The sequence below is a fragment of the Flavobacterium cupriresistens genome (genome assembly GCF_020911925.1).
In the GTDB taxonomy this organism is placed as follows: domain Bacteria; phylum Bacteroidota; class Bacteroidia; order Flavobacteriales; family Flavobacteriaceae; genus Flavobacterium; species Flavobacterium cupriresistens.
Genome location: NZ_CP087134.1, coordinates 346,029 through 402,547, shown reverse-complemented (window position 1 = coordinate 402,547; position 56,519 = coordinate 346,029). Strand labels below are relative to the sequence as shown.

Sequence of the window (56,519 nt, the reverse complement as noted above, 5' to 3'; positions counted from 1 at the left end):
AAGTAGTGGCTGAAAAGAATCTACTTGTTATTAAAGGATGTGTTCCTGGACATAAAAACTCTTATGTAATCATTCAGAAGTAATGGAAGTAAAAGTATTAGATTTCAACGGAAAAGATACTGGAAGAAAAGTTCAACTTTCTGATTCAGTATTCGCAATTGAACCAAACAATCACGCTGTATATCTTGATGTTAAGCAATATCTTGCTAATCAAAGACAAGGTACTCATAAGGCTAAAGAAAGAGCTGAAGTTACTGGTAGTACACGTAAGATTAAAAAACAAAAAGGAACTGGTACAGCTCGTGCGGGTAGTATCAAAAATCCATTGTTTAAAGGTGGTGGAACAATTTTTGGACCAAGACCAAGAAGTTATTCATTCAAATTGAATAAAAGCTTGAAGAGATTGGCTAGAAAATCAGCTTTCTCAATCAAAGCAAAAGAGTCGAATATCATCGTTCTTGAAGACTTTAATTTTGAAACACCAAACACTAAAAATTTCATTAACGTTTTGAAAGCTTTAGGGTTAGAAGATAAAAAATCTTTATTTGTGTTGGGAGAGACGAATAAAAATGTATATTTGTCGTCACGCAATTTGAAGGCTTCAAATGTTGTAAAGAGCTCAGAATTAAGCACTTACGCTATTTTAAACACTAATAATTTAGTGCTTTTAGAAGGTTCTTTGGAGTTAATTGAAGAAAATTTAAGTAAATAATAGGAATATGAGCATCATAATTAGACCTATAGTAACGGAAAAAGTAACCAAAGAAAGTGAAGTTTTAAACCGCTTCGGATTCGTTGTTGACAAAAAAGCAAACAAAGTTCAAATTAAGAAAGCTATCGAAGCTGCTTATGGAGTAACTATTGTTAGTGTTAACACGATGAACGTTAGACCGGATAGAACTACAAAATACACTAAAAGTGGTTTGATCAGTGGAAAGACAAATGCAATTAAGAAAGCGATTGTTCAAGTACAAGAAGGAGAAACAATTGATTTTTACAACAATATCTAAGATAGAAAAATGTCAGTAAGAAAATTAAAACCTATTACCCCAGGTCAGCGATTTAGAGTTGTGAATGGTTATGACGCCATTACAACTGATAAGCCGGAACGCTCTTTGATAGCGCCGATAAAAAACTCTGGAGGTAGAAATAGTCAAGGAAAGATGACCATGCGTTATACGGGTGGTGGTCACAAGCAGAGATATCGTATTATTGATTTCAAAAGAACTAAAGACGGAATTCCGGCTACTGTGAAATCAATCGAATACGATCCAAATCGTACTGCATTTATCGCTTTATTAGCTTATGCTGATGGTGAGAAAACTTATGTTATTGCTCAAAACGGATTGAAAGTTGGTCAGAAATTAGTTTCTGGTCCAGAGTCTCAACCTGAAATTGGTAATACATTACCTTTAAGCAGAATTCCTTTAGGAACTGTAATCTCTTGTATTGAGTTACGTCCAGGTCAAGGAGCAGTAATTGCTCGTTCAGCTGGTACATTTGCTCAATTAATGGCAAGAGATGGAAAATATGCTACAATTAAAATGCCATCTGGTGAAACAAGATTGATCTTGTTAACTTGTTCGGCTACTATTGGAGCTGTTTCTAATTCAGATCACCAATTAGTTGTATCAGGAAAAGCTGGTAGAACAAGATGGTTAGGAAGAAGACCTAGAACAAGACCTGTTGCAATGAACCCTGTTGATCACCCAATGGGTGGTGGAGAAGGACGTTCTTCTGGTGGACATCCACGTTCAAGAAATGGAATACCAGCAAAAGGTTATAGAACTCGTTCTAAGAAAAACCCGAGTAACAAGTATATCGTAGAACGTAGAAAGAAATAATAAGATATGGCACGTTCATTAAAAAAAGGACCTTTCGTTCATTATAAGTTAGACAAGAAAGTTCAAGAAAACATTGAAAGCGGAAAAAATGGAGTAGTAAAGACTTGGTCTAGAGCTTCCATGATTACTCCAGACTTTGTTGGACAAACTATCGCAGTTCATAACGGTCGTCAATTTGTACCAGTTTACGTAACAGAAAACATGGTAGGTCACAAATTAGGAGAGTTTTCACCAACTAGATCTTTTAGAGGTCATGCTGGAGCAAAAAATAAAGGTAAAAAATAAGAAGCAATGGGAGTTCGTAAAAGAGAAACAGCAGATGCGAGAAAAGAGGCTAATAAGTCTATTGCTTTCGCAAAATTGAATAACTGCCCTACTTCACCTAGAAAAATGCGCTTAGTAGCGGACTTGGTAAGAGGTCAGAAGGTAGAAAGAGCACTTAACATCTTAAGATTCAGTTCTAAAGAAGCTTCGAGAAAACTAGAGAAACTATTATTATCTGCAATCAACAACTGGGAGCAAAAAAATAGTGAAGGTAATTTAGAAGAGGCTGGATTATTTGTTAAAGAGATCAGAGTAGATGGTGGAATGATGTTGAAAAGACTTCGTCCAGCTCCACAAGGTCGCGCACACAGAATAAGAAAACGTTCTAACCACGTAACAATCGTGCTTGGAGCTATCAATAACACACAAAGCAATTCTTAAGCAGCATGGGACAAAAGACAAATCCAATTGGAAATAGACTTGGTATCATCAGAGGATGGGACTCAAACTGGTATGGTGGAAATGATTACGGTGATAAACTTGCCGAAGATCACAAAATCAGAAAGTATATCCATGCTCGTTTATCAAAAGCTAGTGTATCAAAAGTAATCATCGAGAGAACTTTAAAACTTGTAACCGTTACTATCACTACTGCTAGACCTGGTATCATTATCGGAAAAGGTGGTCAAGAGGTAGACAAGTTAAAAGAAGAACTTAAGAAAGTTACTGACAAAGAGGTTCAAATCAACATCTTTGAAATCAAAAGACCTGAGTTAGATGCGTATCTTGTGGCTACAAGCATCGCTCGTCAAATCGAAAGCCGTATTTCTTACAGACGTGCAATCAAAATGGCTATTGCTGCTTCTATGCGTATGAACGCTGAAGGTATCAAAGTTTTGATTTCTGGTCGTTTGAATGGTGCTGAGATGGCACGTTCAGAAGGTTTCAAAGAAGGTAGAATTCCTCTATCAACTTTCAGAGCTGACATCGATTATGCACTTGCTGAAGCTCATACTACTTATGGTAGAATGGGAATCAAAGTGTGGATCATGAAAGGTGAAGTTTATGGAAAGAGAGATCTTTCTCCACTTGCAGGAATGGATAAAAAACAATCCGGAACTGGTGGTGGTAAAGGTGGCGATTCTCCAAGAGGAGACAGAAAGCCCTTTAATAAAGGTGGTAAACCAGACGCTCGTAAAAGAAAGTAAATTTTTAAACTAAAGAAAAATGTTACAGCCTAAAAGAACAAAATACCGTAAGGTACAAAAAGGTAAGATGAAAGGAAACTCTCAAAGAGGGCATGAACTTTCTAATGGAATGTTTGGTATTAAATCTGTACATGAAGATGGAATGTTCTTAACTTCTCGTCAAATCGAAGCTGCACGTATCGCTGCAACTCGTTTCATGAAGAGAGAGGGACAATTATGGATCAAAATATTTCCAGACAAACCTATAACTAAGAAGCCTCTTGAAGTACGTATGGGTAAAGGTAAAGGAGCAGTTGAGTATTGGGCTGCTGTTGTTAAACCAGGAAGAATTATGTTTGAAGTTGGAGGAGTTCCTTTGTCAGTTGCAAAAGAGGCGTTACGTCTTGCAGCTCAAAAGCTTCCAGTAAAAACTAAGTTCGTCGTTGCTAGAGATTTCGAAGCATAATTTATATTATATTATGAAACAATCAGAAATAAAAGATCTTTCTGCAGCGGAGTTGCAAGAAAAACTTAGTCAAACTAAGAAAACATATGCTGACCTAAAAATGGCTCACGCTATTTCTCCAATTGAGAACCCACTTCAAATTAGAAGTGTAAGAAGAACAGTTGCAAGATTGGCTACAGAGTTAACTAAAAGAGAGTTACAATAATTGTATTCTGCTGAAAGATGGAAGAAAAAAGAAATTTAAGAAAAGAAAGAATTGGTGTTGTCACTTCAAATAAGATGGATAAATCTATCGTTATTGCTGAAGTAAGAAGAGTAAAACACCCATTATACGGTAAGTTCGTGTTGAAAACTAAGAAATACGTTGCACACGACGAAACAAACGACTGTAACATTGGAGATACTGTAAGAATTAGCGAAACGCGTCCTTTAAGTAAATCAAAATGTTGGAGATTAGTTGAAATCTTAGAAAGAGCTAAATAATTATGGTACAACAAGAATCAAGACTAAAAGTAGCAGATAACACGGGAGCAAAAGAAGTTTTAACTATCCGTGTTTTAGGAGGTACCAAAAGAAGGTATGCCTCTGTTGGTGACAAGATTGTAGTTTCTATCAAAGATGCAACTCCAAACGGAAACGTGAAAAAAGGAGCTGTTTCAACTGCAGTTGTTGTACGTACCAAAAAAGAAGTGAGAAGAGCCGATGGTTCTTATATCCGTTTCGATGACAATGCATGTGTTCTTTTGAACGCTGCAGGGGAAATGAGAGGAACTCGTGTTTTTGGTCCGGTAGCAAGAGAACTTCGTGAAAAACAATTCATGAAAATTGTATCATTAGCACCAGAAGTGCTTTAATTCGTTTTAAGATGATAAAGCTAAAAATAAAAACAGGAGACATCGTAAGAGTAATTGCCGGAGACCATAAAGGTGCTGAAGGTAAAGTTGTACGTGTTTACCGTGAGAAAAATAAAGCGATAGTTGAAGGTGTAAACATGGTTTCGAAACATACAAAACCAAGTGCTAAAAACCCTCAAGGTGGTATCGTTAAGAAAGAAGCTTCTATACAAATATCTAACATTTCACTAATTGATCCTAAAACTAAGGAAACAACTAGAGTTGGTATTAGAGTAGAAGGAGATAAGAAAGTAAGATTTTCAAAAAAATCTAATCAAGTACTATAGTAATGGCATATACACCTAGACTAAAAGAAGAATATAAGAGTAGAGTAATCGCTGCTCTTAAAGAGGAATTCGGATATACAAACGTAATGCAAGTTCCTAAATTGGAAAAAATCGTTTTGAGCCGTGGAGTTGGTGCAGCTGTATCTGATAAAAAACTTATTGACTATGCAGTTGATGAGTTAACAAAGATCACTGGACAAAAAGCAGTATCTACTATTTCAAAGAAAGACGTTGCGTCATTCAAATTGAGAAAAGGGATGCCGATTGGAGCAAAAGTTACTTTGCGTGGAGAAAGAATGTATGAGTTTTTAGATAGACTTATCACTTCTGCTTTACCACGTGTAAGAGACTTTAGTGGTATTAAAGCTACTGGATTTGATGGTAGAGGTAATTATAACCTTGGAGTTTTAGAGCAAATCATTTTCCCAGAAATTGATATTGATAAAGTAAACAAAATTTCAGGAATGGATATTACTTTTGTTACTACTGCTCAAACTGACAAAGAAGCAAAGTCATTATTGGCTGAATTAGGTTTACCTTTTAAAAAGAATTAAGACATGGCTAAAGAATCAATGAAAGCCCGCGAGGTTAAAAGAGAAAAAACGGTAGCAAAGTATGCTGAGAAAAGAAAAGCTTTGAAAGAAGCTGGAGATTTTGAAGGATTACAAAAATTACCTAAAAATGCTTCGCCAGTTCGTTTACACAATCGTTGTAAATTAACAGGTAGACCAAGAGGGTATATCCGTCAATTCGGTATTTCACGTGTAACTTTCCGTGAAATGGCTAACAATGGATTAATTCCAGGTGTTAAAAAAGCCAGCTGGTAATTTAAAAAGTTTATAAATTGATTAAAGGTTCAGGAGGCATAGTGCTTCCTGAAAACCATAATCGCAATCAAATACATATGTATACAGATCCTATTGCAGATTATTTGACTAGAGTTCGTAACGCTGTGGCTGCAAACCACAAAGTTGTTGAAATTCCAGCTTCTAATCTAAAAAAAGAAATAACTAAGATCTTATTTGATCAAGGTTATATCTTGAGTTACAAATTTGAGGACAACTCTGTTCAGGGTTCAATCAAAATTGCTTTGAAGTATGATAAAGATACTAAAGAGCCTGTAATTAAAGATATCCAAAGAATTAGTAAACCTGGTTTACGTAAGTACGCAGGTGCTGCCAAATTACCTAGAATCCTTAACGGATTAGGAATTGCTATTGTTTCTACATCAAAAGGTTTGATGACTGGAAAACAAGCTAAGCAATTAAATGTAGGTGGTGAAGTAATTTGTTACGTATACTAATTTTAAACACTAGATAAAGATGTCAAGAATAGGTAAAAGCCCAATTGTAATCACTGCTGGTGTAACTGTAGAAGTTAAAGACGGTATTATTACAGTAAAAGGAAAAAAAGGTCAACTTACTCAGGAGTTTTCGGACGTAACTGTAAAAGTTGAAGGCGATCAGGTTTTAGTAGAAAGATCGTCTGATCATAAAGATCAAAGAGCAAAACACGGATTATACAGATCATTAATCAATAACATGATTGTTGGTGTATCTGAAGGTTTTACAAAAGAACTTGAATTAGTTGGAGTTGGTTATAGAGCTTCAAACCAAGGTCAAAAGTTAGATTTAGCTCTTGGATATTCTCACAATATTGTTTTAGAAATTGCTCCAGAAGTAGCTTTAGAAACAATATCTGAAAAAGGTAAAAACCCTATCGTAAAATTAACATCATTCGATAAACAACTTTTAGGTCAAGTAGCTGCGAAAATCAGAGGTTTCCGTAAGCCTGAGCCATATAAAGGAAAAGGTGTTAAATTTGTGGGTGAAGTATTAAGAAGAAAAGCAGGTAAATCAGCTTAAAAAATAAGATTATGTCATTAACAAAATCTGATAGAAGACAGAGAATTAGATTCAGAATTAGAAAATCGATCAGTGGTACAACCTCTAATCCTAGACTATCTGTATTTAGAAGTAACAAAGAAATTTACGCTCAACTTATTGATGATGTAAATGGAGTTACTATATTAGCTGCATCTTCAAGAGAAAAAGAAATAGGAAAAGGTACTAACGTTGAAATCGCTGCTGCTGTTGGAAAACTAGTTGCTGAGAAAGCGTTAAAAGCCGGGATTGATACCATCACTTTCGATAGAGGTGGATATTTATATCACGGTCGTATTAAATCATTAGCAGAAGGCGCAAGAGCGGCTGGACTTAAATTCTAATATATTATGTCTAAATACAAAAATGTAGAATTGGTAAAACCAAGTGGTCTTGAACTTAAAGATCGTCTGGTAAGTGTTAATCGTGTTACTAAAGTTACAAAAGGGGGTAGAGCTTTCGGTTTTTCTGCTATTGTAGTTGTAGGTGATGAAAATGGAGTAGTTGGTCACGGATTAGGAAAATCTAAAGACGTTTCTGAAGCAATTGCGAAAGCAGTAGAAGATGCTAAGAAAAATTTAGTAAAAATTCCTTTGAACGGACAATCTGTTCCTCACGAACAAAAAGGTAAATTTGGTGGTGCACGTGTATTCTTAATTCCTGCGTCTCATGGTACAGGAGTTATTGCTGGTGGAGCTGTTCGTTCAGTTCTTGAATCAGTAGGTATTCACGATGTATTATCTAAATCTCAAGGATCATCAAATCCTCATAACGTAGTGAAAGCAACTTTTGATGCTTTATTACAAATGAGAAGCGCTTACACTGTTGCAAAACAAAGAGGTGTTTCTTTAGAAAAAGTTTTTAAAGGTTAATTCAAGGAAATTATGGCTAAATTATTAGTAAAACAAGTAAGAAGCAAAATCAACTGTCCTCTTTCTCAAAAGAGAGGTTTGGAAGCTTTAGGTCTACGTAAAATGGGACAAGTTGTAGAGCATGATTCAAACCCTGCTATCCTTGGTATGATAAACAAAGTTAAACACTTAGTTTCTGTCGAAGAAGCTAAATAACAAATACTGTTATGAATTTAAGTAACTTACAACCAGCTGAAGGGTCAACACACAATCAAAATAAAAGATTAGGTAGAGGAGAAGGTTCTGGAAAAGGTGGTACTTCTGCAAGAGGTCACAAAGGAGCAAAATCTCGTTCTGGTTATTCTAAAAAGATTGGTTTTGAGGGAGGGCAAATGCCACTTCAAAGACGTGTGCCTAAGTTTGGTTTCACAAACATCAATCGTAAAGAATACGAAGGTGTTAATTTAGATACGCTTCAATTATTAGTAGACAATGGTGTGATTACTGATTCTGTTAACATGACAGATTACGTAGCAAACCGTCTAGCTACCAAAAATGAAATCGTTAAGATTTTAGGTAGAGGAGAATTGAAAGCAAAATTAAAAGTAACTGCCCACAAATTTACTGCTACTGCAAAAGCTGCTATTGAAGCTGCTGGTGGAGAAGCTGTAACTATATAACTTATCTACTAAGATGAAGAAATTTATTGAATCAATAAGTAATGTTTGGAAAATCGAAGAACTGAAAAATAGAATCTTAATTACATTAGGATTACTTTTAGTATATCGTTTTGGTGCACACGTAACGCTTCCTGGTATTGACGCAACTCAATTAACAGGTTTAGCGGGACAGACTAAAAATGGTTTAGGATCTATCCTAGACATGTTTACAGGAGGTGCTTTCTCTAAAGCTTCAGTTTTTGCTTTAGGTATTATGCCTTATATTTCTGCATCTATTGTTGTTCAGTTAATGGGAATTGCTATTCCTTATTTGCAAAAACTTCAAAACGATGGAGAAAGTGGTAGAAAAAAGATTAATCAAATCACTCGTTGGTTGACTATAGCTATTACACTGGTTCAAGGTCCAACTTATATCTATAATCTGTACAGAACATTGCCTGGTAGTGCATTCTTACTAGGCTTTAATTCTCCTGAATTTTTGTTCTCATCAGTTATCATTTTAGTTACAGGTACAATTTTTGCTATGTGGCTTGGTGAGAAAATTACAGATAAAGGTATTGGAAATGGAATTTCATTATTGATTATGGTTGGTATCTTAGCTCGTTTACCGCAAGCTTTTATTCAAGAGTTTACAACGAGAGTTACCAACAACAATGGAGGTCCAATGTTGTTAGTTATTGAAATTATTGTGTGGTTATTAGTTATTATTTCTTGTGTATTGCTTACAATGGCAGTACGTAGAATCCCGGTTCAATACGCTCGTCGTACGACAACTGGTGACTATGAGCAAGATTTAGCAGGTGGTAATAGACAATGGATTCCTCTTAAGCTTAATGCTTCTGGGGTTATGCCAATCATTTTTGCTCAGGCAATTATGTTTATACCTGCGGCTGTAGCTGGATTGTCTAAATCAGATACATCACAATCAATCGTTGGAGCATTTAGCGATATGTTTGGTTTCTGGTATAACTTGGTATTTGCAACTTTAATTATTGTATTTACATTCTTTTATACTGCGATCACCGTACCGACTAACAAGATGGCCGATGATTTGAAAAGAAGTGGTGGTTTTATTCCTGGCGTTCGTCCGGGAGCTGAAACTTCAGACTTCCTTGATAAAGTGATGTCTTTGATAACTTTCCCAGGATCTTTATTCCTTGCTTTGATTGCTGTGTTCCCAGCTATTGTTGTAAGTATTATGGATGTACAACCATCTTGGGCAATGTTTTTTGGAGGTACCTCATTAATAATTATGGTTGGTGTTGCAATAGATACTATTCAACAAATCAACTCGTACTTGTTAAACAAACATTATGATGGTTTAATGAAGACTGGTAAAAATAGAAAAGCGGTAGCTTAATATATTTATGGCAAAACAATCAGCAATAGAACAAGACGGATCAATCATTGAAGCATTATCAAATGCGATGTTCCGTGTGGAGTTAGAAAATGGACATATCGTGATTGCTCATATTTCCGGAAAGATGCGTATGCATTACATCAAATTATTACCTGGTGATAAAGTGAAACTGGAAATGAGCCCTTATGATTTGTCAAAAGCAAGAATTACTTATCGATATTAAAGGATATTCACTATGAAAGTTAGAGCATCAGTAAAAAAGAGAAGTCCCGAGTGCATCATTGTGCGTAGAAAAGGGAGATTGTACGTAATAAACAAAAAGAATCCTAGATTTAAACAAAGACAAGGATAATTATGGCAAGAATAGCAGGGGTAGATATCCCAAAAAATAAGAGAGGTGTTATAGCACTTACCTACATCTTTGGATTAGGAAAAAGTAGAGCTATTGAGATTTTAGAGAAAGCTCAAGTAAGCCAAGATAAAAAAGTTCAAGATTGGAATGATGATGAAATCGGAGCGATTCGTGACGCAGTTTCATTTTACAAAATTGAAGGAGAATTACGTTCTGAAGTTTCTTTAAACATCAAGCGTTTAATGGATATTGGTTGTTATAGAGGTATCCGTCATAGATCTGGTCTTCCATTAAGAGGACAAAGAACTAAAAACAACTCTAGAACTAGAAAAGGTAAAAGAAAAACTGTTGCGAACAAGAAAAAAGCAACTAAATAATAAGTAATATGGCTAAAGCAACTGCAAAAAAACGTAAAGTTATCGTTGAATCAACGGGTGAAGCTCATATTTCTGCCACTTTCAACAACATTATCATTTCTTTGACTAATAAGAAAGGTGAAGTTATTTCTTGGTCTTCAGCTGGTAAAATGGGTTTCAGAGGTTCTAAAAAGAACACTCCGTACGCAGCTCAAATGGCAGCAGAAGATTGTAGTAAAGTAGCTCTTGAGGCAGGACTTAAAAAAGTAAAAGTTTATGTAAAAGGACCAGGAAACGGACGTGAGTCTGCTATCCGTTCTATTCATAACGGTGGAATTGAAGTTACTGAGATTATCGATGTTACTCCAATGCCTCACAACGGATGTCGTCCTCCAAAAAGACGTAGAGTTTAATACTCAAATTTAATTATAGTATAACCTAGATAGAATATACGATTATCGAAGGATAAGACCTGAATTCATAATCTCTATCTTAAACAATTTAAAATGGCAAGATATACTGGTCCTAGCACAAGAATCGCTCGTAAATTTGGCGAAGCAATTTTCGGAGATGATAAATCTTTCGAGAAAAGAAATTACCCACCTGGACAACACGGGATGGCTAAAAAAAGAGGAAAAAAATCTGAGTACGCTGTTCAGTTAATGGAAAAGCAAAAAGCTAAATATTCTTACGGAATTTTAGAAAAACAATTCAGAAATTTATTCGAAAAAGCATCAGCTACTAAAGGAGTTACTGGTGAAGTTTTATTACAATTATGTGAAGCAAGATTAGATAACGTTGTTTTCAGAATGGGTATTGCTCCTTCTAGAAGAGGTGCTCGTCAAATCGTATCTCACAGACACGTTACTGTTAATGGTGAAGTTGTAAATATTCCTTCTTACCACCTTAAGCCTGGTGATAAAGTTGCAGTTCGTGAAAAATCTAAATCTTTAGAAGCTATCGAACGTTCTTTATCAAATTCAAGTCATGTTTACGAATGGATTACTTGGAACAATGATCTTAAAGAAGGAACTTTCGTTTCTGTACCTGCGAGACTTCAAATTCCAGAAAACATTAAAGAACAATTAATCGTAGAGTTGTACAACAAATAATAATTGACTTAGTCGAAATTTATGGCAATATTTAATTTTCAAAAGCCCGATAAAGTTATCATGATCGATTCAACCGATTTTGAAGGTAAATTCGAATTTAGACCTTTAGAACCTGGTTATGGATTGACTGTTGGTAATGCACTTAGAAGAGTTTTGCTTTCAGCATTAGAAGGTTATGCAATTACATCTGTTCGTATCGAAGGTGTAGATCATGAGTTTTCTACTATTTCAGGTGTTGTTGAGGACGTTACTGAAATTATCCTTAATCTGAAGCAAGTACGTTTCAAACGTCAGATTGAAGATATCGATAATGAAGCAGTTACAATTTCTGTTTCTGGTAAAGATCAATTAACAGCAGGTGATTTTCAAAAATTTATTTCAGGTTTTCAAGTTCTGAACCCAGACCTTGTAATCTGTAATTTAGATTCAAAGATCAAATTGAACTTCGATTTAACAATCGAAAAAGGTAGAGGATATGTTCCTGCTGAGGAGAACAAAAAACAGAATGCAGCAATTGGTACTATTTTTACAGATTCTATTTTTACTCCGGTAAAAAACGTAAAATATGCTATTGAAAACTTCCGTGTGGAACAAAAAACAGATTACGAAAAATTAGTTTTTGAAATTAAAACTGATGGTTCTATTAATCCAAAAGATGCCCTTACTGAAGCTGCTAAAGTTTTAATTCACCACTTCATGTTATTTTCTGACGAAAGAATTACACTCGAGGCTGACGAAATTGCACAAACAGAATCGTATGATGAAGAGTCATTGCATATGAGACAATTGCTTAAAACTAAGCTTGTTGATATGGATTTATCTGTGAGAGCATTAAATTGCTTGAAAGCGGCTGAAGTTGATACACTTGGTGATTTAGTATCGTTCAATAAAAATGACCTAATGAAATTCCGTAATTTTGGTAAAAAATCTTTAACTGAACTTGATGAACTTGTTGCAGTTAAAAATCTAACCTTCGGAATGGATTTAGCTAAATACAAATTAGATAAAGAATAATTCAATCCGCTGCGGCGGATTAAATTTAAAATAGCAATGAGACACGGAAAAAAATTCAATCACTTAAGCAGACAGACTGGACATAGAAAAGCTATGTTGGCTAATATGGCTTGTTCTCTTATCGAGCACAAACGTATTAACACTACTGTTGCTAAAGCTAAAGCGCTTAAACAATTCGTTGAGCCTTTAATCACTAAATCAAAAGAAGATACGACTCACAACCGTCGTATTGTTTTTGCTTACCTACGTAGTAAATATGCGGTAACTGACTTGTTCAGAGACGTAGCTGCTAAAGTTGGTGACCGTCCAGGTGGATACACTCGTATCATTAAAGTTGGAAATCGTTTGGGAGATAATGCTGATATGGCAATGATCGAACTTGTAGATTTCAATGAACTTTACAATGGTGGTAAAAAAGAAGTTAAAAAAGCAAAAAGCCGTCGTGGTGGTAAAGCAAAAAAAGCTGAGGATACTCCGGAAGCTCCAGCTGCTGAATCAGAATCGACTACTGAAGCTTCTGAATAATTATGAAAGTAATGATTCTATAGAAATCAAGGATAAACTAATTTTTAGTTTATCCTTTTTTTTTGATTTTTTTTAAAAGGAAATCTAACTTATTTGAATTTTTAGGTTTCATTTTTATGAATGAAATTTTTAAAAAATCTTGGAGACACTCTTTTAAAGAAGTAAATTTGCAAAATATCTAATTACAATTGAAACAGGCTTCGCCGGTTTTATAGGACGATTAAAAACAATACAATTAAAGAATGAAATACACTACACGTCAAAGCGCCATTTTATTACTAAGTGATGGAACTATTTTTCATGGAAAATCTATCGGAATTAGCGGTAAAACTTTTGGAGAAGTTTGTTTTAATACTGGAATGACCGGATACCAGGAGATCTTTACTGATCCTTCTTATTTTGGACAAATTATGGTGGCTACTAACACGCACATCGGAAATTATGGAGTTAATGATTCAGAAGTTGAATCTGATTCGATTAAAATTGCCGGTTTAGTTTGTAAAAACTTTAGTTTTAATTATTCCAGAGAAGATGCTTCCGGTAGTTTGGAAGATTATTTTACAAAACAAAATCTAATTTGTATTTCTGATGTTGATACACGTGCATTAGTAAGTTACATTCGTGATAATGGAGCTATGAATGCTGTTATTTGTACAGATGGTACTGCTGTGGAAGATTTAAAGAAAGAGTTGGCAAATGTGCCAAACATGGAAGGTTTAGAATTGGCATCGAAAGTTTCCACTACTGAGCCTTATTTTTTTGGTGACGAAAACGCTACTTATAAAATCTCTGCCTTAGATCTTGGTATTAAAACAAATATTCTTAGAAATCTGGCTAAGAGAGATTGTTACATAAAAGTATTCCCATACAATTCAACTTATAAAGATTTGGCTGCGTTTAATCCAGATGGATACTTCTTGTCAAACGGGCCTGGTGATCCGGATCCGCTTTTCGGGGCGATTGAAGTAGCAAAAGAAATTCTGGCGAATGATAAACCCCTATTTGGGATTTGTTTAGGACACCAGGTAATTGCTTTGGCTAATGGAGTTCAGACTTATAAAATGTTTAACGGGCACCGAGGAATAAATCACCCTGTAAAAAATATCATTACGGGAAAAGGTGAAATTACATCTCAAAATCATGGTTTTGCTGTTAATAAAGAACAATTAGATAACCACCCGGATTTAGAAATTACACACCTGCATTTGAATGACGGAACTGTAGCTGGGATGCGTATGAAAAACAAAAATTGTTTTTCAGTACAATACCACCCGGAAGCAAGTCCTGGTCCTCATGATTCTTCTTATTTGTTCGATCAGTTTGTAGAGAACATCAAAGAGGCTTCTGCTAAAACGATATAGTTAATAAATAAAGGTTTTTAATAGTTAAAATGCGTATTTTCTATTGGATATTTTTATAATTTCGAAAAAAATATATAATTTATTAATAAAAAAGTAAAAATAATGAGTATTATAATTAAAATTCACGCAAGACAAATTCTTGATTCCAGAGGTAATCCTACTATTGAAGTTGATGTAATAACTGAAAACGGAGTTTTAGGTAGAGCAGCTGTTCCTTCTGGAGCTTCAACTGGAGAGCACGAAGCGGTTGAATTACGTGATGGTGGTAAAGCTTACCTTGGAAAAGGTGTTTTGAATGCAGTGAATAATGTAAATACTGTTATTGCTGAAGAGTTAGTTGGAATTTCTGTTTTTGAACAAAATGTGATCGATCAGACTATGATTGATTTAGACGGAACTCCAAACAAATCTAAATTAGGAGCGAATGCAATTTTAGGAGTTTCTTTGGCTGCTGCAAAAGCGGCTGCTAATGAGCTTGGATTGCCTTTATACAGATATGTAGGTGGCGTTTCTGCTAATACATTACCTGTACCGATGATGAACATCATCAACGGTGGTTCTCACTCTGATGCGCCAATCGCATTTCAAGAATTTATGATTTTCCCTGTAAAAGCAACTTCTTTTACACATGCGATGCAAATGGGAACTGAGATTTTTCACAGTTTGAAAAAAGTATTACATGACAGAGGTTTAAGTACTGCTGTTGGTGATGAAGGAGGTTTTGCTCCAAACTTAGCCGGTGGAACTGAAGATGCTTTAGATACCATCAAAAAAGCGGTTGAAAATGCAGGATATTCTTTCGGAGACGAAATTATGATTGCACTTGACTGTGCTGCTTCTGAGTTTTATGTAAACGGTAAATACGATTATACTAAATTTGAAGGAGAGACTGGAAAAATCAGAACTTCTGAAGAGCAAGCAGATTATTTAGCTGAACTTGCGGCTAAATATCCAATTATCTCTATCGAGGATGGTATGTACGAAGATGACTGGAATGGATGGAAATACTTAACAGAAAAAATCGGTGATAAAGTGCAATTAGTTGGTGATGATTTATTCGTTACTAATGTAGAGCGTTTGTCTACAGGAATTCAAAAAGGTATTGCCAATTCAATCTTAGTAAAAGTGAACCAAATTGGAACTTTAACGGAGACTATTGCAGCTGTAAATATGGCTAAAAATGCAGGGTATACTTCAGTAATGTCTCACCGTTCAGGAGAAACAGAAGATACTACAATTGCAGATTTAGCAGTAGCTTTAAACTGTGGTCAGATTAAAACAGGTTCAGCTTCTCGTTCTGATCGTATGGCAAAATACAATCAATTATTGAGAATTGAAGAAGAATTGGGAAGTACTGCTTATTTCCCTGGCTTAAATGCTTTCAAAATCAAATAATTGTAAACAATTATAGACTATATTTAAACCATCCGTTTTTACGGATGGTTTTTTTTTGGAGTTTTAACAAATTCATAGCAGGATTCTTTTTTTAATTAGTCTTAAATTCCTTAGATTTGGTAAATTATTATTTTAAAGATTTATTTCCGATATATTATGTCAAAAACAGCTACATTAGAAGTAGATGGTAAGAAAATTGAACTTCCGGTAATCACTGGGAGTGAAAATGAGTCTGCTGTCGATATTAACAAATTACGTGATTTAACTGGCTTCATTACGCTTGACCCAGGATATAAAAATTCAGGATCTTGTACAAGTGAGATTACTTTCTTGGATGGAGAACTTGGGATTTTGCGTTACAGAGGATATTCAATCGAAGATTTAGCTGAAAAAGCAAGTTTCCCTGAAGTATCTTATCTTTTAATTTTTGGTGAATTACCAACAGCCCAACAATTAGCTCAATTTGATGCTGATATTAAAAAGCATACTTTGGTTAACGAAGAAATGAAGAACATCATTGACGGTTTTCCAAAAACGGCTCATCCAATGGGAGTTTTGTCTGCTTTGACAAGTGCTTTAACCGCCTTTAATCCAAAAGCTGTAAATGTAGAGAACGAAAAAGAAATGTACGAAGCTATCTGTAAAACTATAGCTAAGTTTCTTGTAATCGCTACATGGACGTATAGAAAAACAATGGGGTATCCATTGAACTATTATGACAATACACAAGGGTATGTAGAGAACTTTATGCAATTAATGTTTAAATTGCCTACAGGACCTTACGCTGCAAACCCTATTATTGTTAATGCATTAGACAAATTATTTATCTTACACGGAGATCACGAGCAAAACTGCTCAACCTCTACGGTAAGAATGGTTGGTTCTTCTCATGCAGGATTGTTTGCTTCAATCTCTGCAGGTGTTTCTGCGCTTTGGGGGCCACTTCACGGTGGTGCTAACCAGGCAGTTCTTGAAATGCTGGAAGAAATTAACAAAGACGGTGGAGACACTGATAAATTCATGGCGAAAGCCAAAGATAAAAATGATCCTTTCCGTTTAATGGGATTTGGTCATAGAGTTTATAAAAACTTTGATCCAAGAGCAAGAATCATCAAAAAAGCAGCTAAAGAAGTATTAGAAACTTTAGGTGTTGAAGATCCGATTTTAGAGATCGCGAAAAAGTTAGAGGCAGCAGCTTTAGAAGATGAATACTTCAAATCAAGAAATTTATATCCAAACGTTGATTTCTACTCTGGAATTATATACAGAGCCTTAGGGATTCCAACAGATATGTTTACCGTGATGTTTGCTATTGGTAGATTACCAGGTTGGATTGCGCAATGGAAAGAAATGCGTGAGAATAAAGAACCAATCGGAAGACCAAGACAAATATACACTGGGCACCCGTTGAGAGACTTTAAGTCAAATAAATAAAAACATTTTAAAGCTTCACTTAACTGTGAAGCTTTTTTTATCTTTGTTCAAAATACAATAAAGTTATGTTGCAATTAAATGTAAAGAACGAAACGTCAAGATTACGTGCTGTAGTTTTGGGTTCAGCGGTTCATAATGGGCCAACTCCATCCTTAGATGAGGCTTATGATCCTAAATCATTGGAACATATTAAAGCAGGAACCTACCCTCTTGAAAAAGATATGGTTGTTGAAATGGATGCTTTTAATGCTGTTTTTCAAAAATATGATGTAACGGTTTATCGTCCTGAGATGATAGAAAATTACAATCAAATTTTTGCGAGAGATATAGGGTTTGTTATTGATGATACTTTCGTGAAATCTAATATTTTACCGGATAGAGAGCGAGAATTAGATGCGATTCAATATGTAATCGACCAAATGAATACTTTAAAGGTGGTTCGTCCACCGGAAGAAGTTCATATCGAAGGTGGTGATGTTATGCTTTGGAACGATCATATTTTTATAGGAACCTATAAAGGCAGTGATTATAAAGATTATATTACAGCTCGAACCAATATGGAGGGTGTAAATTATATTAAAGAATTATTCCCAAACAAAATTGTTAAAGAGTTTGATCTGGTTAAATCTAAATTAGAAGCCAGAGATAATGCTTTGCATTTGGACTGTTGCTTTCAACCTGTTGGAAAAGACAAAGGGATTATTTACAAACGAGGTTTTCGTGAAGAAGCAGATTATTTGTATTTGGTAAACCTTTTTGGAAAAGAGAATTTATTTCATATCGAAAGAGACGAAATGTATCATATGTTTTCTAACGTATTTTCTATTGATGCCGATGTAGTGGTTTCAGAAAAAAACTTTACCCGCTTAAACAATTGGTTGCGTGCAAATGGTTTTACAGTTGAAGAAATTCCATACGCTGAAATTGCAAAACAAGAGGGATTGTTAAGATGTTCAACTTTACCATTAATTAGAGATTAAAAAGTAGTTTCAAGTTTTAGGTTTGAAGTTCACGACAACTTGAAACCTGAAACTTGAAACAAAAAAAATATTAAAACATGAAACAAACAACGAATGCAATTGTAATGATTCGCCCTGTTGCTTTTAGAATGAATGAGCAAACGGCTGTCAATAATTATTATCAAAAAGTTTTGGACGGACTTTTACCGAGTACAGTAAATGCAAAAGCACAACAGGAATTTGATGTTTTTGTTGAGAAATTGAGAGCTGTAGGGGTTGATGTTACCGTTATAGAAGATACTTTAGAAACAGATACTCCGGATAGTATTTTTCCAAATAACTGGGTTTCGTTTCACGAAAACGGAGACGTGGCTTTATATCCAATGTTTGCAGAAAATCGTCGTCAGGAGCGTCGTGAAGATATTTTAGATACACTTGAAGACAAAGGTTTTGAAATTGCCAATATAATGGATTATACCTCGGCAGAAGAAGACGGTATTTTTCTTGAAGGTACGGGAAGTTTGCTTTTAGATCGTGCCAACGGAAAAGCCTATTGTGCTTTGTCTCCGAGAGCTGATGAAGAATTGTTTATCGAATTCTGTGAAGACTTTGATTATGCTCCGGTAATTTTTGAAGCTTTTCAGACCGTTGATGGGGAACGTAAATTAATTTATCACACCAACGTAATGATGTGTTTGGGTGAAACTTTCGCTGTTATTTGTGCGGATTGCATCGATGATAAAAAAGAACGCAAAATGGTTCTGGAGAATCTAAAAGCAGATAACAAAGAAGTTATTTTGATTACAGAAGCTCAGGTAAATAATTTTGCTGGTAATATGCTGGAAGTTAGAGGAACTGATGATAAGAAATATATTGTTATGAGTGCTTCAGCTCATCAGAGTTTAACGCCAAAACAAATTGCACAGTTAGAAGCTCATGCTGAAATTTTAAGTTCAAGCTTAGATACAATCGAAGCGTGCGGTGGTGGAAGTGCAAGATGTATGATGGCAGAGGTGTTCTTGCCAAGAAGTTAAATTTTATAATTTTTAATAAAAAAATTCCAAATTCCAAAAGCTGAATAGTACAGTTTGGAATTTGGAATTTTGTGTTTGTGGATTAATCGTTAAGCTTAATTTGACTTGTAAACTTCAGGATTATATAATTCCATGTAGAATTCAGGATTGGGTAATTTTGTAAAATTGTATTTTTCGTAAAGCCATTCAGCTGTAGATGTCAATAAAATCCAACGGCGTAAACCTTGTAAATTAGGATGGTTCATTACTTGTTCCATCAAAGCTTTAGAAAGTCCTCTTCCTCGATATTCTTCCAATACATAAATGTCGCCCAAATACCCAATAGTAGCAAAATCTGAAATTACCCTTGCAAAACCAATTTGTATATTTTTATAGAATAATCCAAAATTTAGAGAATTTTCAATAGAAGTTTTCATGGTCTCAAAAGGAATACCATCACTCCACCCGGATTTTTTTGATAAGAAATCATGAATGGCATCAAGATCCAATTTGTTTTTATCGGTTGTAATAGTGAAATCTCCAAAAGAGAAATTAATTTCTTTCATTTTTTTTCGGCTAGAATTAAAGTAAACAACAGATTTACATCAAATTTCCTTTTACAATATTGATAATCGAACTCACGATATATTGAATTCCGATAGAGATTACAATAAAACCAACAATTCTAGAAATCGCAACAATTCCCGAAGCACCTAAAATTCTGGCAAGATAATGAGCACTTTTTAATATCGCAAAAATCGCTATTGCAATGGCTGCAATAGCCAAAGTCGAAATAATAATTTCATTCATTTCATGATGCTCCTGATAAAAAGCAATTAATAATGACATAGAACCCGGACCGGCGAGCATCGGAATCGCCAAAGGAGTTAAAGCAATGTCGTTTCGTTGTTGTGCCTCGTTTTCAATTTTTTTGTTGATACCTCTTTTCTTGTTGAATTTTCCGGAGAGCAAAGAGAAACCTGAATTTACGATTACAATTCCACCGGCAATTCGTAGCGCATCAATACTAATTCCGAAGAAAGTCAATACGTATTGACCAATGAAATAGGAAACTAATAAAATGATAAAAACGTTGATCGCCGTCCAAAGTGAAATCCTGGAACGTTCTTTTTGAGAGTCGTGCTGTGTCAGTCCAACAAAAATCGGTACGGTACCGATTGGGTTTAGAACCGAGAAAAGAGCAGCAAATAAATAAATGAATAAATCCATATTGTTTAGGTTAGTAGGGTAAAAATAGTCTTTTTTTAATATTTGAGTGTAAATTTATGGTGAGATATTGCTTTTTTATTGTTGTTAAGTCTATGCTAAATTACCTGAATTTAGCTCGTACTTTTTGATTACTTTTGTACGATATTTAAAAATGATGAAAAATAAAAAAACTTTAGTTCTGGGAGCAACTACAAAACCGGAGCGTTATGCTTTTAGAGCTATAAATGCATTAGTTGAAAAAGGACACACCGTTTTGGCAATAGGTCAAAATACAGGCGAAGTTGCCGGGGTGAAAATTTATACAAAAGCGATTCCTGTTAAAAATATTGATACTATTACATTGTATTTGAATCCGGCACGTCAGCGTGATTATTATAATTATATCGTTGAAGCACAACCAAAGAGGGTGATTTTCAACCCTGGTTCTGAGAATCCGGAGTTGTATCAATTATTGGAACTGAATAATATTAAAGCAGAAGTTGCTTGTACATTGGTTTTATTAGCTACAAATCAATATTAATTCACTTTTTCGATACCGATTGATTTTTGGTGTCTCAAGGCCGCTAAATTATTAAAAACAGTATTTTTGTCGTCATGGAATTTTCATCAAAACTAATAGAAAAAGCAGTCAACGAAATGTCACAATTACCGGGAATTGGTAAACGTACGGCATTGCGCTTGGTCTTGCATTTATTAAAACAGCCTAAAGAACAAACAGGATTTTTATCTCAGGCATTGTTAAACATGCGAGAGGATATTAAATTTTGCAAAAGCTGTCATAATATTTCAGATACTAAAGTTTGTGAAATTTGTGCTAATGTGGCAAGAAACCATGAGTTGATTTGTGTCGTTGAAGATATTCGCGATGTAATGGCTATTGAGAATACGGGACAGTACAAAGGGATTTATCATGTTTTAGGAGGGAAAATTTCCCCGATTGAAGGTGTTGGACCCAGTCAGCTGAATATTACAACTTTGGTAGAAAAAGTAAAATCAGGGAAAGTAACAGAACTTATTTTTGCACTAAGTTCAACCATGGAGGGTGATACAACGAATTTTTATATCTACAAGCAAATATCAGGGTACGATATCATAGTTTCTACAATTGCACGAGGGATTTCTGTTGGAGACGAATTAGAATACGCAGACGAAGTTACACTTGGAAGAAGTATTTTACACCGTGTCCCGTTCGAAAAAACTTTCAAAAACAACTAAATAGAGTCAATAAAAAGCTAGATTTCCTGAAGATTAAAGGAAAAGCTATATTTGCGGATAAAATATTAATAATGACAAAGAAAAGTTTTTATATATTACTATTAATTAGTACAGTATTTACATCTTGTATTCCTGTAAAAGATTTGGTGTATTTGCAGGATAAAAATACTTCGGGAGAACAAAATACTGTTGCTGCCGTTGAATCTAAACCTTACAGATTGCAGGTGAATGATGTTATAAGTGTTGATATTAAAGCAATAGATCCCAAATTAGTTTCCATTTTTAATAAAAATGATGGTGCTGCAGCGGCGTCCGGGAAATCAGAAGGAGCTTTGTATTTTGATGGTTTTACAGTTGATGATCATGGAAATATAAGAATGCCAATTTTAGGAGAGCTAAATGTTATTGGATATACGCTTGAAGAAGTACGAGTGATGATTGAAAAAAAATTACTTGAAGAATATTTTAAAAGTGAAGCCAATATTTTTGTAACAGTAAAATTGGCGGGTTTCAGATATACGATAAATGGTGAAGTAGGAAATGTAGGGACTAAAACATTGTTTCAGCCACATGTAAATATTATGGAGGCTATTGCAAATGCAGGAGATATTACAACAGTTGGAAACAGAAAAGCAGTAACAGTAATTCGTCAGACCCCAACTGGAGTTCAGATGCATGATATTGATCTTACCGATGCCAATGTGATGAAATCTCCTTATTATTACTTACAGCCTAACGATTATATTTATGTAAAGCCACTAAGGCAAAAAACATGGGGGACCGGGCAGACAGGAATACAGTCTATAGGGACTGTTATTACTTTGTTGACATTGGCAACAACAGTTTATTTGATTCTTAAAAATTAAAACTCAGGTCAAAAGATGTTAGATATAAAAGATTTTTCGATTTTTGAGAATCATTCGAATTTTGATTTTAAAGGACTTTTATTAAAAATTGTAAGTTATTGGAAGTGGTTTCTGGTGAGTTTAATAATTGCGTTTGCAATAGCCCATCAGGTAAATATTCGTAAAGAAAAAATTTACGCCATGCAAACCATGATTTCTATTAAAGAAGAAAGCAATCCGTTTTTTACTTCAAATACCAGTTTGGTTTTTAATTGGGGTGGGATTTCTGATCAGGTAAATGGAATTTCTACCATCTTGAAGTCAAGATCACATAATGAATTGGTGGTTGATAAATTGCAGTTTTATATCGATTATCTTTCGCAAGGGAAATACAATTTGGTCGATTCTTATGGTGAAGTACCTTTTTATTTGAATATTGATAAATCAAAAGGACAGCTTGCCAATACTCTTATCGGAGTTAAATTTATAAGTGAAAATGTATATGAAATCAGAATTTTATTTGAAAATAATTCTGTTTCGGTATTAAATTATTCGACTAATTCTTATGCTAATACGGCGGTTCAGCCTGTGGAGTTTGTTAAAAGATATAAAGTCGGAGAACAAGTTTCGCTTCCTTTCCTAAATTGGAAATTGCAAATAAATGATAATCCGGGGCTCTATAAAGGAAATGAGTACTTCGTTAGATTTAATGATTTTGACGGTACAGTGTCTAATTACAGAGGTATAAATGTTACTTCTGATGACAAAGGAGGTTCGCTGTTAACTTTGTCGTTGCAGGGTACGAACAAAGCCAGGATGGTTGATTATTTGAACTCAACAGTAAGGATGTTGATTAAAATTCAGCTTGATGGTAAAAATCAATTTGCAAACAACACGATCCGATTTATAGATAGTACTCTTGTTGCGATGGAGTCTCAGTTGAAAGAAAACGGCAACGAGCTAAAAACGTTCAGAAAGGACAAGAATATCTACGAAATTGAAGGCGGAGGTGTTAAGTTTTCGGATAAAATAATGGATTTCGATGTTGAGAGAGATTTGATTTCCAGAAAAATAGCTTATTATAATTCTTTAAAAACATATCTAAATAATAGTGTAGATTACTCTCGTTTGCCTGCTCCGTCTGTTGCAGGAATTGAGGACCCGAATATTATTACGAATGTTTCAAAACTTATCGCGCTCTCTGCACAAAGGTCAGAAATGGCGTATGCGGTAAAAAGTGATAAGATTTTCAAGGATTTTGATAATCAAATGAATGCTGTTAAAGGTGTTTTGTTGGAAAATATTACAAGTGCAAAATCATCTTTGTTGTATGACCTGTCAATGATAAATGCTAAAATTGGTCAGGCAGAAAGTACGGTTAAACGACTTCCCGAAGAACAACAGGAGTTGTTGAAGATTAAGAGAAAGTACGATTTAAATGATAATATTTATACGGAGTTTCTACAAAAACGAAATGAAGCAGAAATTGTAAAAGCATCTAATTTATCAGACATTCATTTTATTGATCCTGCAAAAGATATAGGTGGAGATCTGGTAGGGCCTAAAACTTCTGCCAATTATGTTTTGGCTTTGTTTCTGGGGATGTTGGTTCCTTTGTTGTTTGTTTTTGTGATTTTCTTCGTTAATAATTCAATTCAGAATGTTGAGGACATAAGTAAATTAACGCAGATTCCCCTTATTGGGGTTATTGGGGTTGATAAAGAAAATATGAGCTTGGCGGTTTTTGACAGACCAAAATCGGCGCTTTCAGAATCTTTTAGGGCTGTTCGTTCTTCGCTACAGTTTTTGTATAAAAAACAACGTGTTAGCGGAGCAAAAACATTAATGATTACTTCGTCGGTAAGTGGTGAAGGAAAAACATTTTGCTCCATAAACATTGCGACAGTTTTTGCTTTAAGTGAAAAGAAAACGGTGATTGTCGGTTTGGATTTGAGAAAACCGAGGTTGGCTGATGAATTTAATTTGACTAAGAATGTGGGTGTAGTTAATTATTTGATTAAACAAAAAAGTTTAAGTGAAATAACAAATCCAACACAGATACCAAATCTTGATGTTATTTTGTCAGGCCCAATCCCTCCTAATCCTTCCGAACTTATTTTAAGTGAAGCGATGAAAGAGTTAATAGATGAGTTAAAGCAAGAATACGATTATATTATTTTAGATACGCCTCCCGTTGGTTTAGTTTCTGATGCTTTAGAGTTGGCTCAGTATGCTGATGTTACTTTATATATTGTAAGGCAGAACTATACCAAAAAAGATATGATCACGTTGTTGAATAACAGAGTGAAAAGAGGAGAGCTTAACAATGCAAGTATCGTTTTAAATGGATATGAAAATAAAGCCAAGTATGGTTCCGGGTACGGATATGGTGCCTATTCTAACGGCTATTATGAAGAAAGAGAAAAGGAAGGTGTTGTGAAATCTCTTTTAAACAAATTCAATAAAAAATAATTTGAAGCATATGGAAGTATCGGCTCAATACAAAATTTTAATTACAGGAGGTGCTGGTTTTATTGGTTCAAATTTATGTGAGCACTTTTTAAAATTAGGTCACAAGGTGGTTTGTTTAGATAACTTTGCGACAGGACATCGCCATAATCTGAAAGATTGTATGGAGAACCCCAATTTTAAATTGATTGAGGGTGATATTCGCACCATGGCCGATTGCGTCGCTGCAGTTGACGGAGTTGATTATGTTTTGCATCAGGCCGCTCTAGGTTCTGTTCCAAGATCTATAAACGATCCGATAACTACTAACGATGTTAATGTGTCGGGTTTTTTAAATATGTTGACAGCGTCCCGTGATGCTAAAGTAAAGCGATTTATATATGCAGCAAGTTCCTCTACCTATGGAGATTCTGAAGGATTGCCAAAAGTAGAAGAGGTTATCGGTAAACCCTTGTCTCCATACGCTATTACAAAATATGTAAACGAATTATATGCTGAAATTTTCAGTAAAACCTACGGTCTGGAAACGATTGGATTGCGCTATTTTAATGTTTTTGGACGAAAACAAGACCCAAATGGTGCCTATGCAGCCGTAATTCCTAAGTTTGTGATGCAGTTTATGAATTATGAAAGTCCGGTTATCAATGGTGACGGGAATTATTCACGCGATTTCACTTATATTGACAATGTGATTCAGATGAACGAATTGGCGATGTTAAGTCAAAATTCGGAAGCTGTAAATACAGTTTACAATACGGCATTTGGAGATCGGAATACTTTGAATGACTTGACAGGATATTTGAAAAAATACTTAAGTGAATTGGATTCAAAAATTGCTGATGTAGAAGTTGTTTACGGTCAAAATAGAGCAGGAGATATTCCGCATTCGTTAGCTAGTATTGCTAAAGCCAAAAAAATGCTGGGATATGATCCGAAATATTCATTACAAGAAGGATTAAAAGAAGCTGTCAGCTGGTACTGGAGCAATTTGAAATAAAGTCAAAGATTAAGATATTAAATTAAATTAAATGGAAGTAACAAAAATTTGTTGCATTGGTGCAGGTTATGTTGGAGGTCCGACGATGGCAGTAATTGCTCAAAAATGTCCACATATTCAAGTGACTGTTGTTGATTTGAACGAACAAAGAATTAAAGATTGGAACGATCCAAATACCGATAATATTCCGATTTACGAACCGGGACTTTCCGAAATTGTAGCGGAGGCAAGAGGAAGAAACCTTTTCTTTTCAACTGAAGTAGAAAAAGCGATTGATGAAGCTCAGGTGATTTTTATATCAGTAAATACGCCAACAAAAACCTACGGAAAAGGAAAAGGTATGGCAGCTGATTTGAAATATATTGAATTATGCGCCAGACAGATTGCAAAAGTGGCAAAAGAAAATAAAATCGTAGTTGAGAAATCGACTTTACCGGTACGTACTGCAGAAGCCATAAAAAGTATTTTAGATAATACCGGAAATGGAGTTCAATTTCAGATCTTATCCAATCCTGAATTTTTAGCAGAAGGAACTGCTGTTACAGATTTATTAAATCCGGATCGAATTTTAATTGGTGGCGATACTACTCCTGAAGGGGAAGTGGCTATTAAGGCTTTGGTAGATGTATATGCCAACTGGGTTAGTGAGGATAAAATTCTGACTACAAATGTTTGGTCTTCAGAATTGTCTAAACTTACAGCGAATGCCTTTTTAGCGCAACGTATTTCATCTATAAATGCAATGTCTGAACTTTGTGAAAAAACAGGTGCTGATGTAAACGAGGTGGCAAGAGCGATAGGAATGGACAGTAGAATTGGATCAAAATTTTTAAAAGCTTCCGTTGGTTTTGGTGGATCTTGCTTTCAAAAGGATATTTTGAATTTAGTTTATATTGCAAAAACATACGGATTGAATGAAGTGGCGGACTACTGGGAACAGGTTATTATTATGAATGATCATCAGAAGCGAAGATTTTCAAATAAGATCGTTCAGACTTTATACAATACGGTTGCTGATAAGAAAATTACCTTTTTGGGCTGGGCATTCAAAAAAGATACAAACGATACCCGTGAGTCTGCAGCAATATATGTAGCTGATGATTTGATTAACGAACAGGCAAAAATTGCTGTTTACGATCCTAAAGTTTCAAGAACTAAAATGCTGGCGGATTTAAATTATTTAGAAACAAGAACAGTTGAAGAAAATAATAAGGCTGTTTTAACGTTTGATAATCCTTATGATGCCTGCAAAGACGCCCATGCGATTGCAATTCTTACCGAATGGGATGAATTTACAACATACGATTGGCAAAAAATTTATGATGCAATGCACAAACCTGCATTCGTCTTTGATGGTAGAAATATATTAAATGCACAAGAGTTAGAGTCTATTGGGTTTGTTTATAACGGAATTGGTTCATAGTCGATTATTAGTCTTGATTTAAAATTTAGCAGAAAGCGAATAAAGCGATAGAATTAAAAATTTTATTTCATTATAAAAGAGATATGAATTGGTACGTAGTTTATACTAAGCCCAAATGGGAAAAGAAGGTTGCAGAGCGGCTAAATCAAATCGGAATCGAATGTTATTGTCCGGTAATTACTCAGATAAAGCAATGGTCGGATAGAAAGAAAAAAATTGAAGGGCCTCTTTTTAATTCCTATGTATTTGTTCAATTACTAGATATGGATCGAAATGCTGTTTTTCAGGTCGCTGGTGTAATTCGCTATTTGTTTTGGCTTGGAAAGCCGGCAATTGTTAAAGACGAAGAAATAGCTATAATAAAAAAGGGTCTTTCGGATTCAAATGTAAGCGATGTTTCGGTAACGGCATTTCAAGTTGGAGATCGCATAAAACTTGAATCCGGGGTTTTCAGTAGTCAAAATGCAATTGTTCAGGAAATTTCTAATACCCATTATATTTTGGTATTGGAATCTTTAGGTTGTGTTTTGAAAATTAAGTACAAGTAGTATATTTTGTTTACGAAATTAAAATATAAATTAATTGAGAGTGAAATTCGTTTTTGGTGTTTTTCATTCTCTTTTTTTTTGCAAATAAAATGGCACAGCTTTGATTTGTAAAGGTTTGTGTTTATAGGTTTTTTTGTTTTTAAGTCTGCAAAAAAACGTATTGAATTAATTGACTTAATGTGTTATATTTGCCAAAAATGATTTTTCCAAATTCTGTGTCGATTACTGTGACAGGGAACGGCGTAGCCGTGAATTTTACGGACTAAATCGTATAAAAAGAAAACAATTTGAATGAGAATATAAAAATAGCGGTTATCGGTCTGGGCTATGTCGGACTACCTTTAGCAAGGTTGTTTGCCACCAAGTATGCTGTTATCGGTTTTGATATTAATACATCAAGAGTAGATTCTTTAAAATCAGGATTTGATACTACACTGGAAGTGGATGATGTTACTTTGCAGAAAGTATTGGTAGATAATCCTAATGTTGAAATTGGACTGTACTGCACTACCTCTTTGACGGACATCGCAGATTGTAATTACTTTATAATAACAGTTCCAACACCAGTTGATAAAAATAACCGTCCGGATTTAACCCCATTGTATAAATCGAGTGAATCTGTTGGTAAAATACTGAAAAAAGGAGATATTGTTATTTATGAATCGACGGTTTATCCAGGCGTTACAGAAGAACAATGTGTACCTGTGTTGGAAAATGTTTCAGGTTTGAAATTTAATGAGGATTTTTTTGCAGGATATTCACCTGAAAGAATAAATCCCGGAGATAAAGAACACACGGTTGAGAAAATTCTGAAAGTAACTTCAGGATCAACTCCTGAAATTGGATTAAAAGTTGATGCACTATATAAATCTGTTATTACAGCAGGAACTCATTTAGCCCCTAGCATAAAAGTGGCAGAAGCCGCAAAAGTGATAGAAAACTCACAAAGGGATATTAATATCGCTTTTGTTAATGAATTAGCTAAGATATTCAACTTAATGAATATTGATACACAAGAAGTTCTGACAGCAGCAGCCACAAAATGGAATTTTTTACCATTTAAACCAGGTTTGGTTGGAGGTCATTGCATAGGTGTTGATCCATATTACTTGGCACAACGAGCACAGGAATTTGGGTATCATCCTGAAATAATTTTGGCAGGACGACGTTTAAATGACAGCATGGGAGAGTATATTGCTTCTCAAGTGGTTAAATTGATGATTAAAAAAGGGATTTCTGTAAATGGTGCCAATCTGTTAATGCTTGGAATTACATTTAAAGAAAATTGCCCTGACGTTCGAAATACTAAAATTGTAGATGTTATAAAAGCATTGAAAGAGTATGGAATAGCGGTAACGATATACGACCCGTTAGCAAGTATTGACGAGGTTAGAAAAGAATACAAGCTCACAACAGTAGATTCAATTCCAAAGGAGAAATTTGATGCTATTGTTTTAGGTGTCGCACACAAAGAATTTTTGAAACTGGATTTTTCCGGTTTGCAAAAATCAAATAGTTTAGTATATGATGTAAAAGGAGTTTTAGGTACTGTAGCCGATAATAGGTTGTAGTAAATAAAGTTTCTTTTTTAGTTTTAAAAAAATGGAAATAAGCAGTTCAATCATACATGTAATTTTGACTGGCGGAGTTGGGAGCAGATTATGGCCTTTGTCACGAAAAAGCCAACCCAAACAATATCTGGAGATATTTGAAGGGAAGTCTTTATTTGAAATGACAGTAGAAAGAAACAGTCATTTGGCTAATAAAGTTATGGTGGTAGGTAATGTTGATAATCACCACTTAAGCAGTAAGGTGATGGATAAGACCCAGACTGAATTTCTAAATATTGTAGAAGCTACCCCAAGAAATACGGCTGCAGCTATTGCTTTTGCGGCATTTGCATCTCATCCTGATGATGTATTAATTGTGACGCCCTCAGATCATATTATTGATAAGATGGAAGAGTATAATAAAGCCATACATGAAGCTATTTTAAAAGCAAATGAAGGTTATATCGTAACATTCGGAATTATTCCAACCAAACCGGAAACGGGATATGGTTATATTGAATCTAATGGAGATAAAGTAATTTCATTTCGTGAAAAACCAAATGAAACAACAGCTAAAAACTTTATAGCAAGAGGTAATTTTTTATGGAACAGTGGTATGTTCTGTTTTAAAGCAGGGGTTCTTTTAGATGAGCTAAAACAATTTCAACCTGATGTTTATGAAAAAGCAAAGATAGTTTGGGAATCGGGTAAGAATGGAGTACTTGATTTGGATTTGTCTTTAGAAATTCCATCCATTAGTATTGATTATGCGGTAATGGAACGTAGTAAAAAAATTAAAGTAGTTCCTGCTTCATTTTCATGGTCCGATTTGGGATCATTTGAGTCTGTTTATGACTATTTGGTATCTAAAGGACATGCTGTAGATAAAAATGGAAATATGGTAATTGGGACTGATAAATACACAGCATTCTTAGGATTGAAAAATACTATTTTTGTTTGCACGGATACTGCAAATCTATTATTGCAAAAAGAGAATTCACAAGATGTAAAAGATTTATATGGTGAATTAGAAAAAGCAAATTCACATTTATTAAATTAATTGAAAGCTAAAATGAAAAAAATTCTAATAACCGGTGGTGCTGGTTTCATTGGGTCACATGTCGTGAGACGATTTGTGAATAAATATCCTGATTATCAGATATTCAATTTAGATGCTTTGACTTATGCCGGTAATCTGGAGAATATAAAAGATATAGAAAATAACTCTAACTACACTTTCGTAAAAGGAGATATTGTAGACGAAGTATTTATAAATGATCTTTTTTCAGAACATGAATTTGAGGGAGTTTTGCATTTAGCTGCTGAATCTCATGTAGATCGTTCTATTGAAGATCCTTTAGCTTTTGTGAAAACAAATGTAATTGGTACAATGAATTTATTAAATGCTGCAAAGAATCAATGGAAAGACAATTTTGAAGGAAAGCGTTTTTACCACATCAGTACGGACGAAGTTTATGGTTCACTTGGAGCCGAAGGCCTTTTTACAGAAACTACGTCTTATGATCCAAATTCGCCCTATTCAGCTTCTAAAGCGAGTTCCGACCATTTTGTCAGAGCATACGGAGAAACATATGGTTTGCCATACGTTTTGACAAACTGTTCAAATAATTACGGTTCCTATCATTTTCCGGAAAAATTAATTCCGCTTTTTATTAATAATATAATTAATAATAAACCCTTGCCAGTTTATGGAGACGGTAATTATACACGTGATTGGTTGTTTGTAGAAGATCATGCAATTGCGATAGATTTAGTTTTTCACGAAGGAAAAAACCATGATACTTATAATATTGGAGGCTTCAACGAGTGGAAAAATATAGATTTAGTGAAATTATTATGCCAGATTATGGATGAGAAATTAGGTAGAGTAACCGGAACTTCACAGGAATTAATTACATATGTAAAAGACAGACCAGGACATGATTTGCGTTATGCTATTGATGCTTCAAAAATCAATAAAGAATTAGGATGGAAGCCATCTGTGACTTTTGAAGAAGGTCTTGAAAAAACAATTAATTGGTACCTTAACAACGAAGAATGGTTGCAAAATGTAACCTCAGGTTCCTATAAAGAGTATTACCAAAAGCAGTATTCTTAAATTTTTATTTAAATTTATTTTCTATGAAAAAGATTATATACGTTCTTACTTTGTTTTTTGTTTTATTAGTTTCTTTTAATGCAAGTGCTCAGGATATACTTAAGTCACGAGATTTAAGTACTTTAAAAGTAGATGACTTGACAGATGGTGATTTGGCTAATATTAGTGCACAATTAAAAAGTAATAATACTACGATTGAACAAGTTGAAGCAATGGCACTTTCAAAAGGAATGAGTCAGGTAGAATATGACAAACTGAAAATGAGGCTTAATGGATATTCGGGAAAATCGGATAATACAAATGATAAGCCTGAAATCCAGGTTAATAAAGTTGGATTTGGAAGACAACAAGAAAAGATTGTTAATGAAAAGATAAAAGATACAGATAATAACTTGATTTTTGGCTCAGACTTATTTGATAATCCAACTTTAAATTTTGAACCTGATTTAAAGTTAGCTACTCCAATGAATTACATATTAGGACCTGGTGATGAATTACAAATAAGCGTTTATGGTATTCAGGAATATAATTCTAGCATACCTGTAAGTGTAGAGGGAAAAGTTTCCATTCAATATGTAGGGCAAATTTTTGTTTCTGGAATGACTGTTGAGGCTGCAACACAAAAGATAAAAGCTGCAATTGCTAAAGTGTATAGTACTGTTCGTTCAGGGCAATCCCAAGTAAGTGTAAGCTTAGGTAAGATTCGTACTATAAAAGTTACAATAGTTGGAGGTAAACAGCCAGGGAATTATTCGATTTCTTCTTTAGCTACTGTTTACAATGCCTTGCATTTAGCTGGTGGACCTGGAAAAAATGGTAGTTACAGGAATATTGAATTAATTAGAAATAATAAAATTTTTAGAAATATTGACATCTATAGGTTTTTAGTAAAAGGAGATCAATCTGATAATGTAGGTTTAAGAGACAATGATGTTATTCGAATTCCGGCTTATAGTCAAAGGGTAACAGTACAAGGAGAAGTAAAACGTCCCGGAATTTTTGAAATGAAAAAAGGAGAAACTTTTTCAGATTTGTTAAACTTTGCTTCAGGATTTAATGAATTAGCTTATACAGCTTCGATAAATGTTGTTCAAAAAACGGGAAAAGAGTTTAAAGTTCAAGACATAAATGAAAGTGATTTTGCAACTTATAGTCCGAAGTCAGGTGATGTCTTTACCGTTACGAAAATTTTAAACCGATTTGAAAATCGTATCAAAATTGAAGGAGCAGTTTTTAGACCAGATTACTATTCTTTTACTGAGGGAATGAAAATTTCAGATCTTATTACTAGAGCAGAAGGACTTAAAGAGGACGCATATAGTAAAAGGGCAAGAATTATCCGTTTAAAATCTGATTTAACAACAGAAATTGTTAATATAGATTTGAGCGCAGCATTGTCGGGTGACTTAAATGCTGATATTGAATTAAGAAGAGAAGATATTGTAACTATATACTCTATTTTAGATTTTAGAGAGGAATATAAAGTTACTATCGACGGTGAAGTAAAAAAACCTGGAGTATATGAATACTATGAAAATCTAACTTTAAATGATTTAATTATACAGGTCGGCGGGTTGACTGGTTCTGCATCTAAGCGTGTTGAAATTGCTAGAATGGTAAAATCTGATTCGATTAACGATGGAGATCCAAAACGTATTGAATTAGTACAACTAGAAATCACCACAGATAACAATGAACAGATTAAGAATTTTCTTTTAAAACCTTTTGATGTAATTAATATTAGAAGAGTAGCTGTTTACGAAAAACCTAAAATGGTTATCGTTTCTGGAGCAGTAACTTATCCAGGGAAATACGTTTTGGCCAGTAAAGTTGAAAAAGTATACGATATAGTGATGAGAGCAGGAGGCTTAACTTCTATTGCAAACTTGGAAGGGATGAAAATTAAGAGACCTATTAAACAAGAAGAAATCGATAGATTAGAGAGTATAGATTTAAATTTAGCTAAGAATGACTCTTTAAAAGAAAAACTGGCTAGTATTAAATTCTCTACAATTCCGATTAATTGGGAAAAGATAGTAAAAGATAAAGACCATTATTCTAATGTTACTTTATTTCCAGGTGATGAAATTGAGGTGGCTCTCTATAATGAAGGGGTCAAAGTAACAGGGAATGTCTTGCTAACTTCCGAGATTCCATATAGAAGTGGAAAGGGATTCAGATATTATATAGATGCTGTTGGGGGAGTTAATAATAAAGGTTGGAAGAGAAAGGCATATATCATATATCCTAATGGAAAAGCAGATGTGACAAAATCATTTTTGTTTTTTAGAACTTATCCAACTGTAGAGCCTGATTCACAAATAGTTGTGCCGGAGAAACCTGTGGCCAAGAAAATGAGTACAGGTGAATGGGTTAGTATAGGAAGTGTTATAACAAGTTTAGCACTATTAATTGTTACAGCATTTAAATAAATATTAGCGATGACGAAAATACCTACAGAAAACAATGAAGTTTCATTGAAGGAAATAATAGATACGTGTAAAGAATGGTACACACTTTTGATTTCGAAGTGGAAAGTTATTGTCTTGTCCGGATTAATTGGTGCTACTTTAGGATTGGCTTATTCTTTTACTAAAAAACCTATTTATACTGCTAGTTTGTCATTTGCATTAGAAGATAATAAGTCTGGAGGAGGATTGGGTAGTGCATTAGGTTTGGCAAGTTCTCTCGGATTAGATATAAACGGTGGAGGAGGTAGTATTTTTTCGGGAACAAATTTAGCGGAATTGTTGAAATCTCGTTCTATGGTAGAACAAACGTTGCTAATGCCAGTCCCTGCATCAAATGGAAAGATGATTTCTTTAGCAGAGCTGTATATTAAGAATAGTGGGTGGCGTGAAAAGTGGAAGGATGATCCCAAATATGCATCAGTTCTTTTTTTGCCTAATAGTAATCGTAAACACTTTACAAGAGTTCATGATAGTATTTTAGGAGTTATGTATAAGAATTTATCTAAAAGTGCATTAACCGTAGAGCAAAAAGATAAGAAAATTGCAATTGTTACTATTGATATGAAATCTGGTGATGAACTTTTTTCAAAATATTTTGCTGAAGCTCTTGCGAGAAAAGTATCTGATTTTTATATAAGTACCAAAAGTAAAAAAGCCCGAATGAATATGGAAATTTTGGAAAGGCAGACCGATTCTATTAGACGGGAACTAAATGCTGCAATCACTGGAGTTGCTGTGGCAAATGATAATACATTTAGTTTAAATCCGGCATTAAATGTACGTCGAACCCCATCAGTAAGAAAACAAGTGGATGTTCAGGCTAATACAGCAATATTAACAGAACTAGTTAAACAAACTGAATTGGCCAAAGTTACTTTGCGCAGGGAGACTCCTTTAATTCAGGTCATTGATAGCCCGATTTTGCCTTTAGATAAAAAAAGTTTTGGAAAAATTAAAGGAATTATTTTAGGTGGTTTTTTAGGGGGCTTTTTAAGTTCACTTTTTTTAATTATTAGGTTGGTATTTAAACATTTAGTTTAGATATATTTTTTTAAATATTTATAATAATTCATATATGTTAAATAATAAAGTAATACTTATAACAGGAGGAACGGGGTCTTTAGGAAAAGCCCTTACGAAACACATTTTTAGCACTTATCCATTAGTTAAGAAAGTGATTATTTTCTCAAGAGATGAGCAAAAACAGTTTCAGATGGCGCAAGAATACCCTTTAAGTGGGTATCCGCAAATTCGATTTTTCCTCGGAGATGTTAGAGATGAGCAAAGATTAATTAGGGCTTTTCAAGGTGTTGATTATGTTATTCATGCAGCAGCAATGAAACATGTTCATTTGGCGGAGTACAATCCTGATGAGTGTATTAAAACCAATATAGGAGGGGCGCAAAATGTGATTCATGCCGCTATGCAAACAAATGTTCAAAATGTAGTTGCTTTGTCAACAGACAAGGCCTGCGCACCAATTAATCTTTATGGTGCGACGAAATTAACTTCGGATAAATTATTTGTTGCTGCAAATAACATTAAAGGTTTTAATCCTATTAAGTTTTCAGTAGTTAGATATGGGAATGTTATGGGGTCTAACGGATCTGTTATTCCTTTTTTTATCAATAAAAAGAAAGAAGGAAAATTACCAATTACGGATATTTCAATGACGAGATTTAATATTTCGCTGCAAGGAGGTGTGGATATGGTTATGCATGCAATGAAAAACGCTTGGGGTGGGGAAATCTTTATACCAAAAATACCATCTTATAGAATTACAGATGTTGCGCAGGCAGTTGCACCGGATTGCCCAATTGAAGTTGTTGGAATTAGACCAGGTGAAAAGATACATGAAGAAATGATTACCGCTTCGGATTCTTTTTATACTTATGACTTAGGTAAATATTATACTATTTTACCTTCTGTACCTAATTTTAATTTAAATGAATATCTAAGTCATTTTAATGCCAGTAAAGTAGAAGAAGGATTTAATTATAATTCCGGATCTAACGAAGATTGGGAAACAGTTGATAGTCTGAGAACTTTGATAAAAAAACATGTTGACGCAAATTTCGAATTATAATGGGAAATAAAGTTATACCTTACGGCAGACAAGATATTACACACGAGGATATTAATGCTGTAATTGAAACGTTACAGTCTGATTTTTTGACTCAAGGTCCTAAAATTAAAGAATTTGAGAAGAAATTTGCTGAATCTGTTGAAGCAAAGTACGCGGTAGCAGTAAATAATGCAACAGCGGGTCTTCATATTGCAGTTATGGCACTTGGACTTAAAGAGGGAGATAGAGTTATAACAACACCTATAACTTTCGCAGCTTCGGCAAATTGTGTTCGATTTGTTGGTGGCGAAGTTTGGTTTGCTGATATTGATAGAGATACTTATTTGTTATCGCTTGAAAGAACAAAAGAACTTATTGAGAGTAAGCCTAAAGGGTTCTTTAAAGGTATTATACCTGTTGACTTTGCTGGGCTTCCCATCCAATTAGAAGGGTTTAAACAATTGGCTGATATGCATGGGTTGTGGATACTTGAAGATGCTTGTCATGCTCCGGGTGGATATTTTTTAGATTCCAAAAAACAAAAACAATATTGCGGTAATGGAATTTATGCGGATGCTGCTGTTTTCTCATTTCATCCTGTGAAGCATATTGCCTGTGGAGAAGGAGGTATGGTGACCACAAATTCAGAAGATGTTTATAAAAAGTTATTGCTTTTGCGTTCACATGGAATTACAAAAGAGAATATGTCAGAAAATCATGGTGGTTGGTTTTATGAAATGCAGACTTTAGGCTTTAATTATAGAATTACCGATTTTCAGGCTGCTCTGGGGATATCACAATTGGCTAGAAATAAAAATGGAGTTGCAAAAAGAAATGAAATTGCGAAGAGATATAAGGATGCATTTAATGGGAGACTTAAATTTCAAGTTTTACCTGATAATAGTTTAAATGCACATCATCTTTTTGTAATTGAAGTTGATAACAGAAAAGAATTATACGATTATTTGCATCAAAATAATATTTATGCTCAAATTCATTATATTCCCGTTCATCAGTTGCCTTATTACAAAACGATTGGATATAATTCTGATACAGATTTGAGTAACTCAGAAGATTATTATTCAAAATGTATTAGCTTACCAATGTATCCAACTTTGACTGAGGAAGAACAAGAATTCGTTATAGAAACAATCATGGCATTCAGTTCTAAAAATAATTAAATTAATATGGCGTATACAATAATTGAAGTTGCTAATACTCATGGAGGAGATATCAACTATATTAAAGAACTAATATTGCAATTTTCGAAATTTAGTGGAAACTTCGGGATGAAGTTTCAGCCACTACATCCAGATAAATTAGCGACTAAAGATTTTGAATGGTATCCCGTTTATCAGGAATTATTATTTGACTCTTCAGAATGGAACGACATAATTAGTTTGGCTGGTAATACTAAAGATGTCTGGTTGGATATTTTTGATGAATACGGTGTTCAAATTTTGGAAGAAAACCATTCAAAGATTTATGGGATTAAACTACAAGTTTCGGTACTTTTTAACTACGCTGTTTTAAATGCCTTGTCTAAAGTTGATCTTTCTCAAAAGAAATTAATTATAAATGTTGCTTCTTTAGATTTAAATGAAATTGAATATTTTCTAAAAAAATATGAAGACAATTTGAATCCTGAAGAAATTTTAATTGAAGTTGGTTTCCAAGGATATCCTACTTTATTGCAAGATTCGGGAATTTCTAAGATTAAAAAGATAAAGGATATTTTTTCGAAGAGAATTGTTTTTGCCGATCATGTCGATCGCGAGTCTGATTATGCAGTGTGGTTACCTGTTTTGGCAATTGCATCAGGTGCTGACATTATTGAAAAACACGTGTTGTTGGAAAACGCAGAGACTAAATACGATATGTATTCCAGTCTTGGAGTCTCGCAGTTCATTAAGATGGTTGAAGGAATTAATAATTATGAGGAGCTGTTGAATGCTGATTTTATTAATGAAAGAGAGTGTCAGTATCTGGAAAAATCAATAATGAAACCTTTATTGAAAGAGAAAAAAGAAAAAGGGGAGTATTTATCAATTGAAAATGATTTTGAATTCAAGAGGTCTGGAAAAGAAGGTTTAAATTCAAAAGAAATCAAGGGTTTAATTTCTGATTTCCATATAATTTCCACTTCCAAAAATAAGGGAGATACTTTACAAAAGGAAGATTTTAAAAAAGCTAGTATTGCTGTAATAATAGCATGCAGGCTAAAATCGACCAGACTCAAAGAAAAAGCGTTGCTTAAAATTGGTGATCTTACTTCGGTAGAGTTTTGTATAAAAAATGCGTGTAAGTTTGATAATGTTAATAATGTAGTTTTAGCAACATCAAATTTGGATTCTGATTTACCTCTTAAAGATTTTACATATAATCAATCAGTTATTTTTCATCAAGGAGATCCAGAAGATGTTGTACAGAGATATTTGGATGTAACTAGAAAATTACAAACTGATGTAGTTATTAGAGTAACTGCAGATTGTCCTTTTATTGATAATGAAATTTGTAAAGTTTTACTTAAATCACATTTTGAAAGTGGTGCTGATTATACAGCTGCTAAGAACGCAGCAGTTGGAACGAATTTGGAAATAATAAATGTTCAAGCTTTAGAAAAAGTAAAGAGTTATTTCCCATCTGCTGATTTGTCTGAATATATGACTTGGTATTTCATGAACAATGAGGAATATTTTAAAATTAACTTAGTTGATTTGCCAGAAGATTTAGTTCGTGATTATAGATTGACATTGGATTATGATGAGGATATAACGTTATTTAATAAAATTTATGAAAATTTAGGTTCAGCTTCAACTTTCACGCTTAAAGATGTTTTTAAATTATTAGACGAAAACCCTGAATTGGAAAAGATAAACGGGCATATTAAACTTAAATATAAGACGGATCAAAGTTTAATAGATACTTTAAATGCTAAAACAAAAATAACTACTGTTTAATTTGGAATATTATTATGATAACTGATAAAATAGAGAATATTGGATTGTATAAAGTAATTTATCATGAAATTGATAAGTTAATTGATGTTTTGGTTGACCAATCTTTAGATTCCATATCTGAAAAAGTAATAGATAATAATATAACATTGATTCCAATAAATAGTGAAAGTGTTACAGCAGAATTTAATGGAAAAATTTTAGAGGCTCATAAGAGACTTATGGATATCCATATTACTGTTGAGGGATATGATGTAATTGCCTATGCAGATGTTGATTCTGAAGTTGAGGAATATTTGCAATATAATGAAGCGGATGATTATGCTTTGTTTACATCAGATTTGATAAAAAAAATTGTGGTTCCTAAGGGATACTTTTGTATCATTCCCAATAATTTTGCTCATATGGCATTATATGACGGTCATGTAAATGTTAAGAAAATTGTTGTGAAATTGCAAGCTGGATTATAATGATTAAGTTGGCTTGTTTTAATTTATTAGTGAAAAAATAGTGAAAATTTTATTTTTGACAGATTCTTTATCTTTACCACGTAAATATGATACCGGTGAAGTTGATTATGAGCAGACATACATTCCTATGCTTAGAAAAAGATTTCCAGACATTTTAATTGTAGATGTTGCAATGGGCGGCGCTAAGATTACCGATTTGTTAGTTCAGTGTTTTTACTATAAACAATTTAAACCTGATCTTGTATTTATGCAATGTGGAATTGTTGATTGTGCACCAAGATCGTTTAGTTTATTGGAGAAAGTATTAATTGAGAAATTCAGATTACGTAAATTTTCGAGGATATTTGAGAAAAAATTTCGAAAATTTCGAAATTGTACCTATACGAATAAAACGGTTTTTTTAGACTCATTATTAAAAATTAGAATGTCATTTGAAAATGTTCCTTTTTTTTCAGTGGGTATTCTGCAAGTTTGTGAGCAATACGAAATTTTGGTACCCGGAATAAAGAAAAATGTGAGAGAGTATAATCACATTTTAAAGGAAAATACAAATTATATTAATAATGATGATTTTCCATTAGATGGAATTATTTCAGATTTTCATCATTTAAATGAATTGGGGCATAAGCTGATTTTTGAAAAATTAGAAAATGTTATTAATGCTCAGGTTGGATCTGATTTTTCTAGTAAGAGATGAATAAATACAAAGTATTAAATAAGCAGGAATTTAAGCTGGAGAATTTTTCACTTGTGCCTATTCGTTATGAAGATCGTTTAGATATAATGAAATGGAGAAATGAACAAATCTATCATTTGCGTCAGGATCAACCATTAACTGTTGATAACCAAGAGCATTATTTTAATAATGTTGTGTCTAAGCTTTTTGAGCAGGAAAGACCTACGCAAATTCTATTTTCTTTCTTAAAAAAAGATGTATGTATTGGATACGGAGGTTTAGTTCATATTAATTGGATTGATATGAATGCTGAAATTTCATTTATAATGGACACTGATTTAGAGGAGAACCATTTTCATGATTATTGGAGGATATATCTCGGGTTGATTGAACAATTAGCGTATAATGAATTAGATCTGCATAAAATATACACTTATGCTTTTGATTTAAGACCTCATTTATACAAAGCGGTTGAAGCTGCAGGTTTCTTAAAAGAAGCTATACTTAAAGAACATTGCAAGTTTCAAGATAAATTTATAGATGTTATTATTCACTCTAAAATTAATGAGAAATGAAAATAGGATTATTAGCATCGGGAGGATTAGGCTATAGTATTTTACAACAAGTGGCTTTATCATGCGAATTGGAATTCGTCATGACAGATAAAAGTTCTATTTCAATTCAAGATTTTTGTAAAACTAATAGTTTACCTTATTTTGCAGGTAATCCAAGAGATGGAAATTCAGATGAATTTTTATCAAAAGTTTCATGCGATGTATTGATCTCAATAAATTATCTTTTCTTAATTGAGCAAAATATTATCGATGTTCCTAGTATTTTAGCTTTTAACATCCATGGATCTTTACTTCCTAAATATAGAGGAAGAACACCCCACGTATGGTCAATAATTAATAATGAAATTGTAACAGGAATAACTGCTCATTTAATAGATTCTGGATGTGATACAGGAGACATTATAGCACAAGTTCAAATAGAAATTAATTCGAAAGACACAGGAGCTTCAATTTTAGAGAAATATGAAGCTAGTTATTTTCCATTAGTAGAAAGTGTATTAAATAAAATTGATAATAATAATTTAGTTACTACTCCTCAAAATAATTTTAAAGCAACATATTTTGGAAAAAGGACTCCTGAAGATGGTCAAATAAATTGGTCCTGGCAACGTGAGCGAATCTATAATTGGATAAGAGCACAATCTTTCCCTTATCCAGGAGCATTTACTTATTATATGAATCAAAAAATAACTATCGATTGGGTTGAATTGGATGATTACGGTTTTGATTATAATTTGCCTGATGGAACAATTATTACGATTGATCCAATTAGAATAAAAACACCTAATGGCTTATTGAAAATAACAAAGTTAAGAAATGCAATAAATAATGTTATTGTTAATAATAAATTTGAAAATATATGAAAATTGATTCTTTTGAAATAAATAATTCAAGCCCTGTTTTTATAATAGCCGAACTTTCTGCGAACCATAATGGAAGTATCGAAGTTGCAATTGAAACAATAAAAGCAGCTAAAAGAGCCGGCGCTAACTGTATCAAACTACAAACATATACTGCTGATACACTTACAATCGATAGTGATAAAGAAGACTTTTTAATTAAGGGCACTATTTGGGAAGGAAAAAACTATTACCAGCTTTACCAAGAAGCTTATACTCCTTGGGAATGGCATGAAGAACTATTTAAAGTAGCAAAAGAAGAAGGTCTAATCTGCTTTTCGTCACCATTTGATAAAACTGCTGTAGATTTTTTAGAAGAGCTAAATGTACCAGCGTACAAAATAGCTTCTTTTGAAATAACTGATATTCCTCTAATTGAATATACCGCTTCTAAAGGTAAACCAATTATATTATCGACAGGAATAGCTGAACAAGCAGATATAGAATTGGCTTTAGATGCTTGTAAAAGAGTGGGTAACAATGATATTGCATTACTGAAATGTACTTCTAGTTATCCAGCTCCGATTGAAGAAGCAAATATGTGTATGGTAAAAGATTTAGCAGAACGTTATAATGTAATAAGTGGTCTGTCTGACCATACTATGGGTGCAACAGTTCCAATTGTAGCCACAGTTTTTGGAGCCAAAATTATAGAAAAGCATTTTATACTAGATCGTTCTATTGGTGGTCCTGACGCATCTTTTTCTATGAATGAAGAGGAGTTTACAGCTATGGTAAAAGCAATTAGAGAGGCCGAAAGCGCAATAGGAGTTGTTGATTACAAATTGACTGAAAAGCAAATAAAAGGAAAAGATTTTTCTAGATCACTGTATGTTGTTGAAGGTATAGTGGCAGGTGATGTAATAACAGAAGAGAATGTACGGTCAATCAGACCTGGTTTTGGTATGCATCCAAAACACTACAATGAGATTTTAGGGCAGAAAGTCTTAACTGATTTAGAAAAAGGAGATGCATTAAAATGGGAACACCTTATTAATAATTAAACCATATGAAAATAAAACTATTTAGTTTTTTAGTTGTTCTGGTATTTTGCATTTCTTGTAGTGCTCAAGACGAAGATGATAATGATAAAGTTATTACGCAAAGAATAACAACTAATGAAGGGATGAATAATGCTTTTACAGATTTGGTTTTTTTTAATAATAAATGGTTTATTTCATATAGAGAGTCAGATAAACATGGTTTAGGAAAGGATGGTGTGGTGAAAGTGTTAAGTAGTTTTAATGGTGTGAATTGGGATCTTGTAAAAGAATACGTAATGCCGGGGATTGATCTTCGAAATGCATCATTTACTGTTAATGATAATCAACTAACTGCTTATATACATGGATCAAAATATGTTAATCGTGAGTTGGTTGCTTTTACAGACTATAAAACTGATTACAATAAAGAAAGTGGTGAGTGGTTAGATTTGAAGGATGTTGTATTAGACAAAAAGAAAGGTTACGAGACAAAGCTTTTAGGTAATGAAGCTTGGCCTTGGAAAGTTACGTGGTATAAAGGAAAAGCATATTCTTTTGCCTATGGTTTAAATGGACTATTCGATTTATATAAAAGTTCAGATGGTTTGAAATTTAACAATACCAATTCTGTTCAAAAGATGAATGGTACACCTACGGAAGCTACTTTAGAAGTTGATGAGGAAGGAACGTTTTATGTTCTTGTCAGAAAAGATTTTTCGAATGGAATAATGGGAAAGTCTACTGATAGAGGTAATTCATGGGAATGGTTTGGTGAAATTCCAATTTATGATTTTGGAGGACCGGATTTTGTGTTTTATAAAGGGGGTATTTTATTAAGTGGAAGGGAATCTCATCAGGTGATTTTGGGATATTATAATTTTAAAACAAACAGCTACCAGAAAGTAATGACGTTAAAAAGTGGCGGAGATTGTTCTTACCCTGGAATGGTCATTAAAGATGGTTATTTATGGATGAGTTATTATTCTGCACACAGAAATACTACGGGTACTTCTATTTATTTTTCTAAAATTAGTTTAGAAAACTTAGGCTTGTAACTGTTAGAAATTCGCTATAATTATTATGTTTAAAAAAGTAGTGTTCCATAGTCTTATATATGGATTAGGTCCTTTTGTGCCAAAAATAATATCCTTATTAATGTTGCCTATTTTTACTAAGTTCTTAACAACTGAGGATTATGGTATACAGTCAGTCATGAATTCTAGCTTAGGTTTGATCAGTGTTTTATCAATGTTAGGATTGCAACTCCCAATGTCCAATGTTTTTTTTCAGCATTCAAATCATTTTAAAAAACGTTGGGGACAATTCTATGGTTTTCTTAACATCTGGATGATTTTTTACTCATTCCTACTAGCTTTTATTATTTATTTAGTTATTCCAAAAGAAGTCGGTGAAAATTTATATTGGATTATTATATTAAATATTATTCCAATTGTTTGTTTTGGACCGGCTGATGTCATTGGTCAATTATATTATCAACTGAATCAGAAGCCTAAACAGGTTGTTATTAGGACAATAGTTATTTCTTTTATAACAATTGCTCTTAATTTTTATACGATTGTTGTTTTAGATTTGCATTATATGGGGTGGTTTATTGCTAACTGTATTTCCATGTTACTACTTCATTTTTCATATTGGTATCCTTTACATTATATTCTTAAAATTAAACCAATTTACAAATTTAAAAGAGTTGTATTAAGAAAAGGCCTATCTGTTTCTTTACCCATGTTGCCCCATTATTATGGAAGCTTTTTATTAAGTTCGTCGGATGTTTTATTGTTGAAGTTTTTTCTAATAAGTACTTCCCAAATAGGTTATTATGGTTTTGCAACATCTTTTGGTGGATTAATGGCGATGGCAGTTGGAGCAATAAATACAGCAGCTGCTCCAGTTATTTCAGAACAGATAAAATTAAAAAATTATGATTCGGTTAGAAGCCTAACTTGGGGATTACAGTTTTTATTAATTGTTTTATCCTCTGTAGGGTGCTTTTGGCTAAAAGATGTTTTTGAAATAATGGTGAATAATGATGAACTTAAAACAACATATTTTTTGGCGGCAATCTTTATTATGTCACATAATTATAGGCCAATGTACTTCGGAGTTGCGACCGTATTATTTTACCGTGAAAGAACTCGTAATTTGTGGAAAGTGACTTTTGGTGCAGGAATAATATGTGTTTTATTGAACGTTTTATTTATACCAATTTATGGAATAAAGTGTCCTGCGTATATACTGTTTTTTAGTTATTTAATTATGGGATATGGTACATTTTTTCTTAAAGATTATAAAGAAGTAGCAGTTGCAGAATTTAAACCGTTATTGTGGCTATCGCTTACGATTTTTTCATTTGCAATTGTCCTGATTGTAGTTGACTTAACGTTTGTATATAAAATTTTAATTTCTCTTCTCTATATTTTAACTATTCCAGTTTATTTTTATCAAAATTTAAAAAGCCAAAAAACATGAAAGAAGTCTTATTAAGGAACTTGCTTAAACATAAATTTACAAGAGAGTTTTTAGATTCTTTTATTAAAATCAAAAATCATGATAAGAATAATTTTTTGTTACAAGAGAGTATTCGCCGCAGTGCTATTTCAGTTTTTGAGTTTGATAAACTAGCACTAAATATTCCTCCCGCTTATTTTCATGCTAATGGAGATATTCAGTTGTATGGGTTTTATCATGGATTATTAAAGTATATTAATGGAAAAAATATAGGATATCATGTTGCCAATGAACATGGGTTTATTTTTTCAAGTTTTGTTCATAAGCATTTTCTATATCAAGATACTATTATAACATTTAGTGATTACCGGGAAAAACACATCAGTAAAGAATATCCGACTAAAAAAATTATAAAAATTGGCCCTTACATTCATTATGTTGATTCATTATTAAATAATGACGATTTTAAAGAGTTAAAGATTAGACTAGGTAAAACGTTATTAGTTTTTCCCTTTCACTCTATAGATGGGGTCATTAGCGAGTTTGACAATGAAGAACTATTGTCTGTAATTGAAGAAAGAAGAAAAGATTTTGACACTATTTTAGTATGCCTTTATTTTAAAGACATACAGATAGGAAGAGCAAAAGATTATATAGACAAAGGTTACAAGGTTGTTACCGCTGGTCATAGTAACGATGCTTTTTTTCTCAATAGATTAAAATCTATTATGGAGTTGTCAGATAGTATCATTTCCAACGAAGTGGGGTCTTATATTGCATATGCCGTATATCTTAAAAAGACAATTGAATTAATTCGCCAGAAAACGGTTCTTTCTTATGAAAAATCTAATGAAAATAATGCTAATGCTATTGCCTTAATTGATATTAGGAAACATTGGGATGAATATAATCTAATGCAGGATAAATTATTTAAGATTTTTGATGGTCATATTTTAAATAATAGTGATTATGAATATGTAACTACTTTATTTGGATTGAACCACATAAAAACAGCTAGTGAACTTTACGAACTTTTAGAATAATAATTGCTTTTAGGCGAATGTCAATTTTACCTAGCAATGTCTTTTTAAGAATTATAAAATAATAAAATGACAACAAACTTTCAAGGGAGAGATGAGGTAAAGATGCCTCTGGTTACAGTTATATTACCTTGTTATAATGCAGAATTATATGTCGAGGAAGCGGTACTTTCGATAATGAATCAAACATACACCAATCTGGAAATTTTGGTTATTGACGATTGTTCGAATGATGATACAAATTCAATTCTTAAGAGACTTTCAATGGAAGATAGTCGAATTAGGTTAATTCGTAATGAGCAAAATCTAAGATTAGTTAAAACTTTAAATAAAGGAATTGACGAAGCAAGGGGTATGTTTATTGCAAGAATGGATGCAGATGATGTTTCGCTACCTGAAAGAATAGAAAAACAGATGGATCTTATGCTTTCTAATCCGGATGTTGATTTATGTGGTACAAGCTACTCTATAATTGACGGAATTGGAAATAAATTGAAAACAGAAGTGAAGGTCCCATCAACTTGTGAGGAAATAAAAACTGCATTATTATTTACGTGCCCTATGGGACATCCTACTGTTCTGTTTAGAAAAGAAAAAATTCAAAGTTTAGGGAGTTACGATGAAAATATGATTAATATTGAGGATTATGAACTTTGGTTACGTGTAGCTCTAAAAGGGAAGATGGTTAATCTGCAAAATCCTTTACTTAAATATCGATGGCATGGAGAGAATATAAGTATTTTAGGGCGGGACGTTAAGAGAAATTCTGTAAATCTGGCAATATCAAAAAATTCGGAATATGGTTTCATTGAAAAGTATCGAGAATTGCATCTTAAAATGATATTAGCAGAATGGAATTATTCTATAAATGAATTAAGGAGTTTTAATTTATGGAAAAAAGAACTTGCAACTCACGTTGATGATCTAGATGCCTTTGTTAAAGTATTTGATTCTTATTACTCGTTAACTATGCTATGTGTTATTAAAAATAAAAATTCTTTAAAAATTAAACTGTTTGCATTTTTTAATATTTTAAGAATAAAACCGATTTATACATTTCAACATTTTTTTAATAAAATCTAATAGACCTAATATTTTTAATGATAAGTTATATTTGCAGTTTTTTAATTTATTTTTAGTCCTATTATCAATTAAAAACTACCTTAACTGTATATGTTAGAAATTTATTCAATATTGTGCCCTTTTTATGCAGAATTTTTTAAAGTATAAAACTTTAGAGAAAATTTTAATATTTTTTCTAACCTTTTTTTATATTTACTCGGTTCTATTTCCAGGAATGCCAGCAGGAACAAGAGTCCTGATAGGAGCACTTGGAATATTAATTTCATTGTTTGATTTCATTGTCGAGATAGCAATAAAGAAGACAATACGTTTTTCAAAAAAAAGCTTAAAAATTATTTTTTTAAGTTTGTTAATTGCTCTGTTTTCCTTACTTGTTTTAGTATTTAAACACACTTCAGATCTAGAATTTGTTAAATATCCATTTTTTATTATTCAATGGTTTGGTGGAGGTTATTTACTTACGATAATGCATCGAAAGGTATATGGCTCAATTAAGTTTGAAAATGTTGGTTTTTTTATTGTCGCGAGTGTTCTTTTACAGGTTATTATTGCTTTTTTGATGTTTGTTTCAAGCCCTATTAGAGATCTGTTTACTAGTATAAATTTGAACGAACCATCTACAGGGGAGGCGTTTAGAGAGTTTAGATTAGTAGGTTTTGCCAGTTATTATTTTGGGGCTGGTATAATTTGTGGATACGCTTTGATATTAATCCCTTTATTAATTCCCTATACTGGAAAGAAAAGTCAAATTCGTTTTTTGGCTTTTTCTTTTATCTTAATTCTCGCCTTGGGGATGATGATGTCTAGAACAACAATGTTAGGAGGTGCAATTGCAGTGTTAATAATGATTTTACCTTTTAAGTTAGGATTGAATTCTCGCAAGAAAGTAAGATTGTTTCTAATGTATACGATAATAATACCTTTGTTTGTATTACCCGTTTTTTTCTTGCTGGATGATAAATTAATTGAGACTATACAGGTGGCTTCTGAATTTGGATTTGAAATGTTTTATAATTATTTTAATGAAGGTAGTTTAAGTACAGGTTCAACAGATGAAATGAAAGAAATGTATAAGCTTCCAAATAATAGTGTCACCTATTTATTTGGAGATGGTATATTTTATGCGAATCAATTAAATGACTCTTCCGGATATTATATGGGGACAGATATTGGTTTTCTACGTTTAGTTTATTATTTTGGAATTATAGGTAGTTTATTATTTTTTTTATTGCAATTTGTTGTCTTATGTAAGAGTATTTCTTATGTGATTAATAAAAGAGTGAAAATATTATTTATTGTTTCTATGTTTTTATTTCTTTTGGTTTTGAATTTTAAAGGGCTTACCGATTTAATATTTTTAAACGTATTGTTTGGTGGGTTTTGGTTAAATAAAAGGAACAAAATTACTTTTAAAGGAAAAGAATTAATATAAATTTTAAGGAAGCCTTCTGGTTTACCATGCTAATGAATAGAGAAAAGGGATTAGTTTCAGTAATTATACCAAGTTATAATTATGGTTGTTTTATAACTGAGACAATAAAAAGTTTGCAAGCCCAATCATATACCAATTGGGAAGCAATTATAGTTGACGATTGTTCACTTGATAATACGCAAAGTATTGTCGAAATTTTAATTACGCAGGAATCTCGTTTGTTTTATGAAAAACATACTGTGAATAAAGGACTTCCAGCAACTCGTAATACGGGTTTGAGGAAAGCTAAGGGTGAATTTATTCTATTTCTTGATGCAGATGATGTGATTTCTCCAAAGAAATTAAAGTTGCATATTGAGCATTTTACTCAGAATTGTAAAATAGATATTTCATACTCTAATTATTTTTTCTTTAGAGATGGTCATATAAATGATCGATATTTTACTAGAATGCTAAATCATGAAGAAGGGTTAAGACCAAGTGAAGGAGGTAGGGAAATCTTATTTCCAATTTTTTTGAGAGATAATATGATTGCTGTTTTGGCACCATTGGTTAAAGCGAGTTTAGTTGAAGAAGTGGGCTATTTTAATGAAGAGTTAAGACAAAAAGAAGATTGGGATTTCTGGATGAGATGTGTTTTAAAAGAGGCGAGTTTTGCTTATTTAGACAACCCTGATGCGTATGGCTTAATAAGGGTTCATGGAGGTAGTTTGTTGGATAATAAAAAGGAGGCATTAAGTTATAGTGATGAATTCTATACTTCTTTAGGAGATTTATTGTTACAAAATTCAAGTTTATATTGTTCGGAATTGAAACAATATGAGTCGTTTATGAAGAAAAGAATGATTAGAGAGTTTGTAAAAAAGTCTTTGAAAATGATGGGATTAATGAGCTTTGCTCGAAAAGTTTATAAAAAAGTGAATATATTCAAACTTAAAATAGTATCATCAAGATGATTTCAGTTTGTATGGCTACATATAATGGCTCAAATTATATAAAAAATCAAGTTTTTTCTATTTTGAAGCAATTAAAAGAAAATGATGAATTAGTAATTTCTGATGATGGTTCTACAGATAATACATTAGATATTATACGGTCATTTGATGACCGGAGAATTGTAATTTTAAATCATAAGAGAAATGAAAGTATTAGAAAGACTACATATCCACATTATTTAGTATCATCTAACTATGAGAATGCATTAAAACATGCAAAAGGAGATTTAATTTTTTTGGCAGATCAAGATGATATTTGGATGAATAATAAGATTGAAATAATGACAAATTATTTAAAGAATTATTCTCTAGTTATGAGCGACTGTTCTGTAATAAATGAGTCGGATGTAATTTTTTCGGACTCTTTTTTTAGTAACATTCATTTACCAAGGGGGCTTTTTTTAAACATTACAAAGCCTATTTATCATGGTTGTTGTATGGCTTTTCGTCGCGAAGTTTTGGATCTGGCTTTGCCATTTCCAAGGCAAACTATACTTCACGATACTTGGATTGGAGTTATAGCTGAGAATTTTAGTGATGTGAAATTTATAGATGATAAGTTGGTTAGGTATAGAAGGCATTTTAATAATTCGTCATTTTCAGGAGGAAAAAGTAAAAACAGTATTTACTTTAAGATGATGTATCGAGTAAAATTTTTGTGGCAGGTTATAGAGAGAATATTTAGTATTAAATTAAATGTTTTATTATATAAGGATTACAAAGTAAGTTAAACAAAAAATTGTGATTGAAAGAGTGAAAATAAGCGTTGTAATGTCTGTTTATAAAAATGATAATGACTCATTTTTTAAGGAGGCAATAGAGAGTGTCTTGCAACAGACCTATCTTCCATCTGAAATAATTTTGGTTGTAGATGGAGAAGTTAATATTGGGATAGATAGTTTATTGTTGGATTATGAAAAGAATAAATTATTCAATATAATTAGATTACCTAAAAATGGAGGGTTAGCCAATGCGTTAAATGTTGGAATTCAGTCTTCAAAGTATAGTTTAATCGCAAGGATGGACTCTGATGATATTTGTTTTAGTGATAGATTTGAAAAACAAGTCGAACACCTAGTAAAATATAATCTCGACATTGTTGGTGGTCAAATAATTGAATTTGGAAAAGATATTAATGATGTCGTCTCTGCAAGAAAAGTTCCTCTTGAACATTTAGAAATGATTGATTTTATGAAGGTAAGAAGTCCTTTTTCACATCCAACTATTTTATTTCAAAAAAATGTATTTGAAAAATTGAACGGGTATGATATTAAAACCTTTCCAGAAGATTATGATTTTTTTGTAAGAGCCTATTTGAATGGATTTAGATTTGGAAATATTGATCATGATGTTTTATGGTTTAGATTAGGAGAGGATCGATCTAAAGCGATAAAAAGACGTTGGGGGGTTCAATATGCTAAAAATGAAATAAAATTATATAAGAAGTTTTTACATATGGATTTTTATAATTATGTAGATTTTTTAAAAGTCATATTTTTAAAAATTCCATTACGAGTTTTACCATTTCCAATTTACAAATACGTGTATTTTAATATTTTAAGGAAGAATAGTTAGCAATGAATGTAAATATAACTGGAGTTTCGGGATTTGTTGGTAAAAATCTATCAGCTTATTTAGCAAATAATACCTTCTCTATAACTTCAATTTCATTACGTGATAAGATTTGGAAGCAAAATTTAGATGGAGATGCAATAATTCATTTAGCGGGAAAGGCTCATGACACTAAAAATATAAGTGATGCATCTGAATATTTTACCATTAATACCGAATTAACAAAAGAATTATTTGATTTTTTTTTAGAAAGTCATATTAAAGATTTTATCTATTTTAGTAGTGTAAAAGCTGTCGCTGATGAGGTTTTAGATATCTTGTTTGAAGATGTCCAGGCCTCTCCTAATACTCCATACGGAAAATCAAAACTGCAGGCTGAAGAGTATATATTATCAAAAGTGATTCCTCGAGGAAAGCGGGTTTTTATTATTCGTCCTTGTATGATTCACGGTCCAGGAAACAAGGGTAACTTAAATTTACTTTATAATGTTGTAAAAAAAGGGATACCTTATCCGTTAGGAGCTTTCCATAACGAACGATCATTTTTGGGGATAGAAAATCTTAATTTTATGATTAAGCAAATTCTGGATAATAAAAATATTAGTTCAGGAATCTATAATTTTGCTGATGATGAGGTTTTGTCGACAAATGAATTAATAAAAATTATTTCTACTGTTATTAATAAAAGGAAATTTTTACTTCATATTCCTAAAGTGATTATAAATGGAGCAGCTAAGATTGGAGATTTTGTTAAATTGCCTTTGAACTCAGAGACTGTTCAAAAATTAACAGAAAACTATAGAGTTTCTAATCACAAAATAAAGAGAGCAATAGGTATAGAAAACCTTCCCAATACAGCTAGAAAAGGATTAGAGAAAACTATTGAAAGTTTTATGGAAAAAAAATAAAGTATAAAACTATACTTAATACTAATAAATAAGATCAATCGAAAGAGAAAAGTGATTGTTTTTGTCAAAAATGAACTATATATTAAAATGAATATAGAAAAAACATTTATAAAAGATTTACTAATAGTTGAACCAACCGTTTTTGGAGATGAAAGAGGTTATTTTTTTGAATCCTATAGTAAAACAAAATTTGAAGATTTAGAAATTGATATTGATTTTGTTCAAGACAATCAATCTTTTTCAAAGAAAGGAACCTTAAGAGGGCTGCATTATCAAAATCCTCCTTTTGCTCAGACAAAATTGGTACGTGTATTAGAAGGTGAAATTATTGATGTAGCGGTAGATTTAAGAAAAGATTCGCCTACCTATGGTAAAGCCTTTAGCGTTTTATTATCTGCAGAAAACAAAAAACAATTATTAGTACCGGAAGGCTTTGCACATGGTTTTTCTGTGATTAGCGAAACAGCTTCTGTAATGTATAAATGTGATCAGTTCTACAATAAAGCAAGTGAAGGAGGAATTAAATATGACGATCCTTCTTTGAATATTGATTGGGGAATGAACTTAGATGATGCTATTGTTTCCGAAAAAGATCAGATTCTTCCTTTTATTGAAAATTGTAATAGTTTATTTTAATGAAAAAGATCTTAGTAAGCGGAGCTAACGGACAATTAGGATCAGAGTTAAATCTTTTGTCGGAAAACTATAATCAATTTGAATGGTTTTTTGCTGACAGAACACATCTCACTCTAGATAATTTATCGGTTTTGGAAAATCAGCTGGGTTTGGTTAATCCAGATATAATTATTAATTGCGGTGCGTACACAGCAGTTGATAAAGCAGAATCTGAACAAGAACTTGCAGACACCATTAATCATTTGGCTGTTGGAGTTTTGGCAAAATGGTCTTTAAAAAATGATGCGAAATTGGTACATATCTCAACTGATTATGTATTTGATGGAACATCTTCAATTGCCTTAACCGAAGATGCTTCAACTGATCCGATTAATATTTATGGAGCAACTAAATTGGCTGGTGAGCATTTATGTTTGCAAAATAATCCGCAAGCGATAATTTTGAGAACATCATGGGTATATTCCAGTTTTGGAAACAATTTTGTGAAAACCATGTCTCGATTAATGAAGGAGAGAGAGACATTAAGCGTTGTTAATGACCAAATAGGAAGTCCAACTTATGCAGCTGACTTGGCGGAAGCTATTCTAACGATAATTACCCATTCAGATTGGAAAGCCGGGATTTATAATTTTTCGAATGAAGGTGAAATTAGTTGGTACGAATTTGCATTGGCAATAAAGGAAATAGGAGGTTATACTTGTGAAGTAAGTGGAATCCCTTCGTCTTCATATCCTACTCCGGCAAAAAGACCAGCATATTCTTTATTAGATAAATCAAAAATTAAAAAAGAATTTCAGGTCAAGGTCCCGAATTATAAAGAGAGTTTAAAAGTAATGATGAGTTTATAAATTTAAAAGTCATTTGATTTAAAAGTAAAAATATGAAAGGAATTATATTAGCTGGTGGATCAGGAACCAGATTGCACCCATTAACTTTAGCAGTAAGTAAACAGTTAATGCCGGTTTATGATAAACCAATGATTTATTACCCGCTTTCAACTTTAATGATGGCAGGGATTAATGAAATTTTAATTATATCTACCCCTCATGATTTACCGCATTTTAAAAAATTACTAGGTGATGGGGCGAACATAGGATGTAAGTTTAGTTATGCGGAACAACCCAATCCAAATGGGTTGGCTCAAGCTTTCGTAATTGGAGAAGATTTTATTGGTAATGATAAAGTGGCTTTGGTTTTAGGAGATAATATCTTTTTCGGAACCAATATGCAACAATTGCTAAAAGAAAATGCAGATCCTGTTGGTGGAGTTGTTTTTGCTTACCATGTTTCAGACCCTGAACGTTATGGTGTTGTAGAATTTGACGACAATAAGAAGGCGATTTCGATTGAAGAAAAACCAATAAACCCAAAATCAAATTTTGCCGTTCCGGGATTATATTTTTATGATAATTCGGTTGTCGAAATTGCAAAAAATATCAAGCCAAGTGCCAGAGGCGAATACGAAATTACTGATGTAAATAAAGTCTACTTAGAGCAAGGAAAGTTAAAAGTTGGGATTTTAAGCAGAGGAACGGCCTGGTTAGATACAGGAACGTTTAACAGTTTAATGCAAGCGGGACAATTTGTTCAGGTACTAGAAGAACGTCAAGGTTTAAAAGTAGGTTGTATTGAAGAAATTGCCTGGAGACAAGGTTTTATATCTTCAGAACAATTAAAAGATCTAGCTGAGCCATTAAAAAAATCAGGTTACGGTGAGTACCTTTTGAACATTTTAAAATTTAAAATATAATAGAACATTTTCTCGAAGTTCTAATTTAATCTATGATATACAGTATTTTATTTTTTATTTTATTTATAATTGAGTTACTCTATTTCAGAGTAGCAGACAGGTTTAATATTATTGACAAACCAAATTTAAGAAGTTCACATACTGAAATTACGCTAAGAGGAGGTGGTGTGATCTTTTGGTTTGCAGCATTGCTCTATTTTGTTCAAAATACCGGTTATAATTATTTTTTCTTTACCGGTATTACTTTGGTGAGTTTAGTAAGTTTTTGGGATGACATTCAAAGTTTGTCGAATAAAATTAGAATATCGGTACAGTTTTTTGCTATTAGCTTGATTTTTTATGATCTGGGTGTATTTAGTAACGTACCAGTTTTAGGAATCGTTTTTGCTTACATTTTTGCTATTGGAATTATCAATGCCTACAATTTTATGGATGGTATAAACGGTATTACAGGTTTGTATACCTTGGTAGTAATGGGATCATTGTGGTACGTAAACAAAAATGTGCAACTTTTCACAGATAGCGCTTTCATAATTTATTCCATGGTAGCAAGTTTAGTTTTCTTATTTTTTAATTATAGAAAAAGAGCCAAATGTTTTGCCGGTGATGTCGGGAGTATTGCCATCGCCTTTTGGGTGATTTATCTGATCTTTAAGTTAATTTTAGTTACCAATTCGATTATTTGGCTTCTATTTTTAGCAGTCTATGGAGTTGATGCTATCTGTACAATTATGCATAGATTATATCTTAAACAAAATATTTTTGAAGCGCACCGATTGCATTTTTATCAGATATTGAGTAACGAGTATAAAATACAACATCGAATTGTAGCTCTGATTTACGCGATAGCACAAAGTATTGTTTCTGTTTTAGTGGTGTTTTTATATCAGAAAATAGATGCCATTTTGGTTATTGTTCTAATAACGCTACCACTTATCATAATATATTCTCTGAAGTTTTATATGATTCGTAAAGCGAGTTTAAAAGTAAGCTAATGGAACCAAAAATAATTCAAGGAGGAAATTTTTCAGATCATAGAGGGACGATCTCTTATGTAAATGATTTTAGTTTTAAAGATATTGAAAGGTTTTATATTATCAGTAATTCTGAAAGTAATCCTATTCGTGCCTGGCAGGGGCATAAATTAGATGCGAAAAATTTTTACTGTATAAGTGGTTCTTTCAAAATTCATTTTGTGAAAGTTGACAATTGGGAAACACCATCAAAGGATTTAAGTATTGAAACACATATTGTATCCGTTTCAGATAGTAAAGTTGTTCATATCCCAGCGGGTTATGCTAATGCAATAGAGTCTTTAGAAAAAGATTCTAAATTAATTTCATTTTCTACTTTGCCTTTATCAAATGTAAGTGAAGATGATGTTAGATACGATTCAAATTATTGGAAAATCAATGGCTAATAATAAAGTCTTTCTTTCGTTGCCGCGGCTTAGCGGTAATGAGCAAAAGTACATTCAAAAAGCATTAGGTGACAATTGGATCACTTCAGGAGGACCAAATGTTGATGATTTTGAAAATGATTTAGAGGAATACCTCGGAGATGGTATTTCGGTTGCAGCATTAAATTCAGGTACTTCAGCTATTCATTTAGCGTTAATTTTACTTAAGGTAGAAGCAGGGGATGAGGTGATTTGTCAAAGTATGACATTTTCTGCGTCTGCGAATCCTATTTTATATCAGGGAGCTACGCCTGTTTTTGTAGATAGTGAACCAGATACCTGGAACATTTGCCCTGAACATCTTGAAATTGCAATTAAAGAAAGAATTGCTAAAGGGAAAAAGCCGAAAGCCATTATAGCCGTACATCTATATGGAATGCCTTATAAAGTTGATGAAATTCAGGTTGTCGCTGATAGATATGAAATTTCTGTTATTGAAGATAGTGCTGA

70 protein-coding genes (2 of these 70 cut by a window edge) are annotated in these 56,519 nt (G+C 32.9%); 68 read left to right on the top strand and 2 right to left on the bottom strand.

Annotated features, from left to right (window positions below):
- From rplC to ctlX, 33 genes are all read left to right on the top strand, one after another.
- Positions 1-83, top strand: partial view of a 50S ribosomal protein L3 gene (rplC, locus tag LNP23_RS01965; protein WP_007803612.1) — the 3' end only. 535 nt of this gene lie to the left of the window's left edge; 83 of the gene's 618 nt are visible here — the last part of the coding sequence; its start codon lies beyond the left edge, outside the window; its stop codon occupies positions 81-83.
- Positions 83-712: a 50S ribosomal protein L4 gene (rplD, locus tag LNP23_RS01960; RefSeq protein ID WP_047774320.1), complete on the top strand. Its 630-nt coding sequence runs from the start codon at positions 83-85 to the stop codon at positions 710-712. Before rplC ends, rplD begins: the two co-directional genes overlap by 1 nt.
- A gap of 7 nt (positions 713-719) precedes the next feature.
- Complete coding sequence (gene rplW / locus LNP23_RS01955; RefSeq protein WP_007803621.1) at positions 720-1,010, top strand: 50S ribosomal protein L23; 291 nt, start codon at positions 720-722, stop codon at positions 1,008-1,010.
- Between the two features lie 9 nt (positions 1,011-1,019).
- Positions 1,020-1,844, top strand: a complete 825-nt coding sequence (gene rplB / locus LNP23_RS01950; protein WP_007803623.1) for a 50S ribosomal protein L2 — start codon at positions 1,020-1,022, stop codon at positions 1,842-1,844.
- A 6-nt stretch (positions 1,845-1,850) separates the two neighbouring features.
- A complete protein-coding gene (gene rpsS, locus LNP23_RS01945; RefSeq protein ID WP_031456039.1) occupies positions 1,851-2,129 on the top strand; it encodes a 30S ribosomal protein S19 in 279 nt (92 codons plus the stop codon).
- A 6-nt stretch (positions 2,130-2,135) separates the two neighbouring features.
- Positions 2,136-2,549, top strand: coding sequence for a 50S ribosomal protein L22 (rplV, locus tag LNP23_RS01940; protein WP_007803631.1), 414 nt, complete (start codon positions 2,136-2,138; stop codon positions 2,547-2,549).
- A 5-nt stretch (positions 2,550-2,554) separates the two neighbouring features.
- Positions 2,555-3,316: a 30S ribosomal protein S3 gene (gene rpsC / locus LNP23_RS01935; RefSeq protein ID WP_007803635.1), complete on the top strand. Its 762-nt coding sequence runs from the start codon at positions 2,555-2,557 to the stop codon at positions 3,314-3,316.
- Positions 3,317-3,335: 19 nt separating this feature from the next.
- Positions 3,336-3,761 (top strand): 50S ribosomal protein L16, encoded by a 426-nt coding sequence (gene rplP / locus LNP23_RS01930; protein WP_007803637.1) that lies wholly within the window; start codon positions 3,336-3,338, stop codon positions 3,759-3,761.
- 13 nt (positions 3,762-3,774) lie between these two features.
- A complete protein-coding gene (rpmC, locus tag LNP23_RS01925) occupies positions 3,775-3,966 on the top strand; it encodes a 50S ribosomal protein L29 (protein WP_047774317.1) in 192 nt (63 codons plus the stop codon).
- Positions 3,967-3,983: 17 nt separating this feature from the next.
- The gene (gene rpsQ / locus LNP23_RS01920; RefSeq protein ID WP_047774311.1) at positions 3,984-4,244 is read left to right on the top strand and encodes a 30S ribosomal protein S17; all 261 of its coding nucleotides are present in this window, start codon (positions 3,984-3,986) and stop codon (positions 4,242-4,244) included.
- A 2-nt stretch (positions 4,245-4,246) separates the two neighbouring features.
- Positions 4,247-4,615 (top strand): 50S ribosomal protein L14, encoded by a 369-nt coding sequence (gene rplN, locus LNP23_RS01915; RefSeq protein ID WP_007803649.1) that lies wholly within the window; start codon positions 4,247-4,249, stop codon positions 4,613-4,615.
- 11 nt (positions 4,616-4,626) lie between these two features.
- Positions 4,627-4,941 (top strand): 50S ribosomal protein L24, encoded by a 315-nt coding sequence (rplX, locus tag LNP23_RS01910; protein WP_047774310.1) that lies wholly within the window; start codon positions 4,627-4,629, stop codon positions 4,939-4,941.
- A 2-nt stretch (positions 4,942-4,943) separates the two neighbouring features.
- Positions 4,944-5,495 carry a 50S ribosomal protein L5 gene (gene rplE / locus LNP23_RS01905; RefSeq protein WP_047774308.1) on the top strand — a complete coding sequence of 184 codons (552 nt, stop codon included), beginning with the start codon at positions 4,944-4,946 and terminating at the stop codon, positions 5,493-5,495.
- Positions 5,496-5,498: 3 nt separating this feature from the next.
- Positions 5,499-5,768: a 30S ribosomal protein S14 gene (gene rpsN / locus LNP23_RS01900; protein ID WP_007803655.1), complete on the top strand. Its 270-nt coding sequence runs from the start codon at positions 5,499-5,501 to the stop codon at positions 5,766-5,768.
- 77 nt (positions 5,769-5,845) lie between these two features.
- Positions 5,846-6,244 carry a 30S ribosomal protein S8 gene (gene rpsH / locus LNP23_RS01895; RefSeq protein ID WP_017495014.1) on the top strand — a complete coding sequence of 133 codons (399 nt, stop codon included), beginning with the start codon at positions 5,846-5,848 and terminating at the stop codon, positions 6,242-6,244.
- Between the two features lie 19 nt (positions 6,245-6,263).
- Positions 6,264-6,806: a 50S ribosomal protein L6 gene (rplF, locus tag LNP23_RS01890; protein ID WP_047774306.1), complete on the top strand. Its 543-nt coding sequence runs from the start codon at positions 6,264-6,266 to the stop codon at positions 6,804-6,806.
- Positions 6,807-6,817: 11 nt separating this feature from the next.
- Positions 6,818-7,168: a 50S ribosomal protein L18 gene (gene rplR, locus LNP23_RS01885; RefSeq protein WP_047774303.1), complete on the top strand. Its 351-nt coding sequence runs from the start codon at positions 6,818-6,820 to the stop codon at positions 7,166-7,168.
- Between the two features lie 3 nt (positions 7,169-7,171).
- Positions 7,172-7,696, top strand: coding sequence for a 30S ribosomal protein S5 (gene rpsE / locus LNP23_RS01880; RefSeq protein ID WP_085950271.1), 525 nt, complete (start codon positions 7,172-7,174; stop codon positions 7,694-7,696).
- Positions 7,697-7,708: 12 nt separating this feature from the next.
- Complete coding sequence (rpmD, locus tag LNP23_RS01875; protein WP_017495010.1) at positions 7,709-7,891, top strand: 50S ribosomal protein L30; 183 nt, start codon at positions 7,709-7,711, stop codon at positions 7,889-7,891.
- Positions 7,892-7,902: 11 nt separating this feature from the next.
- Entirely contained in the window at positions 7,903-8,355 is a 453-nt protein-coding gene (rplO, locus tag LNP23_RS01870; protein WP_047774299.1) for a 50S ribosomal protein L15, read from the top strand.
- A gap of 13 nt (positions 8,356-8,368) precedes the next feature.
- Positions 8,369-9,715: a preprotein translocase subunit SecY gene (gene secY / locus LNP23_RS01865; RefSeq protein ID WP_047774297.1), complete on the top strand. Its 1,347-nt coding sequence runs from the start codon at positions 8,369-8,371 to the stop codon at positions 9,713-9,715.
- A 7-nt stretch (positions 9,716-9,722) separates the two neighbouring features.
- Positions 9,723-9,938, top strand: a complete 216-nt coding sequence (infA, locus tag LNP23_RS01860; protein WP_007136545.1) for a translation initiation factor IF-1 — start codon at positions 9,723-9,725, stop codon at positions 9,936-9,938.
- Between the two features lie 12 nt (positions 9,939-9,950).
- A complete protein-coding gene (gene ykgO / locus LNP23_RS01855; protein WP_072945378.1) occupies positions 9,951-10,067 on the top strand; it encodes a type B 50S ribosomal protein L36 in 117 nt (38 codons plus the stop codon).
- Between the two features lie 2 nt (positions 10,068-10,069).
- Positions 10,070-10,444: a 30S ribosomal protein S13 gene (gene rpsM / locus LNP23_RS01850; RefSeq protein ID WP_012022478.1), complete on the top strand. Its 375-nt coding sequence runs from the start codon at positions 10,070-10,072 to the stop codon at positions 10,442-10,444.
- A gap of 8 nt (positions 10,445-10,452) precedes the next feature.
- Positions 10,453-10,836, top strand: coding sequence for a 30S ribosomal protein S11 (gene rpsK / locus LNP23_RS01845; RefSeq protein WP_007803677.1), 384 nt, complete (start codon positions 10,453-10,455; stop codon positions 10,834-10,836).
- Positions 10,837-10,929: 93 nt separating this feature from the next.
- On the top strand, positions 10,930-11,535 hold the full coding sequence (rpsD, locus tag LNP23_RS01840; RefSeq protein WP_035619621.1) for a 30S ribosomal protein S4: 606 nt from the start codon (positions 10,930-10,932) through the stop codon (positions 11,533-11,535).
- A gap of 21 nt (positions 11,536-11,556) precedes the next feature.
- Complete coding sequence (locus LNP23_RS01835) at positions 11,557-12,549, top strand: DNA-directed RNA polymerase subunit alpha (RefSeq protein ID WP_026109818.1); 993 nt, start codon at positions 11,557-11,559, stop codon at positions 12,547-12,549.
- A 36-nt stretch (positions 12,550-12,585) separates the two neighbouring features.
- Positions 12,586-13,074 (top strand): 50S ribosomal protein L17, encoded by a 489-nt coding sequence (gene rplQ / locus LNP23_RS01830; protein ID WP_047774292.1) that lies wholly within the window; start codon positions 12,586-12,588, stop codon positions 13,072-13,074.
- A 242-nt stretch (positions 13,075-13,316) separates the two neighbouring features.
- Positions 13,317-14,435, top strand: a complete 1,119-nt coding sequence (carA, locus tag LNP23_RS01825; RefSeq protein WP_230003382.1) for a glutamine-hydrolyzing carbamoyl-phosphate synthase small subunit — start codon at positions 13,317-13,319, stop codon at positions 14,433-14,435.
- 102 nt (positions 14,436-14,537) lie between these two features.
- The gene (gene eno, locus LNP23_RS01820; RefSeq protein WP_047774288.1) at positions 14,538-15,830 is read left to right on the top strand and encodes a phosphopyruvate hydratase; all 1,293 of its coding nucleotides are present in this window, start codon (positions 14,538-14,540) and stop codon (positions 15,828-15,830) included.
- 156 nt (positions 15,831-15,986) lie between these two features.
- On the top strand, positions 15,987-17,264 hold the full coding sequence (locus tag LNP23_RS01815) for a citrate synthase (RefSeq protein WP_047774286.1): 1,278 nt from the start codon (positions 15,987-15,989) through the stop codon (positions 17,262-17,264).
- 65 nt (positions 17,265-17,329) lie between these two features.
- The gene (locus LNP23_RS01810) at positions 17,330-18,244 is read left to right on the top strand and encodes a dimethylarginine dimethylaminohydrolase family protein (protein ID WP_047774284.1); all 915 of its coding nucleotides are present in this window, start codon (positions 17,330-17,332) and stop codon (positions 18,242-18,244) included.
- Between the two features lie 77 nt (positions 18,245-18,321).
- On the top strand, positions 18,322-19,257 hold the full coding sequence (gene ctlX / locus LNP23_RS01805) for a citrulline utilization hydrolase CtlX (RefSeq protein ID WP_230003380.1): 936 nt from the start codon (positions 18,322-18,324) through the stop codon (positions 19,255-19,257).
- Between the two features lie 95 nt (positions 19,258-19,352).
- Here ctlX and LNP23_RS01800 read toward each other — a convergent pair whose 3' ends face one another.
- Both LNP23_RS01800 and LNP23_RS01795 read right to left on the bottom strand, forming a co-directional pair.
- On the bottom strand, positions 19,353-19,802 hold the full coding sequence (locus tag LNP23_RS01800; RefSeq protein ID WP_047774280.1) for a GNAT family N-acetyltransferase: 450 nt from the start codon (positions 19,800-19,802) through the stop codon (positions 19,353-19,355).
- Between the two features lie 34 nt (positions 19,803-19,836).
- Positions 19,837-20,466, bottom strand: a complete 630-nt coding sequence (locus LNP23_RS01795; RefSeq protein ID WP_047774278.1) for a MarC family NAAT transporter — start codon at positions 20,464-20,466, stop codon at positions 19,837-19,839.
- 154 nt (positions 20,467-20,620) lie between these two features.
- Here LNP23_RS01795 and LNP23_RS01790 point away from each other — a divergent pair, with 154 nt between their 5' ends.
- The 35 genes from LNP23_RS01790 to LNP23_RS01620 all read left to right on the top strand — a co-directional run.
- A complete protein-coding gene (locus LNP23_RS01790) occupies positions 20,621-20,986 on the top strand; it encodes a CoA-binding protein (RefSeq protein ID WP_047774276.1) in 366 nt (121 codons plus the stop codon).
- Between the two features lie 74 nt (positions 20,987-21,060).
- Positions 21,061-21,681, top strand: a complete 621-nt coding sequence (gene recR, locus LNP23_RS01785) for a recombination mediator RecR (RefSeq protein ID WP_230003378.1) — start codon at positions 21,061-21,063, stop codon at positions 21,679-21,681.
- Between the two features lie 71 nt (positions 21,682-21,752).
- On the top strand, positions 21,753-22,547 hold the full coding sequence (locus LNP23_RS01780; RefSeq protein ID WP_230003376.1) for a polysaccharide biosynthesis/export family protein: 795 nt from the start codon (positions 21,753-21,755) through the stop codon (positions 22,545-22,547).
- Between the two features lie 15 nt (positions 22,548-22,562).
- Complete coding sequence (locus LNP23_RS01775) at positions 22,563-24,998, top strand: polysaccharide biosynthesis tyrosine autokinase (RefSeq protein ID WP_230003374.1); 2,436 nt, start codon at positions 22,563-22,565, stop codon at positions 24,996-24,998.
- Between the two features lie 10 nt (positions 24,999-25,008).
- Entirely contained in the window at positions 25,009-25,992 is a 984-nt protein-coding gene (locus LNP23_RS01770; RefSeq protein ID WP_230003372.1) for an SDR family oxidoreductase, read from the top strand.
- 31 nt (positions 25,993-26,023) lie between these two features.
- Complete coding sequence (locus LNP23_RS01765; RefSeq protein WP_230003371.1) at positions 26,024-27,415, top strand: UDP-glucose 6-dehydrogenase; 1,392 nt, start codon at positions 26,024-26,026, stop codon at positions 27,413-27,415.
- Positions 27,416-27,498: 83 nt separating this feature from the next.
- A complete protein-coding gene (locus LNP23_RS01760; protein ID WP_230003369.1) occupies positions 27,499-27,963 on the top strand; it encodes a UpxY family transcription antiterminator in 465 nt (154 codons plus the stop codon).
- A gap of 287 nt (positions 27,964-28,250) precedes the next feature.
- Positions 28,251-29,534, top strand: a complete 1,284-nt coding sequence (locus LNP23_RS01755) for a nucleotide sugar dehydrogenase (RefSeq protein WP_230003367.1) — start codon at positions 28,251-28,253, stop codon at positions 29,532-29,534.
- A gap of 31 nt (positions 29,535-29,565) precedes the next feature.
- Positions 29,566-30,573: a mannose-1-phosphate guanylyltransferase gene (locus LNP23_RS01750; RefSeq protein WP_230003365.1), complete on the top strand. Its 1,008-nt coding sequence runs from the start codon at positions 29,566-29,568 to the stop codon at positions 30,571-30,573.
- Positions 30,574-30,585: 12 nt separating this feature from the next.
- On the top strand, positions 30,586-31,632 hold the full coding sequence (gene rfbB / locus LNP23_RS01745; protein WP_230003363.1) for a dTDP-glucose 4,6-dehydratase: 1,047 nt from the start codon (positions 30,586-30,588) through the stop codon (positions 31,630-31,632).
- A gap of 23 nt (positions 31,633-31,655) precedes the next feature.
- On the top strand, positions 31,656-34,064 hold the full coding sequence (locus tag LNP23_RS01740) for an SLBB domain-containing protein (protein WP_230003362.1): 2,409 nt from the start codon (positions 31,656-31,658) through the stop codon (positions 34,062-34,064).
- Between the two features lie 9 nt (positions 34,065-34,073).
- Entirely contained in the window at positions 34,074-35,144 is a 1,071-nt protein-coding gene (locus tag LNP23_RS01735) for a Wzz/FepE/Etk N-terminal domain-containing protein (protein ID WP_230003360.1), read from the top strand.
- A 34-nt stretch (positions 35,145-35,178) separates the two neighbouring features.
- Positions 35,179-36,189: a UDP-N-acetylglucosamine 4,6-dehydratase (inverting) gene (gene pseB, locus LNP23_RS01730; protein ID WP_230003358.1), complete on the top strand. Its 1,011-nt coding sequence runs from the start codon at positions 35,179-35,181 to the stop codon at positions 36,187-36,189.
- Entirely contained in the window at positions 36,189-37,349 is a 1,161-nt protein-coding gene (pseC, locus tag LNP23_RS01725) for a UDP-4-amino-4,6-dideoxy-N-acetyl-beta-L-altrosamine transaminase (RefSeq protein ID WP_230003356.1), read from the top strand. The genes pseB and pseC overlap by 1 nt, the downstream gene beginning before the upstream one ends.
- A 6-nt stretch (positions 37,350-37,355) precedes the next feature.
- A complete protein-coding gene (locus LNP23_RS01720) occupies positions 37,356-39,128 on the top strand; it encodes a cytidylyltransferase domain-containing protein (RefSeq protein WP_230003354.1) in 1,773 nt (590 codons plus the stop codon).
- Positions 39,129-39,142: 14 nt separating this feature from the next.
- On the top strand, positions 39,143-39,595 hold the full coding sequence (locus LNP23_RS01715) for a YhcH/YjgK/YiaL family protein (RefSeq protein WP_230003352.1): 453 nt from the start codon (positions 39,143-39,145) through the stop codon (positions 39,593-39,595).
- Between the two features lie 55 nt (positions 39,596-39,650).
- Positions 39,651-40,292 (top strand): SGNH/GDSL hydrolase family protein, encoded by a 642-nt coding sequence (locus LNP23_RS01710; protein ID WP_230003350.1) that lies wholly within the window; start codon positions 39,651-39,653, stop codon positions 40,290-40,292.
- On the top strand, positions 40,289-40,846 hold the full coding sequence (locus tag LNP23_RS01705) for a GNAT family N-acetyltransferase (RefSeq protein WP_230003348.1): 558 nt from the start codon (positions 40,289-40,291) through the stop codon (positions 40,844-40,846). The genes LNP23_RS01710 and LNP23_RS01705 overlap by 4 nt, the downstream gene beginning before the upstream one ends.
- The gene (locus LNP23_RS01700; protein ID WP_230003347.1) at positions 40,843-41,709 is read left to right on the top strand and encodes a methionyl-tRNA formyltransferase; all 867 of its coding nucleotides are present in this window, start codon (positions 40,843-40,845) and stop codon (positions 41,707-41,709) included. Before LNP23_RS01705 ends, LNP23_RS01700 begins: the two co-directional genes overlap by 4 nt.
- The gene (gene pseI, locus LNP23_RS01695) at positions 41,706-42,749 is read left to right on the top strand and encodes a pseudaminic acid synthase (RefSeq protein WP_230003345.1); all 1,044 of its coding nucleotides are present in this window, start codon (positions 41,706-41,708) and stop codon (positions 42,747-42,749) included. Before LNP23_RS01700 ends, pseI begins: the two co-directional genes overlap by 4 nt.
- 5 nt (positions 42,750-42,754) lie before the next feature.
- Positions 42,755-43,783, top strand: a complete 1,029-nt coding sequence (locus tag LNP23_RS01690; RefSeq protein WP_230003342.1) for a hypothetical protein — start codon at positions 42,755-42,757, stop codon at positions 43,781-43,783.
- Positions 43,784-43,808: 25 nt separating this feature from the next.
- Positions 43,809-45,215 (top strand): lipopolysaccharide biosynthesis protein, encoded by a 1,407-nt coding sequence (locus tag LNP23_RS01685; RefSeq protein ID WP_230003340.1) that lies wholly within the window; start codon positions 43,809-43,811, stop codon positions 45,213-45,215.
- The gene (locus tag LNP23_RS01680) at positions 45,212-46,237 is read left to right on the top strand and encodes a hypothetical protein (protein ID WP_230003338.1); all 1,026 of its coding nucleotides are present in this window, start codon (positions 45,212-45,214) and stop codon (positions 46,235-46,237) included. The genes LNP23_RS01685 and LNP23_RS01680 overlap by 4 nt, the downstream gene beginning before the upstream one ends.
- A gap of 66 nt (positions 46,238-46,303) precedes the next feature.
- A complete protein-coding gene (locus tag LNP23_RS01675; protein WP_230003336.1) occupies positions 46,304-47,317 on the top strand; it encodes a glycosyltransferase family 2 protein in 1,014 nt (337 codons plus the stop codon).
- Between the two features lie 124 nt (positions 47,318-47,441).
- On the top strand, positions 47,442-48,749 hold the full coding sequence (locus tag LNP23_RS01670; RefSeq protein ID WP_230003325.1) for a hypothetical protein: 1,308 nt from the start codon (positions 47,442-47,444) through the stop codon (positions 48,747-48,749).
- A 32-nt stretch (positions 48,750-48,781) separates the two neighbouring features.
- Positions 48,782-49,705 (top strand): glycosyltransferase family 2 protein, encoded by a 924-nt coding sequence (locus LNP23_RS01665; RefSeq protein ID WP_230003323.1) that lies wholly within the window; start codon positions 48,782-48,784, stop codon positions 49,703-49,705.
- 11 nt (positions 49,706-49,716) lie between these two features.
- Complete coding sequence (locus LNP23_RS01660) at positions 49,717-50,475, top strand: glycosyltransferase (RefSeq protein ID WP_230003321.1); 759 nt, start codon at positions 49,717-49,719, stop codon at positions 50,473-50,475.
- A 10-nt stretch (positions 50,476-50,485) separates the two neighbouring features.
- Positions 50,486-51,319: a glycosyltransferase gene (locus tag LNP23_RS01655; RefSeq protein ID WP_230003320.1), complete on the top strand. Its 834-nt coding sequence runs from the start codon at positions 50,486-50,488 to the stop codon at positions 51,317-51,319.
- A 2-nt stretch (positions 51,320-51,321) separates the two neighbouring features.
- Positions 51,322-52,224: an NAD-dependent epimerase/dehydratase family protein gene (locus LNP23_RS01650; RefSeq protein ID WP_230003318.1), complete on the top strand. Its 903-nt coding sequence runs from the start codon at positions 51,322-51,324 to the stop codon at positions 52,222-52,224.
- Positions 52,225-52,311: 87 nt separating this feature from the next.
- Complete coding sequence (gene rfbC, locus LNP23_RS01645; RefSeq protein ID WP_230003316.1) at positions 52,312-52,860, top strand: dTDP-4-dehydrorhamnose 3,5-epimerase; 549 nt, start codon at positions 52,312-52,314, stop codon at positions 52,858-52,860.
- Positions 52,860-53,708, top strand: a complete 849-nt coding sequence (gene rfbD, locus LNP23_RS01640) for a dTDP-4-dehydrorhamnose reductase (protein WP_230003314.1) — start codon at positions 52,860-52,862, stop codon at positions 53,706-53,708. Before rfbC ends, rfbD begins: the two co-directional genes overlap by 1 nt.
- A gap of 32 nt (positions 53,709-53,740) precedes the next feature.
- Complete coding sequence (rfbA, locus tag LNP23_RS01635; RefSeq protein ID WP_230003313.1) at positions 53,741-54,610, top strand: glucose-1-phosphate thymidylyltransferase RfbA; 870 nt, start codon at positions 53,741-53,743, stop codon at positions 54,608-54,610.
- 32 nt (positions 54,611-54,642) lie between these two features.
- Entirely contained in the window at positions 54,643-55,605 is a 963-nt protein-coding gene (locus LNP23_RS01630; protein WP_230003311.1) for an MraY family glycosyltransferase, read from the top strand.
- Positions 55,605-56,030, top strand: a complete 426-nt coding sequence (locus LNP23_RS01625) for a WxcM-like domain-containing protein (RefSeq protein ID WP_230003309.1) — start codon at positions 55,605-55,607, stop codon at positions 56,028-56,030. The genes LNP23_RS01630 and LNP23_RS01625 overlap by 1 nt, the downstream gene beginning before the upstream one ends.
- A protein-coding gene (locus LNP23_RS01620) for a DegT/DnrJ/EryC1/StrS family aminotransferase (RefSeq protein WP_230005126.1) crosses the window boundary here: on the top strand, positions 56,023-56,519 show its beginning. The gene runs 643 nt beyond the window's last position; 497 of the gene's 1,140 nt are visible here — the first part of the coding sequence; the start codon lies at positions 56,023-56,025; its stop codon lies off the right edge, out of view. Before LNP23_RS01625 ends, LNP23_RS01620 begins: the two co-directional genes overlap by 8 nt.

Excerpts from the sequence above, each read along its gene's own strand:
- rplD (WP_047774320.1), top strand. The coding sequence starts at position 83 with ATGGAAGTAAAAGTATTAGATTTCAACGGAAAAGATACTGGAAGAAAA.
- rplW (WP_007803621.1), top strand. The coding sequence starts at position 720 with ATGAGCATCATAATTAGACCTATAGTAACGGAAAAAGTAACCAAAGAA.
- rplB (WP_007803623.1), top strand. The coding sequence starts at position 1,020 with ATGTCAGTAAGAAAATTAAAACCTATTACCCCAGGTCAGCGATTTAGA.
- rpsS (WP_031456039.1), top strand. The coding sequence starts at position 1,851 with ATGGCACGTTCATTAAAAAAAGGACCTTTCGTTCATTATAAGTTAGAC.
- rplV (WP_007803631.1), top strand. The coding sequence starts at position 2,136 with ATGGGAGTTCGTAAAAGAGAAACAGCAGATGCGAGAAAAGAGGCTAAT.
- rpsC (WP_007803635.1), top strand. The coding sequence starts at position 2,555 with ATGGGACAAAAGACAAATCCAATTGGAAATAGACTTGGTATCATCAGA.
- rplP (WP_007803637.1), top strand. The coding sequence starts at position 3,336 with ATGTTACAGCCTAAAAGAACAAAATACCGTAAGGTACAAAAAGGTAAG.
- rpmC (WP_047774317.1), top strand. The coding sequence starts at position 3,775 with ATGAAACAATCAGAAATAAAAGATCTTTCTGCAGCGGAGTTGCAAGAA.
- rpsQ (WP_047774311.1), top strand. The coding sequence starts at position 3,984 with ATGGAAGAAAAAAGAAATTTAAGAAAAGAAAGAATTGGTGTTGTCACT.
- rplN (WP_007803649.1), top strand. The coding sequence starts at position 4,247 with ATGGTACAACAAGAATCAAGACTAAAAGTAGCAGATAACACGGGAGCA.
- rplX (WP_047774310.1), top strand. The coding sequence starts at position 4,627 with ATGATAAAGCTAAAAATAAAAACAGGAGACATCGTAAGAGTAATTGCC.
- rplE (WP_047774308.1), top strand. The coding sequence starts at position 4,944 with ATGGCATATACACCTAGACTAAAAGAAGAATATAAGAGTAGAGTAATC.
- rpsN (WP_007803655.1), top strand. The coding sequence starts at position 5,499 with ATGGCTAAAGAATCAATGAAAGCCCGCGAGGTTAAAAGAGAAAAAACG.
- rpsH (WP_017495014.1), top strand. The coding sequence starts at position 5,846 with ATGTATACAGATCCTATTGCAGATTATTTGACTAGAGTTCGTAACGCT.
- rplF (WP_047774306.1), top strand. The coding sequence starts at position 6,264 with ATGTCAAGAATAGGTAAAAGCCCAATTGTAATCACTGCTGGTGTAACT.
- rplR (WP_047774303.1), top strand. The coding sequence starts at position 6,818 with ATGTCATTAACAAAATCTGATAGAAGACAGAGAATTAGATTCAGAATT.
- rpmD (WP_017495010.1), top strand. The coding sequence starts at position 7,709 with ATGGCTAAATTATTAGTAAAACAAGTAAGAAGCAAAATCAACTGTCCT.
- rplO (WP_047774299.1), top strand. The coding sequence starts at position 7,903 with ATGAATTTAAGTAACTTACAACCAGCTGAAGGGTCAACACACAATCAA.
- secY (WP_047774297.1), top strand. The coding sequence starts at position 8,369 with ATGAAGAAATTTATTGAATCAATAAGTAATGTTTGGAAAATCGAAGAA.
- infA (WP_007136545.1), top strand. The coding sequence starts at position 9,723 with ATGGCAAAACAATCAGCAATAGAACAAGACGGATCAATCATTGAAGCA.
- ykgO (WP_072945378.1), top strand. The coding sequence starts at position 9,951 with ATGAAAGTTAGAGCATCAGTAAAAAAGAGAAGTCCCGAGTGCATCATT.
- rpsM (WP_012022478.1), top strand. The coding sequence starts at position 10,070 with ATGGCAAGAATAGCAGGGGTAGATATCCCAAAAAATAAGAGAGGTGTT.
- rpsK (WP_007803677.1), top strand. The coding sequence starts at position 10,453 with ATGGCTAAAGCAACTGCAAAAAAACGTAAAGTTATCGTTGAATCAACG.
- rpsD (WP_035619621.1), top strand. The coding sequence starts at position 10,930 with ATGGCAAGATATACTGGTCCTAGCACAAGAATCGCTCGTAAATTTGGC.
- LNP23_RS01835 (WP_026109818.1), top strand. The coding sequence starts at position 11,557 with ATGGCAATATTTAATTTTCAAAAGCCCGATAAAGTTATCATGATCGAT.
- rplQ (WP_047774292.1), top strand. The coding sequence starts at position 12,586 with ATGAGACACGGAAAAAAATTCAATCACTTAAGCAGACAGACTGGACAT.
- carA (WP_230003382.1), top strand. The coding sequence starts at position 13,317 with ATGAAATACACTACACGTCAAAGCGCCATTTTATTACTAAGTGATGGA.
- eno (WP_047774288.1), top strand. The coding sequence starts at position 14,538 with ATGAGTATTATAATTAAAATTCACGCAAGACAAATTCTTGATTCCAGA.
- LNP23_RS01815 (WP_047774286.1), top strand. The coding sequence starts at position 15,987 with ATGTCAAAAACAGCTACATTAGAAGTAGATGGTAAGAAAATTGAACTT.
- LNP23_RS01810 (WP_047774284.1), top strand. The coding sequence starts at position 17,330 with ATGTTGCAATTAAATGTAAAGAACGAAACGTCAAGATTACGTGCTGTA.
- ctlX (WP_230003380.1), top strand. The coding sequence starts at position 18,322 with ATGAAACAAACAACGAATGCAATTGTAATGATTCGCCCTGTTGCTTTT.
- LNP23_RS01800 (WP_047774280.1), bottom strand. The coding sequence starts at position 19,802 with ATGAAAGAAATTAATTTCTCTTTTGGAGATTTCACTATTACAACCGAT.
- LNP23_RS01795 (WP_047774278.1), bottom strand. The coding sequence starts at position 20,466 with ATGGATTTATTCATTTATTTATTTGCTGCTCTTTTCTCGGTTCTAAAC.
- LNP23_RS01790 (WP_047774276.1), top strand. The coding sequence starts at position 20,621 with ATGAAAAATAAAAAAACTTTAGTTCTGGGAGCAACTACAAAACCGGAG.
- recR (WP_230003378.1), top strand. The coding sequence starts at position 21,061 with ATGGAATTTTCATCAAAACTAATAGAAAAAGCAGTCAACGAAATGTCA.
- LNP23_RS01780 (WP_230003376.1), top strand. The coding sequence starts at position 21,753 with ATGACAAAGAAAAGTTTTTATATATTACTATTAATTAGTACAGTATTT.
- LNP23_RS01775 (WP_230003374.1), top strand. The coding sequence starts at position 22,563 with ATGTTAGATATAAAAGATTTTTCGATTTTTGAGAATCATTCGAATTTT.
- LNP23_RS01770 (WP_230003372.1), top strand. The coding sequence starts at position 25,009 with ATGGAAGTATCGGCTCAATACAAAATTTTAATTACAGGAGGTGCTGGT.
- LNP23_RS01765 (WP_230003371.1), top strand. The coding sequence starts at position 26,024 with ATGGAAGTAACAAAAATTTGTTGCATTGGTGCAGGTTATGTTGGAGGT.
- LNP23_RS01760 (WP_230003369.1), top strand. The coding sequence starts at position 27,499 with ATGAATTGGTACGTAGTTTATACTAAGCCCAAATGGGAAAAGAAGGTT.
- LNP23_RS01750 (WP_230003365.1), top strand. The coding sequence starts at position 29,566 with ATGGAAATAAGCAGTTCAATCATACATGTAATTTTGACTGGCGGAGTT.
- rfbB (WP_230003363.1), top strand. The coding sequence starts at position 30,586 with ATGAAAAAAATTCTAATAACCGGTGGTGCTGGTTTCATTGGGTCACAT.
- LNP23_RS01740 (WP_230003362.1), top strand. The coding sequence starts at position 31,656 with ATGAAAAAGATTATATACGTTCTTACTTTGTTTTTTGTTTTATTAGTT.
- LNP23_RS01735 (WP_230003360.1), top strand. The coding sequence starts at position 34,074 with ATGACGAAAATACCTACAGAAAACAATGAAGTTTCATTGAAGGAAATA.
- pseB (WP_230003358.1), top strand. The coding sequence starts at position 35,179 with ATGTTAAATAATAAAGTAATACTTATAACAGGAGGAACGGGGTCTTTA.
- pseC (WP_230003356.1), top strand. The coding sequence starts at position 36,189 with ATGGGAAATAAAGTTATACCTTACGGCAGACAAGATATTACACACGAG.
- LNP23_RS01720 (WP_230003354.1), top strand. The coding sequence starts at position 37,356 with ATGGCGTATACAATAATTGAAGTTGCTAATACTCATGGAGGAGATATC.
- LNP23_RS01715 (WP_230003352.1), top strand. The coding sequence starts at position 39,143 with ATGATAACTGATAAAATAGAGAATATTGGATTGTATAAAGTAATTTAT.
- LNP23_RS01705 (WP_230003348.1), top strand. The coding sequence starts at position 40,289 with ATGAATAAATACAAAGTATTAAATAAGCAGGAATTTAAGCTGGAGAAT.
- LNP23_RS01700 (WP_230003347.1), top strand. The coding sequence starts at position 40,843 with ATGAAAATAGGATTATTAGCATCGGGAGGATTAGGCTATAGTATTTTA.
- pseI (WP_230003345.1), top strand. The coding sequence starts at position 41,706 with ATGAAAATTGATTCTTTTGAAATAAATAATTCAAGCCCTGTTTTTATA.
- LNP23_RS01690 (WP_230003342.1), top strand. The coding sequence starts at position 42,755 with ATGAAAATAAAACTATTTAGTTTTTTAGTTGTTCTGGTATTTTGCATT.
- LNP23_RS01685 (WP_230003340.1), top strand. The coding sequence starts at position 43,809 with ATGTTTAAAAAAGTAGTGTTCCATAGTCTTATATATGGATTAGGTCCT.
- LNP23_RS01680 (WP_230003338.1), top strand. The coding sequence starts at position 45,212 with ATGAAAGAAGTCTTATTAAGGAACTTGCTTAAACATAAATTTACAAGA.
- LNP23_RS01675 (WP_230003336.1), top strand. The coding sequence starts at position 46,304 with ATGACAACAAACTTTCAAGGGAGAGATGAGGTAAAGATGCCTCTGGTT.
- LNP23_RS01670 (WP_230003325.1), top strand. The coding sequence starts at position 47,442 with ATGCAGAATTTTTTAAAGTATAAAACTTTAGAGAAAATTTTAATATTT.
- LNP23_RS01665 (WP_230003323.1), top strand. The coding sequence starts at position 48,782 with ATGAATAGAGAAAAGGGATTAGTTTCAGTAATTATACCAAGTTATAAT.
- LNP23_RS01660 (WP_230003321.1), top strand. The coding sequence starts at position 49,717 with ATGGCTACATATAATGGCTCAAATTATATAAAAAATCAAGTTTTTTCT.
- LNP23_RS01650 (WP_230003318.1), top strand. The coding sequence starts at position 51,322 with ATGAATGTAAATATAACTGGAGTTTCGGGATTTGTTGGTAAAAATCTA.
- rfbC (WP_230003316.1), top strand. The coding sequence starts at position 52,312 with ATGAATATAGAAAAAACATTTATAAAAGATTTACTAATAGTTGAACCA.
- rfbD (WP_230003314.1), top strand. The coding sequence starts at position 52,860 with ATGAAAAAGATCTTAGTAAGCGGAGCTAACGGACAATTAGGATCAGAG.
- rfbA (WP_230003313.1), top strand. The coding sequence starts at position 53,741 with ATGAAAGGAATTATATTAGCTGGTGGATCAGGAACCAGATTGCACCCA.
- LNP23_RS01630 (WP_230003311.1), top strand. The coding sequence starts at position 54,643 with ATGATATACAGTATTTTATTTTTTATTTTATTTATAATTGAGTTACTC.
- LNP23_RS01625 (WP_230003309.1), top strand. The coding sequence starts at position 55,605 with ATGGAACCAAAAATAATTCAAGGAGGAAATTTTTCAGATCATAGAGGG.